The organism is Nostoc sp. C057 (assembly GCF_013393925.1).
Lineage (GTDB): Bacteria > Cyanobacteriota > Cyanobacteriia > Cyanobacteriales > Nostocaceae > Nostoc > Nostoc muscorum_A.
Map to the genome: position 1 here is coordinate 2,670,080 of NZ_CP040281.1, position 57,671 is coordinate 2,727,750.

At 41.0% G+C, this 57,671-nt stretch carries 39 protein-coding genes and 1 other RNA gene (1 of these 40 cut by a window edge); 24 read left to right on the top strand and 16 right to left on the bottom strand.

All coding sequences use genetic code 11. From position 1 onward, the window contains the following. Positions 1–847: the 3' portion of a 1-acyl-sn-glycerol-3-phosphate acyltransferase gene (locus tag FD724_RS11685; RefSeq protein WP_179072745.1), read on the top strand. Its footprint begins 560 nt before the window's first position; 847 of the gene's 1,407 nt are visible here — the last part of the coding sequence; its start codon lies beyond the left edge, outside the window; its stop codon occupies positions 845–847. 159 nt (positions 848–1,006) lie between these two features. Here the strand turns inward: FD724_RS11685 and FD724_RS11690 are convergent, their stop codons facing one another. Then, complete coding sequence (locus FD724_RS11690) at positions 1,007–6,811, bottom strand: ATP-binding sensor histidine kinase (RefSeq protein WP_179072746.1); 5,805 nt, start codon at positions 6,809–6,811, stop codon at positions 1,007–1,009. Positions 6,812–7,330: 519 nt separating this feature from the next. On the opposite strand from FD724_RS11690, the gene FD724_RS11695 reads away from it, so the two are divergent. The 5 genes from FD724_RS11695 to ureG all read left to right on the top strand — a co-directional run bounded on the left by FD724_RS11695 (position 7,331) and on the right by ureG (position 13,972). Continuing rightward, positions 7,331–9,934, top strand: coding sequence for a PAS domain S-box protein (locus tag FD724_RS11695; protein ID WP_179075483.1), 2,604 nt, complete (start codon positions 7,331–7,333; stop codon positions 9,932–9,934). 64 nt (positions 9,935–9,998) lie between these two features. After that, positions 9,999–11,777, top strand: coding sequence for an ATP-binding protein (locus tag FD724_RS11700; RefSeq protein ID WP_179075484.1), 1,779 nt, complete (start codon positions 9,999–10,001; stop codon positions 11,775–11,777). A gap of 418 nt (positions 11,778–12,195) precedes the next feature. After that, on the top strand, positions 12,196–12,642 hold the full coding sequence (ureE, locus tag FD724_RS11705; protein WP_179072747.1) for an urease accessory protein UreE: 447 nt from the start codon (positions 12,196–12,198) through the stop codon (positions 12,640–12,642). Next, positions 12,617–13,309 carry an urease accessory protein UreF gene (locus FD724_RS11710; protein WP_179072748.1) on the top strand — a complete coding sequence of 231 codons (693 nt, stop codon included), beginning with the start codon at positions 12,617–12,619 and terminating at the stop codon, positions 13,307–13,309. Before ureE ends, FD724_RS11710 begins: the two co-directional genes overlap by 26 nt. 66 nt (positions 13,310–13,375) lie before the next feature. Further along, on the top strand, positions 13,376–13,972 hold the full coding sequence (ureG, locus tag FD724_RS11715; protein ID WP_179075485.1) for an urease accessory protein UreG: 597 nt from the start codon (positions 13,376–13,378) through the stop codon (positions 13,970–13,972). A gap of 190 nt (positions 13,973–14,162) precedes the next feature. Here the strand turns inward: ureG and FD724_RS11720 are convergent, their stop codons facing one another. Further along, positions 14,163–16,049: an ABC transporter ATP-binding protein gene (locus FD724_RS11720; RefSeq protein WP_179072749.1), complete on the bottom strand. Its 1,887-nt coding sequence runs from the start codon at positions 16,047–16,049 to the stop codon at positions 14,163–14,165. A 370-nt stretch (positions 16,050–16,419) separates the two neighbouring features. Here FD724_RS11720 and FD724_RS11725 point away from each other — a divergent pair, with 370 nt between their 5' ends. Beyond that, positions 16,420–16,650, top strand: a complete 231-nt coding sequence (locus tag FD724_RS11725) for a hypothetical protein (protein ID WP_179072750.1) — start codon at positions 16,420–16,422, stop codon at positions 16,648–16,650. Further along, positions 16,631–16,912: a type II toxin-antitoxin system YafQ family toxin gene (locus FD724_RS11730; RefSeq protein ID WP_114085402.1), complete on the top strand. Its 282-nt coding sequence runs from the start codon at positions 16,631–16,633 to the stop codon at positions 16,910–16,912. Before FD724_RS11725 ends, FD724_RS11730 begins: the two co-directional genes overlap by 20 nt. A gap of 236 nt (positions 16,913–17,148) precedes the next feature. On the opposite strand, the gene ltrA is transcribed toward FD724_RS11730, so the two are convergent. From ltrA to FD724_RS11745, 3 genes are all read right to left on the bottom strand, one after another. Further along, positions 17,149–18,879, bottom strand: a complete 1,731-nt coding sequence (gene ltrA / locus FD724_RS11735) for a group II intron reverse transcriptase/maturase (RefSeq protein ID WP_179072751.1) — start codon at positions 18,877–18,879, stop codon at positions 17,149–17,151. A gap of 541 nt (positions 18,880–19,420) precedes the next feature. Next, a complete protein-coding gene (locus tag FD724_RS11740; protein WP_179072752.1) occupies positions 19,421–20,095 on the bottom strand; it encodes a single-stranded DNA-binding protein in 675 nt (224 codons plus the stop codon). A gap of 395 nt (positions 20,096–20,490) precedes the next feature. Beyond that, positions 20,491–21,747: an FAD-dependent oxidoreductase gene (locus FD724_RS11745; protein ID WP_179072753.1), complete on the bottom strand. Its 1,257-nt coding sequence runs from the start codon at positions 21,745–21,747 to the stop codon at positions 20,491–20,493. A gap of 167 nt (positions 21,748–21,914) precedes the next feature. Between FD724_RS11745 and FD724_RS11750 the strand changes: the two genes are divergently transcribed. Next, positions 21,915–23,228 (top strand): ABC transporter ATP-binding protein, encoded by a 1,314-nt coding sequence (locus FD724_RS11750; RefSeq protein ID WP_179072754.1) that lies wholly within the window; start codon positions 21,915–21,917, stop codon positions 23,226–23,228. 19 nt (positions 23,229–23,247) lie between these two features. Here FD724_RS11750 and FD724_RS11755 read toward each other — a convergent pair whose 3' ends face one another. Further along, a complete protein-coding gene (locus FD724_RS11755; RefSeq protein WP_179072755.1) occupies positions 23,248–23,865 on the bottom strand; it encodes an NUDIX hydrolase in 618 nt (205 codons plus the stop codon). 139 nt (positions 23,866–24,004) lie between these two features. After that, the gene (pgk, locus tag FD724_RS11760; RefSeq protein WP_114085366.1) at positions 24,005–25,207 is read right to left on the bottom strand and encodes a phosphoglycerate kinase; all 1,203 of its coding nucleotides are present in this window, start codon (positions 25,205–25,207) and stop codon (positions 24,005–24,007) included. Between the two features lie 89 nt (positions 25,208–25,296). Here pgk and FD724_RS11765 point away from each other — a divergent pair, with 89 nt between their 5' ends. Further along, positions 25,297–25,713 carry a universal stress protein gene (locus FD724_RS11765; RefSeq protein ID WP_041566493.1) on the top strand — a complete coding sequence of 139 codons (417 nt, stop codon included), beginning with the start codon at positions 25,297–25,299 and terminating at the stop codon, positions 25,711–25,713. Between the two features lie 207 nt (positions 25,714–25,920). Here FD724_RS11765 and FD724_RS11770 read toward each other — a convergent pair whose 3' ends face one another. Next, the gene (locus FD724_RS11770) at positions 25,921–26,631 is read right to left on the bottom strand and encodes a GDYXXLXY domain-containing protein (protein WP_179072756.1); all 711 of its coding nucleotides are present in this window, start codon (positions 26,629–26,631) and stop codon (positions 25,921–25,923) included. A 169-nt stretch (positions 26,632–26,800) separates the two neighbouring features. Beyond that, positions 26,801–28,219 (bottom strand): DUF2157 domain-containing protein, encoded by a 1,419-nt coding sequence (locus FD724_RS11775; RefSeq protein ID WP_114085364.1) that lies wholly within the window; start codon positions 28,217–28,219, stop codon positions 26,801–26,803. Between the two features lie 228 nt (positions 28,220–28,447). Here FD724_RS11775 and FD724_RS11780 point away from each other — a divergent pair, with 228 nt between their 5' ends. Both FD724_RS11780 and FD724_RS11785 read left to right on the top strand, forming a co-directional pair. After that, complete coding sequence (locus FD724_RS11780; protein WP_179072757.1) at positions 28,448–29,419, top strand: RsmB/NOP family class I SAM-dependent RNA methyltransferase; 972 nt, start codon at positions 28,448–28,450, stop codon at positions 29,417–29,419. A gap of 568 nt (positions 29,420–29,987) precedes the next feature. Next, entirely contained in the window at positions 29,988–30,437 is a 450-nt protein-coding gene (locus FD724_RS11785; protein WP_114085362.1) for an NUDIX hydrolase, read from the top strand. Between the two features lie 299 nt (positions 30,438–30,736). Here the strand turns inward: FD724_RS11785 and FD724_RS11790 are convergent, their stop codons facing one another. From FD724_RS11790 to pip, 3 genes are all read right to left on the bottom strand, one after another. Continuing rightward, positions 30,737–31,528 carry a GH25 family lysozyme gene (locus FD724_RS11790; RefSeq protein ID WP_179072758.1) on the bottom strand — a complete coding sequence of 264 codons (792 nt, stop codon included), beginning with the start codon at positions 31,526–31,528 and terminating at the stop codon, positions 30,737–30,739. A 97-nt stretch (positions 31,529–31,625) separates the two neighbouring features. After that, entirely contained in the window at positions 31,626–32,258 is a 633-nt protein-coding gene (locus FD724_RS11795) for a DUF4232 domain-containing protein (RefSeq protein ID WP_218651518.1), read from the bottom strand. A gap of 150 nt (positions 32,259–32,408) precedes the next feature. Further along, complete coding sequence (gene pip, locus FD724_RS11800; protein WP_179072760.1) at positions 32,409–33,347, bottom strand: prolyl aminopeptidase; 939 nt, start codon at positions 33,345–33,347, stop codon at positions 32,409–32,411. Positions 33,348–33,706: 359 nt separating this feature from the next. On the opposite strand from pip, the gene FD724_RS11805 reads away from it, so the two are divergent. The 5 genes from FD724_RS11805 (at position 33,707) to queF (ending at position 35,563) form a co-directional block, all read left to right on the top strand. Further along, positions 33,707–33,973: a YciI family protein gene (locus FD724_RS11805; protein ID WP_012412163.1), complete on the top strand. Its 267-nt coding sequence runs from the start codon at positions 33,707–33,709 to the stop codon at positions 33,971–33,973. Positions 33,974–34,010: 37 nt separating this feature from the next. Continuing rightward, positions 34,011–34,107: signal recognition particle sRNA small type (gene ffs, locus FD724_RS11810), an RNA gene on the top strand. Between the two features lie 25 nt (positions 34,108–34,132). Then, entirely contained in the window at positions 34,133–34,516 is a 384-nt protein-coding gene (locus tag FD724_RS11815; RefSeq protein WP_114085360.1) for a phasin family protein, read from the top strand. Between the two features lie 160 nt (positions 34,517–34,676). Further along, the gene (locus FD724_RS11820; RefSeq protein WP_114085359.1) at positions 34,677–35,075 is read left to right on the top strand and encodes a hypothetical protein; all 399 of its coding nucleotides are present in this window, start codon (positions 34,677–34,679) and stop codon (positions 35,073–35,075) included. Positions 35,076–35,164: 89 nt separating this feature from the next. Then, on the top strand, positions 35,165–35,563 hold the full coding sequence (gene queF / locus FD724_RS11825) for a preQ(1) synthase (protein WP_114085358.1): 399 nt from the start codon (positions 35,165–35,167) through the stop codon (positions 35,561–35,563). Between the two features lie 159 nt (positions 35,564–35,722). Here the strand turns inward: queF and pstS are convergent, their stop codons facing one another. The 3 genes from pstS to FD724_RS11840 all read right to left on the bottom strand — a co-directional run bounded on the left by pstS (position 35,723) and on the right by FD724_RS11840 (position 39,103). Then, on the bottom strand, positions 35,723–36,817 hold the full coding sequence (pstS, locus tag FD724_RS11830) for a phosphate ABC transporter substrate-binding protein PstS (protein ID WP_179072761.1): 1,095 nt from the start codon (positions 36,815–36,817) through the stop codon (positions 35,723–35,725). Positions 36,818–36,935: 118 nt separating this feature from the next. Next, positions 36,936–38,333 carry a cytochrome c biogenesis protein gene (locus FD724_RS11835; protein ID WP_179072762.1) on the bottom strand — a complete coding sequence of 466 codons (1,398 nt, stop codon included), beginning with the start codon at positions 38,331–38,333 and terminating at the stop codon, positions 36,936–36,938. A gap of 29 nt (positions 38,334–38,362) precedes the next feature. Then, positions 38,363–39,103: a cytochrome c biogenesis protein CcdA gene (locus FD724_RS11840; RefSeq protein WP_179072763.1), complete on the bottom strand. Its 741-nt coding sequence runs from the start codon at positions 39,101–39,103 to the stop codon at positions 38,363–38,365. A gap of 181 nt (positions 39,104–39,284) precedes the next feature. Here FD724_RS11840 and FD724_RS11845 point away from each other — a divergent pair, with 181 nt between their 5' ends. The 4 genes from FD724_RS11845 to FD724_RS11860 all read left to right on the top strand — a co-directional run bounded on the left by FD724_RS11845 (position 39,285) and on the right by FD724_RS11860 (position 52,825). Next, a complete protein-coding gene (locus FD724_RS11845) occupies positions 39,285–46,370 on the top strand; it encodes an AAA family ATPase (RefSeq protein WP_179072764.1) in 7,086 nt (2,361 codons plus the stop codon). Between the two features lie 448 nt (positions 46,371–46,818). Continuing rightward, the gene (locus FD724_RS11850) at positions 46,819–49,404 is read left to right on the top strand and encodes a GAF domain-containing protein (RefSeq protein WP_179072765.1); all 2,586 of its coding nucleotides are present in this window, start codon (positions 46,819–46,821) and stop codon (positions 49,402–49,404) included. Positions 49,405–49,847: 443 nt separating this feature from the next. Beyond that, the gene (locus FD724_RS11855; protein ID WP_179072766.1) at positions 49,848–50,339 is read left to right on the top strand and encodes a hypothetical protein; all 492 of its coding nucleotides are present in this window, start codon (positions 49,848–49,850) and stop codon (positions 50,337–50,339) included. A gap of 1,382 nt (positions 50,340–51,721) precedes the next feature. Then, complete coding sequence (locus FD724_RS11860) at positions 51,722–52,825, top strand: response regulator (RefSeq protein WP_179072767.1); 1,104 nt, start codon at positions 51,722–51,724, stop codon at positions 52,823–52,825. Positions 52,826–53,069: 244 nt separating this feature from the next. Here FD724_RS11860 and FD724_RS11865 read toward each other — a convergent pair whose 3' ends face one another. Continuing rightward, entirely contained in the window at positions 53,070–54,041 is a 972-nt protein-coding gene (locus FD724_RS11865) for an SGNH/GDSL hydrolase family protein (protein WP_179072768.1), read from the bottom strand. 369 nt (positions 54,042–54,410) lie between these two features. On the opposite strand from FD724_RS11865, the gene FD724_RS11870 reads away from it, so the two are divergent. The 3 genes from FD724_RS11870 to FD724_RS11880 all read left to right on the top strand — a co-directional run bounded on the left by FD724_RS11870 (position 54,411) and on the right by FD724_RS11880 (position 57,380). Further along, the gene (locus FD724_RS11870) at positions 54,411–55,763 is read left to right on the top strand and encodes an OB-fold nucleic acid binding domain-containing protein (RefSeq protein ID WP_114085349.1); all 1,353 of its coding nucleotides are present in this window, start codon (positions 54,411–54,413) and stop codon (positions 55,761–55,763) included. 202 nt (positions 55,764–55,965) lie between these two features. Then, positions 55,966–56,562 (top strand): hypothetical protein, encoded by a 597-nt coding sequence (locus FD724_RS11875; RefSeq protein WP_114085348.1) that lies wholly within the window; start codon positions 55,966–55,968, stop codon positions 56,560–56,562. Between the two features lie 287 nt (positions 56,563–56,849). Then, entirely contained in the window at positions 56,850–57,380 is a 531-nt protein-coding gene (locus FD724_RS11880) for a hypothetical protein (RefSeq protein ID WP_179072769.1), read from the top strand. The last annotated feature ends 291 nt before the right edge of the window (positions 57,381–57,671 follow it).

Genomic DNA, 57,671 nt, shown 5'->3' on the forward strand with positions numbered 1-57,671 from the left:
TGCTCAAATGGGTTTCTGGTGTGTAGAAGATTTACAAAAAGCCAATCGCACTGAAACTGTGATTATTGTGCCGATCGCTATCCAGTATCGCTACGTCGAGCCACCTTGGTCTAAACTGGATTGGCTGTTGAGTAAGTTAGAAGCTGATAGCGGCTTGGCAGTTAAGGAAATTGATCGGGGCACTCAAGAAGAGATTTACTATCAACGCCTCTGTAGGTTGGCTGAATATCTCATTACTGAGATGGAAGAATTTTATCGTCGCTTCTATCATCAAGACATCCCAAAAACCATCTCAACTGATGAATCTGCTAGCCCAAATCAGGTATTAATTGCCCGACTTCATCGCTTGCTGGACAAGGCTTTACAAGTTACTGAGCAATATTTTGGAGTTCAGGCACAGGGTAATTTTATTGACCGTTGTCGCCGCTTGGAAGAGGCTGGTTGGAATTACATTTACCGGGAAGATTTGCCAGATATCAATGCTTTACCACCCTTTAAACGCGGTTTGGCAGACTGGATTGCTGAGGAAGCAGACTTGCGGATGCGACACATGCGGATAGTGGAAAGTTTTGTTGCAGTCACAGCTACTTATATTCAAGAAAAACCGACAGCCGAAAGGTTTGCAGAAACAGCGTTACTTGTATTCGATATGCTTTCTCGCATTCAAGATACAACACTTCCAGGGCGACCTCGCTTAGGTTTGCGAAAGGCACATATCACTGTGGGAGAGCCAATTTCAGTTACTGAACGCTTTCGCAATTCTCAAGGCGATCGCCATACAGCTAGACAAGGTGTAAGCGATTTGACAAAAGATTTGCAAATTGCTTTAGAGAAGATGATTAGCTAGGCGTAATTGAAGCAGGCAGGAGTGTGGGAGGTGTGGGAGGATGGGGAGGATGGGGAGGCAATGCAGCATTTGTTGATATGCAGTTATTCAATTTCTCCTTTTTCTCCCCACACTCCCCACACTCCCCACACCTCCCTCTGCCTCCTGCCTATAGTGATGTCAATTCCCGATTGGTAGTGTTATCTCAAACTCAGAACCTTGTCCAAAAGTAGAGTTTACTTTCAAAGTACCTTCATGTTTTTCAACTATAATTTGTCGAGCGATCGCTAATCCTAATCCTGTACCTTTACCTACAAGTTTAGTTGTAAATAAATGCTCAAAAATGCGCTTTTTGACATCATCACTCATGCCAATACCGTTATCAGAGATTTGAATTTTGACGTGAGTATCATTATATATTGATGTTGTAATAGTGATACAGTTAGGATTAACTGCAATTTCTTCAAAGCTATATCCTTGGTTTGATTCTTCTAACGCATCAATGGCATTTGCCAGCAAATTCATAAATACCTGATTAAGTTGTCCAGGAAAGCATTCTACTTCGGGAATATTTCCGTAGTTAGTGATGACTTCAATTGCCGGATGTTTTTCGTTAGCCTTGAGGCGATGTTTCAAAATTAAAATAGTGCTATCAATACCTTCGTGAATGTTAAAGGGAACTTTGTAATCCTTATCTGCCCGCGAGAAAGTTCGCAAACTAGTACTGATATTTTTAATGCGATCGCACCCGACATCCATCGACTCAATCATTTTAGGTATATCTTCCAAGAGATAATCAATCTCTATCTTCTGGGCATGTTGTTCAATTTCTGTTGGAGATACCCCAGAACGGTACAATTGCAAATGCTCAATGATATCTTCTAATCCTAGCCTTGCTTCGTTGACATTTCCTGCGATAAACCCAATTGGGTTATTGATTTCGTGGGCGACACCTGCAACTAAATTCCCCAGAGCAGACATTTTTTCACTTTGGACAATTTGTAATTGGGCTTTTTGTAAATCTTCGATGGCTTGTTCTAGTTGTTGGGATTTTTGCTGGACGACAGCTTCGGCAGCTTTGCGATCGCTAATGTCTAAAATTAAACCATCCCAAACAATTGCACCATCATCTTGTTGCTCTGGACGAGATGCCGCTTGCACCCATTTCATCGTTCCTGATGGCGTAATGATTCGCCATTCGTGAACAAACGGTGTCAAGCTTTGAGCAGATTCCATCATTGCCTGATTGATGCCTGCAATGTCATCAGGATGTTCAAGAAAACGAGGATTTTGCTGGCCGCTGATTATTTCTTCTGCTGTCACTTCATAAAGGTTATAACAGCCAGAACTTATATAGGGCATAGAAACCAAATGTTCTGGTGTGACATGGAGTTGGTAAATTGCTCCAGGAACATTATCGGTAACTTTCTGGAAACGGGCTTCGCTTTGCTGAAGATTTGCGTAGAGTCGAGCATTTTCGAGAGAAATTGCCGCTTGAGTACAAAGGAAATTCAACACTAAAATGCGATCGCGGGTAAATACCCCACTTGTCAAATTATTTTCTAAGTATAAAATTCCGACTAAACGCCCCTGGCTGAGTACTGGTAAACACAGCACACTCTTGGGTTGATGTTGGCTTAAATAATCATCAATTATTGGTAAATGAGTTTTGAGATCGTCAACCACAACCACACTAGCTGTATTTTTTACATACTGAATTAGCGCAATGGGAACATTAGGATTATTTTCGAGCGGTTCTGACTGTAAGCTGGTGCTATCAAAGCTAGTAATTGCGCGGATTTGCCATTTATCATCTTCAGGTAAAAGCAGCGCACATTTATCAGCACCAGCATTTTCGAGGATAATTTGGGTAAGTTGCTGTAAAAATTCATCGAGTTGAATTGTTGCAGAAAGAGTTTGTGACGCTCTGAGGATAGAGCTAAAGTCAAGGATGTTGTTGATGCTAATACCAGAAGAAGTTGCGGTATGAGTCAATGCGTGGACTGGGTTAGCAATTGTTGCTAAGGTTTCTAATGGATTTAGGGTTTGTACTACTTGTTGCAAAATTGGACGCAGCAATTCAAAGTAGCGTTTTTCTAAGTCATCCGTCTTGGCTTTGGCTCCCCACCGGGCATAGCAAGAATAAGCTGTCTGCATATAGGCTTGGGCGACTTTTTCTTTGTCCCAGTTGAGGTAAAATTTGGCGGCGAGTTCGTTAGCGAGGGCTTCATCTTGGAGGAAGCTGTTTTCCTTGGCTTTTGCGATCGCGCGATCGTAAAATTCAATTGCCATAGTGCGCTCGCTCAGAATTGCATACCGTTCGGCCTCTACCAAATCCCAACGGTGTTGATGGTTACAAGGAGCTAGTGCTGCCCATCTTTGCATCTTCTCTTGATTAGCCTCGACTTGGGCGAGAATCTGTTGCTGTTCTGACTCAGTTGCAGCTTTGTAAAGTGACAGATGAATCAAAGAATCATAGAAAAAATACAAAGCGACACCGAATTGGGCGATACCAGCATCTAAGTATTGCTTTGCCTGGGCAGACTGCTGGGCAGCTTCTTGATACTGCCCAAACAAATACCAGAGAATCGTTTGATTAACTTGCCAATGAAAAAATCCCGTTCGGTCTTGAGTTGCTTCATTAAGGGATAATCGTTGTTCAGCATTATAAATCGTTCCCGTCAAGCGATCGGGAGATTGGTTCTGTCCGAGTAAATTGAGTACAGCTTGATAGCACATTTCCAGATATTGCAGCGGCGATTCTTGCTTGATTGAATGGATACTTTGGCGATAGGCTGCCATCTCATTCGCTAACCCAGTTAATTCTCGCCCCGCAAAATAAGCATATTGACAATACGCTTGACCATTCAATCCTGTACTCTCCATGTCTCCAGTTTCCAGTCCATTCTGGTAGCCCTCTTGCAGATACACAAGTTGTTCGCGCAAAGGGTCTTTCCAATGACGGATAAAGTTGTAGACAATAAAGTAGGTTCTGCATTTAAAGGTTTTGGACTGTAATTCCAGCAGGTTTAACGCCAATTGTCCAAACTCATAACCAGCTTCCAGATTACCAAATACACCACAGAGGATGATGCCGTAGTCGCCATAAGCATAGACAGAAACAGGACAATTACCATATTTAATCGAAAATTCTACTTGCTTGAATATCAGTAGAGGCATTAAAACAGGTGTTGCCAGATAAGCAGCCGGAACCATTTTGCTCATGATTCTCATAGCTGCCAAGTAGTGAGCATCGCTCATAGTGGATAAATTGAGCAAATCGAGAGAGGAACGTCCTTCCCATAACCGCATAGTTGCTTGCGCTGCCTGTCCAATATCTGCCGGAGTTGGTTGTTGAGGAAACTCAATACCCAATAGCTGCAACACTTGCGAACCAATGTTCAGCGTTTTCAATGGAAGACCTTGCGATTTTGCTGCCATCATTCTGGTTACGTAGATGGGAATGCTGTCGAGCAAGGTATTAGCATGTTGCAACACAATTTTTACCCATTGCTCCATCTGCTCAAAATCGGTATTGAGATAAGTAGCTTCAGCTACCTCAACATATAGCGCTAGGGTCAAGTCATAGTGACTTTCCCAAGAATGACGCGACAACAAGCTAATTCCCACGGTGAAATACTCGACTGCTACTGTGTATGCAGTTGCAGATTTTGCCCTCCGTCCAGCAATCAGATTTAATTCTGCCAGTTCTTGCTGCTCTGAGGGTTGAGTGATTAAGGAACTACCTGCATTTAAATGAGTGACAATTTCAAATAGTCGTTCTTCCCGTTCCAAATCTGAGGAATTGCGTAACAATAACATCCCAATTTTGTAATGGGTGGATTGCTTTTGGTCGTCTGGAATTAGGGAATAGGCAGCTTGTTGCACGCGATCGTGTAAGAATTTGTATACAGTATTTTGAGAACTTTGTTGAGTAAATATTTGTTCTTCCTGCCCAATAGAAAACTTATAAACTTCACTTTGAGGCAAAATCAAACCTTCTTGTAACCCATTCCACAAACAAGCTGCCGTTTCGATTTCTAACTGTTCCGAAACGATCGCCAATGTTGCTAAATCAAATTGATTGCCGATACAAGCCGCTAACTTGAGAACCTGTTGAGTTGATTCTGGCAGCCTCCGCAATTGAAACGCCATGAATTCCAAAACATCATCTGTCATGGCTTGTTGATTAATTTTGGCAATATCACATTGCCAACAGCCTTCTTCAAAATTGAAGGTAATCAACCCATCTTGGTGTAATACTTTGAGAAACTGTGTAGCAAAAAATGGATTTCCCTGAGTCTTTTGACAAACCAATTGCGAAAGAGGAAATGCTAATTCTTCTTTGCAGCCTAATGTATCAGCTACTAATTGATTCAACTTAACTTGATTCAGGTTTTGCAGATTTATCAAGTTAATTATTGTACCAGCTTTCTCAATTTCGTCTAAAGTTGATATTAATGGATGGGGCGGTGATACCTCATTATCTCTATAAGCACCAATTAGTAATAAATATCCATCTGACTCATTCATTAATAATTTGATCAATTTTAATGAATCCAAATCTGCCCATTGTAAATCATCTATAAAAATAACTAATGGATGTTCTGTTTTTGTAAAAGTTTGAATGAAAACTTTCAATAATAAATTAAATCGATTTTGTGCTGCCTCTGCTGTTAATTCTGGTATCGGTGGTTGTTGACCAATAATTTTTTCTAATTCAGGAATAACTTCAATGAGAATCTGTCCATTGTCTCTTAATACTGCGAGAATATTTTTTCTCCATTGTTGCAGTTGTTGATCGGTTTCTGTTAATAACTGCACCATCAAATCACGCAAGGATTGCACAAAGGCAGATAGGGGGATGTTCCGGTTAAACTGGTCAAATTTACCTTTAATAAAATAACCTCGTTGCCGAATAATCGGTTTATGAACTTCATTCACAACCGCAGTTTTCCCAATGCCAGCAAACCCGGCAATTAACATCATTTCATGGCTTCCTAGAGAAACCCTCTCAAAAGCTTCTAGAAGTTGTTGGACGGCTGTTTCTCTACCGTATAATTTTTCTGGAATAATGAAGCGATCGCAAATATCCCGTTGCCCAATTTTAAAGCGCTCAATCTTACCCGTTTTGTTCAATTGGCAAAGACAGTTTTCTAAATCATGTTTTAACCCTAAAGCACTTTGATAACGATCTTCAGCATTTTTCGCCATCAATTTCATGACAATATCGCCCAAGACTTGCGGTATCTCTTTCTCTTCTTCCCTTCTGCCTCCTAATATTGGTGGTTGCTTGGCAATATGACAATGTACCAACTCCATTGGATCATCTGACTCAAAAGGCAATTTTCCTGTCAGGAGTTCAAAAAATGTCACACCCAAAGAATAAAAGTCACTGCGGTAGTCTATGCCTCGGTTCATGCGTCCGGTTTGTTCAGGAGATAAATAAGCAAGGGTTCCTTCTAAAACCTTGGGATTAATCGGAGTTTGGTTTTCTCTAGGAAGTAAAGAAGCAATACTAAAATCGATGATTTTTACTTGTTTTGTATGCGGGTTAATCAGAATATTTGCAGGTTTGATATCCTTGTGAATTACCCGTTCTTGATGGAGTTCATAGAGAATATTACTAAGTTGCAGAGCAATTGTCAAAAACTCCACCAGTTCTAGTGATTGGTTTTTAGTATATTCTCTGAGAGAAATTCCCCCAAAATCTTCCATTACCAGAGCATAACCATTACGATATGCTTCTAGACTATAGGGACGAACGATAGTAGAAATGTTTAAATTTTTGGCAATTGTGTATTGGTTACGAAACTGTAATAGTTCGTTAAAAGTAGGAGATTCTACTTGCAAAATTTTAATGACAACAGGTTGTTGATCCACCATTCTAATGGCTCTATAGACTTTAGTTTTGGAGCCTTGATAGAGGATTTCTATTAATTTATAGCCGCTAATTCTATAAACTTCAGGAATTGCTGTTGTCATGGTTATGCTCTCAATAATCAAGATTGATTGTCAAAAATTTGACTTTTATTAGCAGATATATAGTTATTATTCCCAAAATTAGGGTTTGCTTTTCAAGAATATAGGGATAAGCTGATACGCTTTTAGTTGTATATAGAACAATACCTTGGGTTAAGGCTTTGATCTTCCCTTAGCCTACTTAAAAAGGAGGGAATTAGAGCAATAAAACCACTCTACACAAAGATATGATGATGCAACTTGATTGATGATTAGCTTAGTTTTCAGAAGAGGATTGAAATTCCTCCTGAACACAGCAACTAAAATTAAGAGATTCAACTTGGGCCTTAAACTTTTACCTCAACTTCACTCAGCCTGGACTAAACATCCCGCCATCCATGTACAGCAATCGTGAACTGATGGTTTTTGGACAACTGGTTCACCCGATTGGGTGAATGCGATCGCAGCATCCAGAACTACTCTGAAAGTAGAGGAACTTTTTCTGCTGTTAGTGATAACGCCAACAGCCAAAAAAGTCTCATAATGGCTATGATTGCCTTGAATATTATGTCAATTGCTTATATATCAAAGGTTCAAAGAGTGGATGAAATTGTCAAATCACCAGATTTCCAGCCAGAGAAGATCGCTCTATTGGAAACAATTGCTGCCAATTTACCTGGGATGATTTTCCAAATTCTGCAACGGCAGGATGGCTCTGTGTTTATCCCTTATATTAGTTCTGGTTATGAATATTTGTATGAATTAAAACCAGAAACTGTACAGGCAGACTTTCAGGTGCTATATAAACTGATTCATCCACAGGATATAAAAGCTTTTACAGAATCTATTACTGTTTGTAGTACCACTTTTAAACCTTGGCATTGGGAAGGTCGCATCATTACGCCTAGTGGCAAACTGAAGTGGATTCAAGGTACTTCGCAACCCGAACGACAAGAAACAGGCGATTTTCTTTGGAATGGCTTAGTCATGGATATTACAGACCGAAAACAAGCCGAAGAAAAATTGCAAGCGAGCGAGGCTCGGTATAAAGCAATTTTAGATGCTATTCCCGATTTGATGTTTCGCATTAGCCGCGATGCCGAGTATCTCGATTTGAAAAGTGAAGGAGCAAATATCACTCTTTCGAGAGAAGAAATAGTTGGGAAACGCGTGCAAGAGTTATTGCCTAGTGATGTTGCAGCAATTAGCCTGGAAGCGATCGCTAAAACTTTAGATTCTGGAACTTTGCAAACTTGCGAATATCAACTAGCAACGCCTTTGGGAGTCAGAGATTATGAGGCGCGGTTGGTAGTAAGTGGTGAAGATGAGGTACTAGCAATTGTCCGAGACATCACAGAACGTAAAAAAGCAGAAGTCAGCTTACAAAATCTTGCTCAAAAATTTGCTAAAGCTTTTAGTTGCAGTCCTGATTCCATTACCATTAGTACGCTGCAAGAAGGGCGGTTTATCGAAGTTAACGACAGTTTTGTCGAACTCTCAGGTTATGAGCGAGATGAGGCGATTGGTAAAACTTCTTTTGAATTAAATCTGTGGGTAGACGATCGCGATCGCCTAAATTTGTTACATGAGTTGCAAAGCACAGGAGTTGTTCGCAACTTAGAATTTGAATTTCGGCAAAAGTCTGGCAAGATAATTACAACGCTGCTTTCAGCCGAAATCATCGATTTAGATAATATCCCTTCAATCCTAGCAGTCCATCACGACATTACAGAACGCAAGCAAGTAGAAGCGCAATTCCGCCTAGCAGCACAACGCGATCGCTTGTTGGCAGAAACTCTAGTGCGAATTCGGTCTTCCCTTAACTTAGAAGAAATTCTGCAAACCACCGTAACAGAAGTTAGGCAATTTCTGCAAGCAGATAGAGTTTTCATTGGTTTAAATAATGCCAAGTTAGGAGTCAGAACCCTTGCCGAATCAGTAGATCCTCAGTATCCATCAGTCTTAGGTTGGTCTACTAATGATGAAGCTTATTTACAAGAATTGAGAAACTTACTAAAAGATAATCTTGTACGTGTTGTTGAAGACATTACACAAATAGCAGTATCTCCTAAAGTTAAAGCACACTATCAAAAATTCCAAACAAAGGCTAGCTTGGCAGTACCACTGATGCTAGGCAATGAATTATTTGGTGCGTTAATTGCCAATCAATGCTCAGGTTCGCGTCATTGGCAGCCAATAGAAATTGATTTGCTACAACAGATGTCAGAACAAGTAGCGATCGCCATTCAGCAAAGCCAGATATACCAAAAACTCGCAGAACTTAACACTAATTTAGAACAACAGGTAGAAGAACGAACAGCACAGTTGCAGCAGAAAATGCAAGAATTTGAAAAACTGGATCGTGTCAAAGATGTTGTTTTGCATACAGTTGCCCATGATTTACGAACTTCGGTGATGGGTAACTTAATGGTGTTAAAGAATTTGTTAAATCAGGGAGTGGGGAGGGGCGAGCAGGGAGCAGGGGAGCAGGGGAGCAGGGGAGAAGAATTAATAACCAATGCCCAATTCCCAATGCCCAATTCCCAATTCCCAATCCCAGTATCTCGCTCAATAATCGAGCGGATGATTCAAGGCAACGATCGCCAACTAGCGATGATTAACTCATTGCTAGAAATTAATTCCTGCGAAAAACAGGGTATTGACATCAAACATGAACCTGTGCAACTTAGCACCGTGCTGGGAGGAACAGTCACCCACTTGGAACCTGTGTTGACACAAAATCAAGCGACTCTGAAGAACTTGGTTCCCGCAGACTTACCGTTAGTAATGGCAGATGGGACTCTGTTGCAGAAAGTTTTGGTAACTTTAATCACGCATAGCTTGCAAAATAATCCACCAGGATTAAATTTTATTCTTAGTGCCAGCATTGAAGGGGGAATGATTCGCACTCAGATTCAAGATGATGGTGTAGTAATGAGTAAACTAGAGTGCGATCGCCTTTTCGATCTCCATGTCCGCGATCCTCAAGATTGTTGTTCTACCAGCATTGGCTTAAAAATGTATCTTTGTCGGAAAGTTATTAAGGCACATGGCGGCAAAATCGGTGTTATTAGTAACCGCAAGCGCGGGTTAACTTTCTGGTTTACATTACCTCTCTTCACTTCATCCGCAACAAATCGCCCATAAATCACCAAAAAATGAGAGGGTGTTATTTATAGCAATGTTGAGTAAAGGAAACACCCTCGACGGTATGGGCAAAGTTGCTTGGATGCTAATAGCTACTCCATTTACAACAGTGCAAAGCTGGTGGAGAAAAACCTTTTCTGCACCAACAACAGATGAAACCACTACTCTTTACAGAGCTTGGCGTAACCGTTTTTTGTGGCAGAGATTGCGTTTATGGTTATGGCTGGCGCTGATTTGTTTGTTGTCTTTTACTTTGCGAGACATTTACGGCTTTTTGTTCTCTTTAAAAGAGTTGGAAAGTCTGCCAGAAATACTTAGAACTCAACGCCTTGTAATCAATATTGCAATGCTCCTGAGTATACTGATCTGCTTTGCCTTACATAAAACTAAATTAGGTCGTAATCGTCCAGATTTATTATTTTTGGGGTCTTCTTGGGCAATTAGTCTCGCATCACAGTTATTTGCCACCCTGAGAGGTTTCGCACTACCCGATGCTATTGGTTGGTCACTGCTCTTCTTGAGCCAAGCTATATTAATGCCAGTCTGCTGGATTGTTCACTTGCTGTCTCAAGTGGGTGTACTAGTTTACTATTTTGGTGTAAATACGGTGCTTGGGCTAAAGACACCAGTCCCAGAACACCCAGAAATATATAGTGTGACATTTCTTTTATACATTTTTTGGTTTTGTGCTATATGTGACATTGGTGTTTATCTATACGATCGCCTGCAACGTTCTGAGTTTTACGCTCGTCAAGAACTGGAATTTGCATATCAAAAACTCAAGGTTGCAGAAACTAAATATCGCACCATTTTTGAAAACGCCGTTGAAGGGATTTTTCAAAGCAGTCCCGATGGACGTTATATTACGGCAAATCCTGCTTTAGCAAATATTTATGGCTACTCCTTAGCGGAGGAGGTGACAGCACATTCCACTGATATTCAGCAATTGTACGTTGATCCAAACCGCCGCGCCGAATTTGTGCGGCTGATGGAAAAGTATGGTAGCGTTTCCGAGTTTGAATCCCAAATTTATCGCCGAGACGGGAGTATTGTCTGGATTTCGGAAAAAGCTTACGCAGTGCGTGACGAACAGGGAAAACTGCTTTACTACGAAGGTTTGATTGAAGACATTACCCAGCGCAAACAAACTGAAGAAGAACTACGAGTATTTTTCCATGCAGTTTCCCACGACTTACGCAATCCAGTACTGGGTACTTTAATGGTGCTGAGAAACTTGCTTGCAAGTCCAGAGGAAAATATTTCGATTTCCCGCTCAATTTTAGAGCGGATGATTCAAAGTAGCGATCGCCAACTCAACTTAATTAATTCGTTGATGGAAGCTCATATCAGCGAAGTGCAAGGTGTTGTTTTGCAACGTCAGCCTGTACAATTACTGACAGTTGTCGAAGCTGCGATCGCAGATTTGGAACCATTGCTAGAGCAAAATCAAGCCAAGCTGACCAATCTAGTATCCGCAGATTTGCCATTATTGAATGCAGATCCCACCCAACTATGGCGAGTTTTTTCTAACTTAATTGTCAATTCTATCAAACACAATCCTCCTGGATTGCTATTGACAATTAACGCTACCCGTGAAAATGAGATGATTTATTGTACTGTCAGTGATAACGGTACAGGCATTAGTCAACAACAAAGCGATCGGCTTTTTGACCTTTACTTTCGGGGCGCAAATATCCGCAATTCTGTAAGTTTGGGATTGGGCTTATATTTATGTAAGCAAATCATCAATGCTCACGGCGGCGAAATTGGTGTGAACAGTGTATTGGATGCAGGGGCAACCTTCTGGTTTACATTACCTATTAGTAGCGCATTTACAGGCTAAAGTTGCTAATTAAACCTTTTTATTACCAAAAATATTTTTTAACAAAACAGTAAGAAAAAAGGAAGAAAAGAAGTAATTTTGTGACGAAACAGAAGAGGAATAATTCTAACTTTTATAAAAAAATCGTAATGGGCTACGCCCCCCTAAACCAATTAATTCGTAATTAAAGACTGTTATATAAGGCAATACAGTTCAGTTAAGCATCTCTTTCTTCTCTCTGCGTTCTCTGCGCCTTCTCTACGAGACGCTGCGCGTTGGCGGAAGCCTCTCGTAGAGAAGGCGGTTCGTGAAAAAAATGACTTTGGTAACAGAGTTTTAGCCTTAACTGAACCGTATTGTTATATAAGGAAATTAAAATGATTTGTAATTAGTTAAATTAGAACCATAATAAAAAGTGGAAGCTCAAGCTAAACTCTGTATGCTGACATTTACCCAAGTTAAACCACCTAATTACGATGCCGTAGTTACTTTTACTCTGGCGCTGACAGCAGAAGAACGCACCCGCAGCCGTCATCGCTTTGAAATTGAAGATGGTAAGGTTGTGTTTTTACATTTACCCAGAGGAACTGTCTTACACGATGGCGATATTCTGCAAGAAGAAACCCATAACAGTTTAATTAGAGTTATTGCCAAACCAGAACTAGTAGTAACTGCCTTTGCCCAAACATCACTTTTATTATTACGGGCAGCATATCATTTAGGAAATCGCCATGTACCTGTAGAAATTACTCCAACTTATTTACGCTTGTCCTCAGATTCAGTTTTACGTGCAATGTTGGAACAATTGGGGTTAGAAGTTAAAGAGGAAATTTTACCATTTCAGCCAGAATTAGGAGCTTATGGACAACACCATCATGCTCACTGATAGCCATCTTTTGAGTATTTTACAGTTGGCTAGCCCCGCTTTGCCTGTGGGAGCATATAGTTATTCTGAAGGCTTAGAAATGTTGGTGGAAAATGGTACGATCGCTAACCACGCACATCTCAAAGATTGGTTAAAAGCAGAGTTGCTCTACGGGGCAATTCGTCTAGAGGCGGCGGTGATGGTACGATCGCAGCAATCTGCAAAAATGGCTGATATTGAGTCCCTATGCCATTGGAATCTGTGGTTATCGGCTGCTAGGGAAACAGAAGAATTACGCGCCTCTAGTTGGCAGATGGGGCGATCGCTGATCCAATTACTTGGTAAACTAGAACCGCAGATTATACCTATTGCCAATGCTGTAGGTAATCCTTGCAATTATGCGATCGCTTTTGGTATTGCCGTTGCCCATTGGCAAATTAGCATCCAAGCCGCATTACTCGGATATCTGCATAGTTGGGCAAGTAATTTAATTACTGCTGGCGTGAAACTCATCCCCCTTGGCCAAACAGCAGGACAGAGGTTATTGCTAGATTTGCAACCATTATTTAGTACTGCGGCGTTAGAAATTCTCGCGTTGGAAGATGATGAACTCGCTTGTTGTAGTTGGGGTTTGTCGCTGGCGAGTATGCAGCATGAGACGCAGTATACAAGGTTGTTTAGGAGTTAGTCAAAATAATTCGTAATTCGTAATTCGTAATTATTACAAATGACAAATGACAAAGGACAAATGACAATAAACGCATTTAGAGTAGGGGTTGCTGGCCCGGTGGGTTCGGGGAAGACGGCTTTGGTGGATGCTTTGTGTAAGGGATTGCGTGAGCAGTATCAGATTGCGGTGGTGACGAATGATATCTATACTCAAGAGGATGCTCAGTTTTTAGTGCGTTCTCAGGCGTTGGCTAGCGATCGCATTTTGGGTGTAGAGACTGGTGGTTGTCCTCACACTGCCATCCGCGAAGATGCTTCGATGAATTTGGCGGCAATTGAACAGTTAGAAGAACGTTTTATCGATTTGGATTTGGTATTTTTGGAAAGTGGTGGCGATAACTTAGCTGCTACTTTTAGTCCAGAATTGGTGGATTTAACAATTTACGTCATTGATGTTGCAGCTGGTGATAAAATTCCCCGCAAAGGCGGGCCGGGCATTACCAAGTCTGATTTGTTGGTGATTAACAAAACTGATTTAGCGCCTTATGTTGGTGCAGATTTAAGTGTGATGGAACGAGATGCTAAAAAAATGCGCGGCGATAAACCTTTTATTTTTACTAATTTAAAAACTCAGTCTGGACTTGCAGATGTAATTAACTTTGTTTGCAAAAATATTTGTTGAAAAAGAATTCAGGAGTCAGAATTCAGAATCAAGACAACTAAACCTGCATATTTAGTGCGGATGCAAAAATACCGTTTATTCGGACGCTAGTTAACTTGCTATCCGCCACTCGTACAGAATTCATGCTGTTAGCGGATAGCTAAGGTTTAGCCCATTCTGACTCCTGACCCCTGACTCCTGAATTCTATTTCTATAAAGCCCTTAGATGACGACTTCGCACTCGTTCAGCACTACCAGTAGGAATTGCAGCAATTAATTTTTGCGTATATTCCTCTTTGGGTTCTTGGTAAATGCTTTCGGCTGTGCCTTCTTCAACAATTTGACCGCGATTCATAACTAAAATGCGATCGCTCATAAATTTCACCACACTTAAATCGTGAGAAATAAAGATATAAGTAAGCTGAAAATCTGACTGTAATTCTTTGAGAAGATTTAATACCTGCGCCTGTACTGAAACATCCAACGCTGAAACTGATTCATCACAGATGATAAACTTAGGATTCAATGCCAAAGAACGGGCTATGCAAATCCGTTGACGTTGACCGCCAGAAAACTGATGAGGATAGCGGTTCATCGCATCTGCACTCAACCCTACCCGTTCTAATAGTTCAACTACCCGTTGCCGTCTTTGTTGCTTTGTCTTCCCAACGGCGTGAATTAACAAAGGTTCCATCACCGCGTCGCCAACCTTCATCCGTGGATCGAGGGAACTAAAAGGATTTTGGAAGACTATTTGCATTTCCCGCCGCAATTTTTGCAACGGTTCTCCTTTGAGGCTAGTAATATCTTGTTTCTCAAAGATAATCTGACCACTCATCGGTTCAATTAAGCGCAGCAAGGTTCTGCCAAGGGTGGTTTTACCACAACCAGATTCTCCCACCAAACCTAGTGTTTCTCCTGGCTTGACATCAAAGGAAACTCCATTAACCGCCATATTGTAGCGTTTTGTCCCACCAAACACCCCGCGCACTGGAAAACCAACTTTCAGGTTGCGGATTTGCAACAGGGGTTCTTTTTCATTGAAGTTTGCTAATCTTGCAGCAATCTCTTCGGTGGTGACTTCTATAGGTAGCGCAGGTTCTTTTGGCTGAATTATTACTTGTCCTGTTGCTGTCTCTTCTGCACTCATGTAGTCAGAAACAGTGAGTAATTTTTGGGGACGACGGTTGAGTGTGGGGCGACAAGCGATCAAACCTTTAGTATATGGATGCTGAGGACTGCTGAAAATTTGATCGGAAATACCAGATTCGACAACTTTACCTTTATACATCACCGCTACTTCATCAGCAATTTCTGAAATTAGCCCCAAATCGTGGGTGATGAAAATCATTGCCATATCACGGCTTTGCTGCAATTCTCGCAACAAGTCCAAAATAGTCGCTTGCACCGTCACATCCAAAGCTGTAGTTGGTTCATCGGCAATTAAGATTAATGGGTTGCAAGAAATTGCCATTGCAATCATTACCCGTTGCAACTGACCCCCAGAAAGTTCATGAGGGTAGCGTTCCAGCATGGCTTCTTTGTGTTCTTTAACCAACTGGGCCAACTTTGATGGTTCTGGTTTCGATGAATTGCTGTTGGTTTGATGCCAAGTTTCGATATATTGCTGCTGTATATCTTCATCGCTAGGTAGAAGTTTAACCTCTTGTAGACCTGCGATCGCAATTTGTCGTGCTTGGGCTGCTGACACCTTTTGATGCCGCATAATCGCTTCTGTTAGCTGAAACCCAATGTCATAAACCGGATTAAGCGAACTCATCGGTTCTTGAAAAATCATGGCGATATCGCCACCCCGGTGTAACTGCATTTGCTCAGGAGGCAGTTTTACCAAATCGATGGGGTTCCCATTCTCCTGCGGACGAAACCAGATTTCACCCCCAGTAACTGTACCGGGACTTTGCAACAAACCCATCACAGCTAGGGCTGTCACTGATTTACCACTCCCCGATTCTCCTACTATTCCTAGAGTTTCACCTCGATGCAGTCCAAAGGATATACCATCCAAAGCTCTGACTGTGTTGCCATCACCGGGAAATTCAACTTGGAGATTGCGAACCTCTAGGACAGTTTCTCTCATAGGAGTTGGGTAGAAATATTAACTTAAAATTATTTGATTTTAACAATAGTTTTGATGTATATGTGAGTAAATTTAATTTTTACACTTTTTGGCAGTTTCTCACATACTTCCACAATATACATCTGCGATATACAACTGCTTGTGACTTCTGCAAATTGCGATCGGCTCATGATGTTTAGTGATGATTGCCCTGGCGATGCCTACGCCTACGCTAATCCCTGCTTTTACTTTCCAGAAACATTTGCCCCTAAGGTGGTTGGATTATATCATAATTCTTGCCGAAATTGGCTAAATTTAAGAAGCTGAGGCAATGGAAATAGAGATTAAAATAGAGTTAGTAAAGGTAGGATTTACTTGATTAGGAGGTTCTATGATGACTTTACAAGAAATTATTAATTCTATTGAAAGTTTGCCCACAGAAGATAAAGAGTATTTATTTGAGTTTCTTCGCCAGCAACGAATTGAGAATCGGCGGGTTGAAATTTTGGCTAATGCTCAGGAAGTAATGCAGTCTTTTAAGGATGGGACAGCAAAGAGAGGAAGCGTTGATGATTTGATCGCTGATTTACTCGGAGATGATGATGGAAGTTGTCTGGAGTAGTGGATTTAAGCGCTCTTTTAGGAAGATTACAAAGAAAAACCCGCAATTAAAGAATCAAATTGTTAATGTATTAAGGCTTTTAGCAGATGATCCATTTACACCGTCTTTGAAGTCTCATAAACTAACAGGAAATTTGGCGGGTTTGTGGTCTTGTTCTGTTGCTTATGATTGTAGAATTATCTTTAATTTCTCTGAGGATGAGAAGTTGTTAGAAATGGTTATTTTATTGATTGATATTGGTAGCCATGATGAAGTCTATTAAAAGGCAAATATAGAGGCTTAAACTTAGAATTTAGAGATTAAAATTATCCATTCCTAACTGTTCGATAGCTAAAGCCATGTGTCACGACAAGACGAAAAGCGTCAACACAGACAAAAAAATAGCACACCCTAAAGGATGGCTATTTGTAGAAATTGTCTAATTGTGATGTTGGTTAACAAATTGAATACACGCCCAACTACCAACTTTAGATGAACTCAGTAATCCCGTCACCGTGATTACTGGTCTTCAGAACCGAACATGAATCTTTCGCTTTCATTCGGCTCCTCAATTTCTTGATGCTTGACAGGCATACCTGTTCGGTGGATACGGTCGTGGCAGTGTCCATGTACTAGCGTTAAGTTCTCAGGTTTGTTATTTTTGTGATTTCCATCCAAGTGATGGAGTTCCATAATTTCATTCCCGATGAAGCTTAAACCGCAGTGGCTACATTTACCGTTTTGTACCTTCATTAACTTTGAAAGTTTCTCCGGTAATAGTGGATGTTTGCCTGCTCTACTACTCCAATAAGCTCTATCACCATCAAAAGGTGATTTTATGCCTTTGACCTTGGTATGGCGCTTAATTTTATACATTCCGTGAGGTTGTAGAAACCAACCATCTTCGGACTTAAACATCCATATAAATTTGCCATGAGCGCGGAAATATTTCCGCTTAATCCATTGGGCACCTTTGTTATGATGTCTAAACTCTGCCCATCTCCACAATTTCTTGTAGAGCAAGTCTCCCAATTTGTCGAAAATTTTAGAGCTGACTACTGTGCTGTAATAATTGCACCAGCCCCGTATGATAGGGCTTAGTTTCCTTATAACAGCATCTTGAGTAGCACCCCTCATTCCTCTTAGTTCCGACTTTAACTTCCTCAAGTGTGTTTTAATGGCTTTATTGGAAGGTTTGATTAAGGTTTTGTAACCCCTTTTTGAGTCATGTTCACCTACCTTGTATTGCCTGACATTGAATCCTAAGAAGTCAAATCCGGCAGGTTGGTTTTCATGCTCATTGAGGGTATGAACTAGGGATGTTTTACTATCCTTTAGTTCTAACCCAATCTTGTTGAGCCATTCCTGGATTAATACTTGGCATTTTTCCACTATTTCGAGTTTTGGGTAAACTACCACAAAATCATCGGCGTAGCGGATGATGCTTAAAGATGCTACGGGATTACTCCCTTTCTTGGTTATTTCCCCGGATTTTAGCAGGGCATTCTTTATATCATTTTCCATTCCATGTAATGCAATGTTAGCTAGTAATGGGGAGATGACCCCACCCTGTGGCGTTCCCGCATCTGTTTTCTGGAAAACTCCGTTATCGATAACCCCACCTTTTAGCCATGCTTTGATTAATCTTCGCATAGCTGGGAAGGTTCCCAATTTATCCAGCAACACTCCGTGATTGATTTTGTCGAAACATTGGGAGATGTCGGCATCAAGAACGTATTTAGGGATTTTGATACTTGCGAAGATAGCTTCGATAGCATCATGAGCGCTTCTACCAGGTCTAAATCCGTAACTGTTTGGCTCGAATTTAGCTTCCCATTCAGGTTCTAATGCTAATTTGACCAGGGCTTGTAAGGCTCGGTCATCAATTGTTGGTATCCCTAGCGGACGCTTTTCCGTTTTGCCAGGTTTGGGAATCCATACCCGACGTGTTGGTTTTGCTTTACTTGAAATACTCAATTGTCTAGATACTTCTAACCTTTGTTGGGGAGTGAGGGCTGTTTTCCCGTCAATTCCAGGGGTACGTTTACCCCTGTTGTCTTGGGTTACTTTTCTCACCGCTAAAAGCTTGGCAGCTTTGGATTTTAGCATTAGCTTCTGAAGCTTTTTAACTGCTAGACTATCCCCACGTTCTGAGGCTTTGTAGATTCTCTTTTGTAGCTTGTAGACAGCTTTTTGGATTTTCTTCCATTGGATGTCTCCCCATTCATACCTATGCAAAGCACGGCTCATGACTTGTTATCTCTACTTTTTAAGACCCTACAGTTCAAGAAATCGTGTTTCTGTCTGCATATCCTTCTGATTACAAGAAGGCATTGGCTTCTGAAACAATCCCTCCCCGGTAAAGTATCCGGCTGGCTACCTGCTCTAAAAATCGACCTTTTAGAGAACATATACCGGGGTTACACCGTTCCTGTTTGCTGTTATTGCGATAGACTTAGGTTCCTGCTTTCTGCCGGGTTAATTTTTTTTTTTTTTTGGGTATCTCTTGCAATCCATTCACCATGCAAGACCTTTCACCATCACCTTTTGGTTGCAGCCTATCAACCGCTTTTGGCTACTTCGACATAACGACAGTTCAGACACAGGTTTCTCTCGTAACCATATCTATCTATACTTGCTGGGGTTCCTAATGCGGTTTTAAGTTACCAGCTTTTAGCCCATGCACCGATTTAGGAGGGATGCCAATTTTCCTAAACTGGGCTATGTATCAACCTGATACCAAGGTGGTGAGAATTACACTCACACAACAAACAAGTTAGCCAAACTCAAGCTAAATAAACTTGAAGTTATGGCTGATTCCTACCTGCGGGCATTGGCTTTCGATTTCGTAGAAATCAAGCAAGCCAGATGAGGCAGTTCTGGAATCAACGGAGCGCACGAAAGGAATATCATCTGGATCTGGTTCTTCCGCTTTCACTGCTGGATAAGTAGTCCGCTCATAATTTGTAGATTGGGGTACGGGTTCGTAACTTGTCGCTTGGGGAGCAACGCCAACAGGATTTGCAGCCGGAGTAGGCGCTGGACGTGGTGACTCGTAAGTGTTAACTTCTTTCTGGGGAGGACGAGATGCTGATGGTTGTCGTGGAGTAGTTTCAGTGAATGATGGAGTTGCGGTTGCTGAAGGCAATGGATCAGTATTAAAACTACCTCCAACAGGTTGAATTTGTTGCACTGTCAATTCAGCGCGTTTTTCTTTAAAACCTTCCATCGGAACAGTATTCATGCCTAAACGCCCTACCAGGATGACGCGATCGCCTTGGTGGTAGTTTTGCTGAATTTCTGTCGCTAAATTCCCCCAGCCGACAACTTTCAGGGTGGCTGGCGGGTCTTCTGGTTTCAGGGAATTGGGAAACTGCACCAGCATTTCCGTAACTCCCAAATTATCGGCTGTATAGCGGAGTTGTGGCTCGTTAATAATTTCCGCCATCAAAACGCAGCTGTTCATTAAAATTACTCCTGACTGCAAAATGTACTGATTGAAAAAGTTGGGGTTTTTCTATGTAGTGCCAATTAATATCTAGATATGTTTAATTGTTTGCATTTTTTAATAATATTTGAACAAATTTTCTAACAGAATTCAGGAGTCAGAATTCAGAAGTCAGGAGAACACTTGATGAATGAATATACCAATCATACTAAACTCTTTATCAATTCTGACTCCTGACTCCTGGGTGCTGAATTCTTTTTAGTCCTTTCTAGCATAAAAGCCAAGCGATCGCTTTGAACAGCATTAAGTATGCCGTCCGCCACTCTCGCTTGACTAAATTGAGCATTCAATTCTGCATTGAGTAGTATAATTGTACCACTAATTTAAGAAAGAGAAAAAATTATTGGCAAAAATTAAGTCTTGACGTGAGAGGGGAAAACACCGAAGGCGATCAACCTGGCTGGTAGGTCGCGCAAGATAGGTAAGCGCAAAAACGCAGGTGGTACAAAGGTGTTATTTGAGGTGAGAACTGGCGCAAATACCCGCTTTTGGATAAAAGTTTGAAACGCCTGAATGATACGTGTGGGCAATTCGCGTTGACGCTGTACTTTTGCTAGGTCACTAAGTTGTACTTGTCCGTTTTTGAGCGGTTTGCTGAGTACATTCGCGGCGACGACAGCATCTTGAATCGCGTAGTTAATCCCAACTCCACCCACGGGGGACATTATATGGGCTGCATCACCAAGGAGTAACAGTCCTGGACGATACCAGCGTTTGACGCGGCTGGACTCCACTGAGAGAAAAGCTACTTGCGACCAATCATGTAAATTTTCGATGCGTTGCTGGAATTCTGGCACTACTTCCACAACAGATTTTTTTAATTCCTCCAAACCCTCAGCCCGCAATTTTTGATAGCCTCCCTTGGGGATGACATAAGCAACTTGCCACTCATCACCACGGTCAAGCATAGCGATGATTTTACCTTGACCAAAGCGCCCCATTCCCCCCTCTGGGTCTTCTGGCTGACGCGGTAGACGAAACCAAAGAATATCCATTGGCGGCGAGGTTTCGATTGACTCAAACTCACCCAGGTGGCGTAAACGTGAGTGGCGACCGTCTGCACCCACTGTCAGTATTGCCCGGACTTCATGCCAACCACCCCCTCCCCGATAGCGAACACCTTGAATTACGCCATTTTCGGCAATTAATTCTTGCACATTCGCACCCATTACCAGATGGAAACTAGGATATTTTTGTGCTTCTTGGGTGATGAACTCCAGAAATTTCACCTGGGGAAGCATCGTAATGTAGGGGTAGCGGGTTTTTAAGTGACTAAAATCTGCCAAAGTGACAGTATCTTGAGGTGTTTTAAACCTAATTTGGCGCATTTTGGCATGGGGGAGTTCTAGTAAGCGATCGCTAAGTCCCAATTCTTCCATAATTTCCATCACTGATGGATGAATCGTATCACCGCGAAAATCGCGATCGAAGTCTTTGTGTGCTTCCAGCAGCATCACCGAAATGCCTTGACGTGCTAACAACAGCGCCAAAACTGCTCCGGCTGGCCCCCCACCCACAATGCAACAATCTGTGGTTTGTACGTCTACAATGTCATGGACAGGGTTAATATTTGGATCTGAGGAAAGATTTTGAGGTAGATCGGTAGTCATAACAACACCTCCTGACAGCCCTAAAACCTAGCGTAGTTTGCTTTTGATGGTGCAAACTATTTTGTTAACTTTTCGTATTTACAGAGAACGTGTATTATGGGCGCTAAACTGTCATTAGTCAGTCGTAATTATCCTCCAATTCCCAATTCCCAATCAAATAATTAGTTGTGTCCCAAGTTATTTTAGAAAACGTTTATAAAAGTTTTTCCTCACGTAAAGGTGAAGGTGTTACCTCACAAAACCAATCTTCCCCCACGCCTGGGGAGAAAACTGATGCAGCGCAAGAACGTGCGGGAAGTGTTAACGTCTTGCGACGGATTAACCTGACGATCGCAGATGGCGAGTTTATGGTGCTGGTAGGCCCTTCTGGTTGTGGGAAAAGTACCTTGCTACGGTTAATCGCTGGGTTAGAAACGATGACTGGCGGTAATATCTGGGTAGGCGATCGCTTAATCAATGATCTACCACCAAAAGAACGCGATATCGCAATGGTGTTTCAAAATTACGCCCTCTATCCCCACATGACGGTGTATGACAACATCGCTTTTGGACTGCGCCGTAGGGGAAGCAGGGGAGCCGAGGAGCAGGGGAGCAAAGGAGAAAATACTCCCTATCTTCGGACGTGGGCAGAAAATCTCTTCGTGGGGGCGACAAGAAAGTTACCTAAAGGATTGCGCTACACTTCTGAGAAAGAACGGGCGGTGGATCAGCAGGTACGTAGTGTTGCCCAACTGTTACAAATTGAAACATTGCTGAATCGCTTACCCAAACAGCTATCTGGGGGACAAAGACAACGGGTTGCATTGGGAAGAGCGATCGCGCGTGACCCCCAAGTGTTTTTAATGGATGAGCCGCTTTCTAACTTAGATGCCAAACTACGGGCGGAAACCCGCGCTCAAATTGTCAAATTGCAGCGCCAACTTGGGACAACGACAATTTACGTTACCCACGATCAAACAGAAGCGATGACAATGGGCGATCGCATTGCAATTATGTCTGAGGGTAAAATTCAGCAAGTTGCTTCTCCCCTAGAACTTTACAACCGTCCTGCCAACCTTTTTGTCGCAGAGTTCATTGGTTCACCACCGATGAATTTTATTCCTGTGGAATTTCATGCCCCGCAGTTAATTACGCATTCCCAGTTGCGTTTCACCCTTCCAGAAGTGTGGGGAAAAGCTTTACAAAAGTACGATGGGAAAACTCTAATTTTAGGCATTCGTCCAGAACACTTGAACTTGAGTATGCCAGCCACCAAAAATCTACCAGTGCAAGTAGATTTGGTAGAGAATCTCGGCAACGATTCCTTTCTCGCTGTTAAGATTGCCGAACCGGGATTTCAACCTGCTACTACAGCCAAATCCCTACAAGTGCGAATCCCACCAGATCGTCTTGTACAACCTGGTGAGCAACTATGGTTATCTCTAACTCCAGAGAAAATTCACTTTTTTGACCCGGAAACCCAGTTAGCAATATTTCCTTAAAAGTAACCGTGTCTAATTGTTAATCAAAATCTGTCGGTAAGTCTGGTTGGCGATAATGTTGAAAAAGCCGCGTAATTTGTGCTGGTGTCACCCGTCCCAGAGAAAGTTCTGGTAACGCATTTTCAGAGAAAAAACCTACATCTTCAGTTTCAATACTTGATGATGGAGAACCACCGATAAGTTCACATTTAAAAAACAGTTTATAGACATAAAAAGGTAACGGTGGATGTCCCTGTTTGTTTCTGTCATAAACTGCTAGTAATTTAATAGCGCGTGCTTGATATCCAGATTCTTCATATACTTCTTTCACAACTACTTCACTGGGTGACTCGCCAACATCAGCCCATCCACCAGGTAAACTCCAGCAACCGTCAGCTTTTTCTTTGACTAACAATATAGTATTTTCGTAAAAAATCGCTGCCCGCACGTCAACTTTGGGAGTTGCATATCCGAGTTCATGGCTAAATAAATCGAGGACATAGCTGTGTTCTACGTTCGAGTAAGTCGCCATGATTTCTGTGGCGATCGCTCGTAATTGTTTATAGCGTTCAATATCAAAAGGCCCTTCAGAATAGGTTAGACCATTTTGAGCGATCGCTTGTAACTTTTGCGCCCATTCCAGCCATTTAGTTTCCATATTTAGGGATTGGGGATCGGGTACTGAGGATTGGGCATTGGGAAGAGGACTTGGGGACAAGGAGAATTGGGGACAAGGGGAAAGACTTGTTTCAAGTTCTCACCTCTTGTCCCCTTGTCCCCTTGTCCCCATTTTTTACTTACGCATCATCTAAAGCTGCAATTCCAGGCAATACTTTGCCTTCAAGCAACTCCAAGCTAGCGCCGCCGCCGGTGGAAATGTGGCTCATTTGGTCTGCTAAACCAACCTTTTCCACAGCCGCTACTGAATCACCACCACCAATGATGGTTGTTGTACCAGTTTTACCGATTTCAGCGAGGGTATGAGCGATCGCTTCCGTACCTGCCGCAAACTTATCAAACTCAAATACACCCATTGGCCCGTTCCAAATTACCGTTTTGGTATCTGCAAGGGCTTCTTGGAAAAATTTCACCGAGTCTGGCCCAATATCCAAACCCATCCAACCATCGGGGATATTCTCAATGCTAACGGTTTGAGAATTGGCATCAGGGGCAAAGTTATCTGCCAATACCACATCTGTAGGCAGCAATAAAGCAACACCCCGTTCTTTAGCCTTAGCTTCCAAAGACTTCGCTAGTTCTAACTTGTCTTCTTCTACCAACGACTTACCGACATTCAAACCACGGGCTTTATAGAAGGTGAAAATCATCCCACCGCCGATGATCAGCTTGTCGCACTTCTCCAACAGGGTTTCAATTACGCCAATTTTGCTGGAAACTTTGGAACCGCCAATAATTGCCGCCAAAGGACGTTGGGGATTTTCAATAGCGTTTTGCAGATATTGCAATTCCTTCTCAACCAAATATCCAGCCACAGAAGGGCTAAGGAATTTCGTCACACCTTCAGTAGAAGCATGGGCGCGGTGTGCAGTACCAAAAGCATCATTTACATAAAAGTCAGCATTAGCTGCCAATTTTTTCGCAAATTCTGGGTCGTTTTTCTCTTCTTCTTTGTAAAAACGGACATTTTCTAGTAATAGCACTTGGCCATTTTGCAAAGCGGCAACTTTTGCTGCAACTTCATCGCCAATAGAGTCATCAGTTTTAATGACTTCTTGCCCCAGTAACTCAGAGAGACGCTTGGCAACGGGAGTTAGGCGTAATTTGTCATCCACACCCTTGGGACGGCCAAAATGACTTGCGAGAATGACTTTAGCACCCTTCTGCGTTAAATCTTGGATGGTTGGGAGAGCGGCGCGAATGCGAGTATCGTCGGTAATGTTGCCTTGATCGTCCACAGGCACGTTAAAGTCAACCCGCACTAAGGCACGTTTCCCAGATATATCAGCTGAAGATAAACTTGCTAAACTTTTTTTGGACACACCAAACTCTCCTGATTGCCTTTTTGTTATTGTTTTGAAAGTAGAACCATCAAGATTTTACCGGAGTCAGGGGTACCCAAGTGACAGAGATATTTAAGACAGTACTATTTCCTATCGATCAAAGCCGGGAAACGCGGGAAGCTGCTGATGTTGTTACCAACGTAGTCAAAAAGTACAGCAGTCGCTTGGTGCTGCTGTCTGTGGTAGAAGAACCGCCTCCAGATGCTCCAGATGCGCCTAGTGCAGATCCGATGGTTTCACCAGAAGTAGTTGCAAAACTGCTAGAAAATGCCCAATCTTTATTTTCTGGGCAAGGAATTCAATCCGAAATTCTGGAAAGGCAAGGTAAACCAGCCTTTACTATCTGCGATGTCGCTGATGAAATTGGGGCTGATTTAATTATTATGGGCTGCCGAGGGCTAGGCTTAACTGAAGAGGGAGCGGATGATAGTGTGACCACTCGCGTGATTAACCTTTCCCCTTGTCCAGTGCTGATTGTGCCTTAGTAGTGAGTGGTCAGTGTTGAGGAGGCAATAGACTTCTCCAGAAATTAATTATGCGTTATCCAGAACCTTTGTAGAGACGTAGCAGTGCTACGTCTCTACATTTTTTTCGGAAAAGTCTAATGACAAACAGAAAATTCTGAGCGTCGGAAGTCGGCGCTCAGAACTTTGGAAATAAACTTTCCATGTTTACATACTTTACCTAAGAGCTTAAAAGCGATAGTTGCGATCGCGTACCCACATACTAACTGGAACTGCCTTACCCTGTGGATCTACTTTCGCTTTCACCACAATGGGGGGTACTTGTCCTCTGCGGGCGCGTTGGGTTCGCAAATCGTTGCTAATCTGCTGGCGTTGGTTTTCTGGGATGTAATAGGTTTCCAAACCGTAGTTAACGGAACCATCCTGATAAACACCTCTTAAGGCTACCTGATTGGCTCTTAGAGATGTTGGGCGATCGCTACTGACTCGTAACGGTCTCCAAGCTCTAGGAACACCATTACCATAGGATAGTTGCTCTTGCAAAGTCACATAGATATTGGTTCCTTCAGGCAATCTTCTACCGCTTCCACGACCTTTGCTGACTAATGTTTGCCAACCAGGTAATCTCCTCAAATTTGCGGGACGGGATATGTTGTAATCTAGCGCTAAGGTATTACCGTCTAGTACATTGTTTGGGTCTACAGGTACGGTTTGCAAAATCACCGTTTTACCTGTCACATCTGTATAAACGGCTTGGGCTGGTACTGCCATAATTAACCCTGTTTGCAGCGCCAGGGGAGCTAGTAACCGCCAAAAAGGTAAGGGCTTATTCGATTTTTGTTCAGTAGCAATCAAGTAATCCCGAAAAGTCACCTTACTGGAGAACTCGGCTTCGGGAGACAAGGTTTTATTTTTAGATTCAGAAGAACTATTAGTCATGAGCGTAGTCCTAAAAAGCAGAGGAATTGAGGAGGTCAAAAGTAACGAGATTAGGACTAACGCAGAGAAACTTTAAAAATTTTGACGCACAGAGATAGAGATGTTGATGATGGGGAAATTCCTGAATTCTGTTAGCGTTGCGGGGCGTTTAGCCCATGCTGAATTTGTACTACTTTTTACTTGCAGAGCTACCACCAGGTAAACGGCGTTCAAACCAGAGTCCAGCGCTAATTAAAGCGGAACCGCACAAGATAAAGACTAGAGACTTGAAAAGTAAGTCGGTGTCGTACTCTTGCACGCGACTGATAATTTGCAGTGTCACTAACAGCATACCGCCCCAAAAGGAACTTCTGTTGCTTAATTTCAATCCTTCTTGAATTAGTCCCCATGCTAATGTTGCTAGAAGTACATTGAAAATAAAAACACCAAGTTCATCAATCCGACTGATAGTTTGATGCCAAAAAGGTACTATGGCAATAAAGGCAAGAAAAGTACCAATAACAGCAGTTGTGAAAATCACTTCGCGGCGCGGAGGATTATTTCTTTGACGCAGTAGAAATAACCATTGCAATACCGCCAAGCCACTGAGAATCCCCAAATCGATGATCGGCAGAGACTGGAACAAGTTAGTCAAGTTCGTTGGCTGATTATAACCATAATTTGCAGATTCCCAAACCCAACGAAAAGACAGAACGTAAAACACACCACCAAAGCTAACCAACGCTAAATTACGTGCCAGAGATTGAAACAACCTGTAATTTATGGTTGGAAACAGCAGATCGTCATAACTCCAGAATAATGCAGGTGGGAGTGCAAAAGCAAAAGATGCCACCCAAGGCGCTATATCAGCATAATTCAGCAGTGGCAGAGGATTAAGGTTAGCTTGTAATGAACTAGCGAAAACAAAGGCTGCTAGACCAAAAATCCAGCGCGATCGGCAGAAGTAGGCTAAGGGGACAAATACCAGCCATGCCAACAAAGGCAAATGCTGCACCACTAACCGCGACCAAGTTAACTCTCCTGTTGCGTACCATAAGTCTTCTAATCCCGTCCAATACCCGATTTCCACGAGGACAATTGACAGAATTCCTAAAGAATTTATGGACAAACTGAAGGCCATCACCACAACACCCAACCCCCAGGCGAGAAAAAGTTGGGAAGTTGAACCGGCGATATTGAACATCTGAGCCATCAGCAGTATATTTGCGCCGAAAATGAAGGCGCTTAAAATGAGCAACCCTTCTCCCAGTAAGCGTTTACTTTTTTGCGGCTTCTTTCCTTCAGGTGTTATCCAATTGTAAAAACCGGTAATAGCGATCGCAAAAAACAAACTCATCATGAGAATAAATTTGACTTCCCGCGAACCTCCCTGCCAGTTTCCTGATACAAAGGTAATTATGCCTAAGCATAAAAGGATGCTGCCTACAGCGATCGCGATCGCTTTATTGCGATCGCGTACAGCAGCTTCCAGGTTTTTAAATTGATAACGTTCTGCTATTTGCTCATACAGCGAAGAACTAATTAATCCTTCATCCCTCCATAGTTGTGCTTCTTTGCGTAACTTTTGCGGAAAACTATCTAAGAACATGACCTTCTCCGGTGCAGTGGGGTAGCTTGGCCATTGCGTTCTGAATGGCGGTCATTATATTTTGAGTATGAAGCCAAAAGGCTTGATTACATTGTTCTTGTGTAACAGTTTGATTTGGATTTTGATACAACCTAATTCGTAATTAAGAAGCGTCATCTTTCATATTGATTTCCACACAATTGCATCTCTACTCTGATTTGTGAAAAATTTTATTATTTATATATCCAGATGGAAAAACCTTCTAATTTATTACTTAAAGTCTCACGGCGTTTGTTCACTAATCTAGATGAGCAAGAAAAATTTATTGAGGCTTTAATGAATCCTCAGCCTTTTTCACCCAGTATTCTTTGGTGTAAAGAAAAGCCAGATATTTCACCTTTAGCAGTAGAAACACCAACCTATTGGCAACCACAATTTACTGACCGTTTATCCTTGGGAGAAAAGCCTGGTCAGCATCCCTTGCATCAACAAGGATATTTCTATTGTTTAGATTTCTCTTCAATATTTGCAGCTACTACTTTGTTAGCAATTCCTCAGTCAGTGCGTTTAGTTTTTGATATGTGTGCCGCACCAGGAGGTAAAAGTATCTTTGCTTGGAAAGCTTTGCAACCTGAATTGCTCATCAGTAATGAAGTAATTGGTAAACGTCTAGGGATGCTAATTTCTAATTTGAAACGTTGCCAGATTAGCCCTAGTGCAATAGTTAATAGAGATTCGAGTATATTTGCCGAAATGTTTCCCTATTTTAGCAACCTAGTAATAGTAGATGCTCCTTGTACTGGGCAATCTTTACTGGCTAAAGGTGAAAAAGCACCCGGATGTTTTCACCCAACTGCTATTAACAAGAGTGCAAATCGGCAAAAGCGAATTATAGCTAACTCTGCTAAACTTGTTTCACCACAAGGTTATTTAGCTTATATGACTTGCACATATTCACCCGAAGAGAATGAGCAAGTTTGCGAATGGTTTTTGGAACGCTTTCCCCAGTTTCAAGCGATGGAAATTAGTAATTTAACTAAATATCAGTCGCATTTAACTACAATACCTTGTTATCGGATGTTTCCTCAAGATAGGTTAGGTGCTGGTGCGTTTACAGTTCTATTTAAAAATACTAATGAAAATCAAGATGAGCAGAAAGAAGTAGATTTAAATGCAATATCTTCGCTATATATCTACCAAAATCTGAAAAAGTCAAGTTAATTATATTGGTGGTATATCTTCTGGCATTAAACCAGAAGATGTGATGTTTGTAAGAGGGCTGCATTTGTCAATCAGCCATCAGGAGTACACTTTTTAAGTGAGTTGACTTTATATTAAGACCATAGATATTGCAATTCTTATATAGATGCAAAACGTGGTGTATACAAAACATTTTTCATCTACCCAACCTCAACCCAACCCTTTAAAAACTTCATAATCTCGTTCCCAGTTCTAACTAGGAATGCAACTAGGAAGCTCCGCCTCTAGTCTAAGCGGCAGAGTTAAATAAGTGGGCATGAATAGTTAAAGGTTTTTAGTCAGGGCTAAAGCCGCTTACTAAGAGCCAATTTACTTGATTTTATATTCCTTAACATAGTTTGATGTATTCTTGCCCACAAACAAGATGACGAAATTAATAAAAAACTTTCAATAATTAACTCTTATGGATAATAAAATTTTTTTAACCTCATCCTAACCTAAATTTAACCAAAACTTATCCGGTATCAGCGTTAGACTTTTTGAAATAACCATTATACAAAAAAGCTAAACCGTACAGGATGTAAATTACATGGGTCGAAAAGTCAGCAAAGTGTTTAAACAGTCTGGGGTGATTCCTTATAGAGTGAACAATGGCAAAGTTGAAATCTTGCTAATCACGACCCGTAACTTCCAACACTGGGTGATTCCAAAAGGAGATATTCCTAATGGCATGAGTCCGCCCGCTTCAGCAGCCAAAGAAGCTTGGGAAGAAGCAGGGGTAATTGGGCAGGTAGACACCAATGAACTGGGCACTTATAAGTACCGCAAAGGAGGCAAAAGTTATCGTGTCAAGATGTATTTGTTACCAGTTGAGATGCTGAGTGAAGATTATCCAGAAGCAAGTAAAAGAAAACGGCAGTGGGTAGAAGTAACTACAGCTATCAGGTGGGTTAAGTTTAGTTCACTCAAACGAATTCTTAAAGGTTTTTTCCAGGTTAAATCTCACTTTTGTGCATTTCAAGATACTAGTCATATATAGAAATACATACTAAATTAGTATAATTAAATACGCCAAAAGCCCTAGTTCGTAGTCAGCAATTCATCGTTAATAGCAAGTTTTACTAGAACTAAAGTCCTTACTACAAACTTTAATTTATTTACACCTAGCTACTTATTGAGAAGCCATCGAAGCAACATAAGCGACTTTCAATAAGTAGCTAAATATTTAAAACAACTGCACTTGCTAATCAAAATAAGTAAATATTAGATGTAAGGTATCACCTATGTTTACATCAATTTGATGGGTATGGGTCTATGTATTGAGTAAGCTTATCCATTCTAAATCCACAGTAAAGCTACCCAAGTTTTTATACCGACAATCCCATCAGCTTGCAATTTCTTAGATGTTTGGAAACTAACAATTGCATTCTTAACTGACTCAGAAAACTTTCCATCAATGGCATCAGTATATAATCCAATATCTTTTAATTGCTGTTGTAATTGTTTGACCCTTAGCCCAGAATCTCCTAGCTGTAAACCATTAAATCTATTCAAATCGGCTCGACCACTAACACCAGCGACACCAGAGATATCACCTTCATATTGATGGATTAGGTATTGTCCTTGCCAAGCACCAGGAATACTTGGGTTCTGCGTTCCGTAGTGGGCAATCCATAACGGATAACTCGCAAAATCAGATGGATTGCCAAGTTCTTGCCAGAAACTAGGGAAGGTATAAATAATTGGTTTAATTGCTTTTTTCGTTTGTTGTAAAAGGGCTTTTTCCACCTCTGCTAACCACAGTTTAGCTGCACTAATTACAGCTTGGCTATTTACTTTGTCAGTTACCTCGACATCCAGAACTGGTGGTAAGTCTCCTGGTTCTAATTTCCCCAAGATTTTTAAGAATTCCTGCGCTTGCTGAACTGGGTCAGATGTATGGGGATGAAAGAAATGATAAGCACCCCGAATAATACCAACCGTTTTCATAGTCTGCCAATGATGAGCAAAAGCAGAGTCTTTAATACTAACTCCTTCTGTGGCTTTGACAAACGCAAAGGTTTTACCAGAGTTTTTTACAGCCGTCCAATCTACTCTGCCATCTTGATCGGCAACATCAATTCCTAGCATAAAATCCTTAACCTTTTTGAACAGTACAATACTGGACTTATCAGAGGCTCTAATCAAATTTATGCTATTTTTAGATTTTTTAGTAAATTACATAAATTTACAAGACTGCTCGTACTGGGGTCACTCTGACTTTGCCTGTACAAGGCTTGATTTCTTCTGTGACGGTAAGGTGCTGGTAAGCATTCGGAGGTGTGATTTCAATCTTATTAGAAATTGGGCAGTTTTTCTGGGGCGAACTAATGTGATTGTATGCTACTTGAAATGAGGCTTGTTTTCCAGGAGCTAGAGTTACTTGTTGTCGAGGTTGCTGACTCGAAAAGTAAGTGTCTTTGGAGCGAATAACTTTAATTCCCTGCAAAGGTCGATCTTTTGCATCCAGTAGTGCCAATCCCGGATAACCGTAGAGGGTGCAAGGGGATGAGGCGTTATTGGTGAAGGCATAGGTGAGGGCAACATTCCCAACGCCAGCATCTTCGGAGACTCGGCGCACTGACAATTGGCTAGTTTCACAGCGCGTCGGATTCTTAGAAATAGTGGGTTCAGGGGTAGAACTGTCTGTAGTTTTTGCAGCCGGTGTAGGTTTTGAGGTCAACACAGTTGCCTTTGTAGGCTGTTCAGTGATTGTTGGTAAGGCTTGTGGCTGTTTTGTAACAGAGGGAGAACTGACACAGCCTGTTGTCACCGCAGTCAGGAGTAACAACATAGTGCTTTCCATAATTAGAATTCGCATATCTCTTTTTTTGTAATGAACTACTTACACTGATGCTTTAAATACAGTGTAAGTTTCCCATTTCACAAGGGATTGCTTTGTTGTGGGTTTGGTCTTACATCCCCTTTTTTGGCGAACTTCCCCGTTCCACAAGTTAAGTATTCAACCGAATTAAATATTATCTGTTGCTTCAATCAAAGCACTACGAATTCCTGTTTCACTCATCGAATGTCCGGCATCAGAAACCACTATAAATTCTGCTTCTGGCCAAGCTCGATGTAATTCCCAAGCTGATATCATTGGGCAGACTACATCATAGCGTCCTTGAACAATTACAGCCGGAATATGGCGGATACGGTCTACATTTAAGAGTAATTGATCTTCTGTTTCAAGAAAGCCCTTATTCATAAAGTAATGGCATTCAATACGTGCGAAAGCTGAAGCAAATTCGCTCTCGCCAAACTTTTGCATGAGTTCTGGGTCTAAAAAAAGTCTACTGGTACTCGCTTCCCAAATTGACCAAGCACGCGCCGCTGCTAATTGAATTTCTAAATCGGGACTGGTCAAGCGTCTGTAATATGCTGCGATCATATCATCACGTTCTGCGATCGCAATTGGTTCGACATAAGCTTCCCAAGCATCAGGGAAAATATAGCTAGCGCCCTCTTGGTAAAACCATCGCAACTCTTTTTGCCTCAGCATAAAAATACCACGGAGAATTAATGCCGTGCAGCGAGAAGGATGGGTTTGGCTGTAGGCTAATGATAAAGTGCTACCCCAACTACCACCGAAAACCGCCCACTTTTCTATACCTAAATGTTGGCGTAGTTTTTCGATATCACTGACTAAATCCCAAGTGGTGTTTTCTCGTAATTCAGCATGGGGCTTACTTTGACCACAACCACGCTGGTCAAACATCACTATCCGCCATTTTTCTGGGTGGAAATATTGTCGATAAAAAGGTGGACATCCACCACCAGGCCCACCATGCAGCAAAACGATGGGTTGACCTTGGGGGTTTCCTGACTCTTCAAAATGAATGGTATGTAGGTTGGAAACCTGTAAACTACCTTGTCGGTAAGGCTCGATCGCTGGGTAAAGTTCTCGCATTTTAGAAATTTTATCAGTAATGTTGTCATAAACCGCAGAGTCATAGAGAAGCCAGTGCGCCCCAATACTGCTCGGTTAACCATTTTTAACTCGGCATTGGGTTTGGGGAAAAGGTTAAAGGGTAAAGGTTAAAGGTTTTTCTTTCCCCTTCCCCTTAACCGACAAGTATTGCAGTGCGCCCTTGCGGTTCCCCAACTCATAGCGTTCCCACAGGGTAGCAACGGGCGCAGCGCTGATAAAAATTAAGATATTTTACGAGTCACCTTGAAAAGGCTACTCCTAAAAATATCTTGATTTGCTCAGGAGCTTTGATTATTCTCAATCCAAAATCCAAAATTATTATGAGAGGTCGTAAGTAAATGCCGTGGTTTGTCAAAATTGAAGAAGGGAAAGTCGATAAACCTACCTTTGACCAATATGTACCTGCTCACAAAGCCTACATCCAGGACTTGATTGCTAAAGGACACAAAGCACGAACAGGCTATTGGGCAGAACAAAGAGGCGGAATGTTACTGTTTGAGGCAGCCTCTAAGGAGGAAGCAGAAGCAATTGTCGCTGATGACCCGTTGGTAAAACACGGTTGCGTCAACTATCAACTTTACGAATGGCGAATTGTTATGGAATAACACACACTTACTGGTTTTTCATGTTATGCTTTTAGAAGACCTGGATCTATGCGATTGCAACACCCAAATCTTGTCAGAACCGGAAGGTAGCAGCAACACGGGAGGCTTGTAATAGGCGTAGTCTCCGGGTCGCCCTATTTTTAGGAGCGGTCAGCAACAATGGCTGGTTTTGGAGATATTGTTCAAAAAGCTTTTTACCTCGGTGTTGGATTAGCTTCTTACGCAGGTGAGAAAGCAGGGGGGAAATTAGCCCAAGTGCGATCGCAAGTCCAAAAACTGGCAGATGAAATGGTGGCAAAGGGCGAAATGAACACAGAAGAAGCCCGCCGCTTTGTGGAAGAAATGATGAAGCAAGCCCAACAAGCCCAACCATCTGCTGAAACCTCCGAGAAAACACCTCCTTCGGAACCTCGCCGCATTGAAATTTTAGAGGAAGATGAAGAACCAACGGTGAAAGAGGGATCAAGTGATGAGAATGTGGATAAATTGCGTCAAGAAGTGCTAGACCTGCAAAACGAGTTAAAACGATTGCAACGCGATTAATAAAAAGTATTTTGTACTCGATATAACTGGCAATAAGTGGCACTTTGACATGGCACTTCATATAGAAACTTGATAAGATACATTGCCTAGTGTGTATTGTAGTGCTTCCACCCAGATAACACAAAGCGTCCTGTTTATAGCCTGCAAAGGTGTCAAGTTTATGGAACAGTGGCAAAAGGATTTAGCAGAAATCGTTGAAACAGTTGCTGATGAAGTAGAGCGTTTCTTCCTGGGAATGAGTGAAATGGTTGACGCTTTTTTTGAGCTAACGGAAGAAATTACTGAGCAAGTCCCTAATATTGTTACTGAAGTCGATCAGTATTTACAGGATTTAGCTGAACCAATGTTTGAGGCTTACTGGGAACTGGAAGACATGGTAGCAGATGTAGATCCAGGTTTTCCTTATTCAGTTGAACCTACAGCTGAAAAAAATCCTGCCTGCATCGGTTGTACTCATTACCACGGTCAAGTTTATAGTGGTAATTTGTTAGTTTGTGCTATGCATCCCCACGGTTGTGAAGATGAGAATTGTCCAGACTGGGAGAAGGAAGAGTATTGAGGGGGGAGCAGAGACGCGAAAAATCTTTGTCTGTACAAAATTAATAAAAAGACGTAAAGATAATTAAAATAACCAATGACAAATGACAAATGACAACTGACAAATTCCCTGAAATGAAGTATGGTGAACGCGATATTGCGGAAGGTAAATTAATTACCTTTCCAAATCCGCGTGTGGGGAGACGATATGACATTAATATTACTTTGCCGGAATTTACTTGTAAATGTCCGTTTTCCGGCTATCCTGACTTTGCGACAATTTACGTTACATATATACCTGATGAACGGGTAGTAGAATTGAAGGCGCTTAAACTTTACATTAACAGTTACCGCGATCGCTATATTTCCCACGAAGAATCTGCCAACCAAATTTTGGATGATTTTGTGGCTGCTTGTGACCCGTTAGAAGCCACTGTGAAAGCAGATTTTACGCCTCGTGGCAATGTACATACTGTGGTTGAAGTGCGTCATCACAAATACCCATCATAAAAATTTTGGGTATTGCTAAATGGGGATGTAGAGACGTTGCAATGCAACGTCTCTACAAGGATTCTGAAATTACGCAAAATTATTTTTCATACCCCAACTAGCAACGCAAATTTTGGTTTGTAGCGAACACGAACATTTTTACTCAGGTTGATTAAGCAGTTATTTTGCAATTCTGTTTGCAGCAGATTGTACTTGAAGTACAACTTTTTTAGATAAAGGAATATATCCAAGTTCCAAACTGGATTTTTGCCCCTCAATCAAAGCCCAATCAATAAATTTTTTTAGCGCTTTACCTTTGACTCGGTTTGGATATTCCTGATAAGTTAAAACCCAGCTATAAGTAACGATGGGATAAGACTGGGAACCTGTAGGATCGTTGATAAAAGCAATCAAGTTATCGGCGGGTAACTTCACTGACTCCAAGGTTTGAGCTACAGATTCTGGTGTCGGCGTAATATAATTACCAAATTTATTTTCCAAAGCAGCCACAGGAAGTTTATTTTGTTTGGCGTAGACGTATTCTACATAGCCAATAGCTCCTGGGATCTGTTGAACTAAGGCAGTAACACCTTCGTTACCCTTTCCACCAATTCCCACTGGCCATGCGACAGCTTTACCTGCTGCAACTTTGCTGTTCCATTCTGGACTTATAGCACTTAGATGTTGCGTCAACACACTTGTAGTTCCACTACCATCAGTGCGGTGTACAACCTGAATTGGTAAATTGGGCAAATTTACGCCTGGGTTAGCTACAGCTATTCTCGGATGATTCCAATTCGTAATTTTTCCGAGAAAGATATCTACATAAACTTGGCGTGATAGCTTTAAACCATTTGGCAGATTGACTGGAGGTGACTGGGGGGTGGACGCGAGATTGTAAGCTAGCACTATGGAACCAGCAGTCATGGGTAAAGCAACCACTCCCCTTTTTATCTTAGCTGCTTGTTCATTTGTAATTCCCACATCACTAGCTGCAAAGTCTACAGTACCTTCAATCAGCTGTTGCACTCCAGCGCTGCTTCCTATAGCTTGATAGTTAATTTCCACATTGGGATTTTGCTGGTTGTAATCTGAAAGCCAGCGTTCATACAAAGGCGCAGGAAAACTTGCCCCAGCACCAACGAGAGAAACGTGCTTGATTTTTTTATTATCGGTAGTACAAGAAGCGATACTCAACAATATAGCGATTACGGGTAGTAGGCAAACCCGTCGTTTAGATTGAAGTTGAGCAGATATACAAAACTTTAGTTCCAATGCTTAATAATTTTCCAATCTGTAGCTGTGTAGGTGTAATTAATTGTAAAACGAGAAAAATACGTTTCAAATACAAAGGTACGCAAAGTTTTCAGTTATGCTATGCGTACCTTTGCATTTAAACTTCAATAGCCGTCTCTTTTTCCTCAATTTTTGGCTCTGAACTAAGCCGATCTAAAATTTCTAAAACCTCTTGTTCAAAAGCAACTTGGGCGCGATTAGTTTTGCCACCAACATATAAGAGATCGCCTTTTTGCAATGCCCATATTTGTGAATGAGAAAAGTAACTCATCACCACACCCAACATTAGTAAACCAAATCCTGAGTAAACAATTGGTATGCCTGGATCGGCTTTAATTTGTAAGCCAGTGCTGCCAATAATATCCAAAATTTTCAACTTTACGCCATTGACTTCGGTTGACATCCCAGCGCGGACAGTATCAACTAATTTACCCTTGGGATCATAAATTAATACCATCCCTTGTAAGTCTTTGGCTAGTAAAGAAACACCTTCACTCAAATCCGGTTTAGTAGGAACCCACGTACCCCAAATGCGCCCTTGCCCTTTGGTGTTCAATAGCGCCATTGGTAATTGAAAAATCGGGCTGTTGTTAAATTGGACGCGAACACCTGCAATTCCCCAATCGGTTTGGTAGAAGGTTATGCCCCGATAGCGCAGAGGCTCGTTAACAAAAATCTTTTTGTGGTCAACTTCCTCTCCCTGCTTATTTAAGACAGACATATCGGAATAAAATTGATCGATGCCGCCAGATGGAGTGTAGTCAATCCAAAAACGATTGACGCGCACAGACCAATCTTTTGAGACTTGGGCAGCTAAAGGGCCAGCATCGACAATATTTGTGACTTGAAATGTATCGCCACTGGCAATCATTTCCTGTGCCATAAACCCAGTCATCGCCCCCCAAATTCCCCCTATTAGAATAGCGACGATGCCAATATGAACGATAATTGGGCCGATGCGTCCGACTATTCCTTTGCGGGCATAAAGGATATTTTCTTTTTCTTGATCTGGAAAAATTTTATAGCGGCGTTTCTGTAATAGTTGGCTGAGAGAATTTAGAGAACCATTATCTAGTTCTGCACTTAAAGCTAATTTTTGAAATTGCCGTGGTTCTTCGTAATATTTCCAGCGCTGGGCAGCTTTTAAGGCTGGTAACTGACGGGTAAAAGAACAAGCTGTTAAGCTAGTGCCGAATAAAATCAGTAATGCGAGAAACCACCAGGTACGATATACATGGTCTAATCCAACTACCTGAATTACCTTCCAAGTTAAGAAACCAAATAAAGCGGGATGTTCTGGGTAGTTGCTCTGGTAAAATGCGGGTGACTGACCTTGCTCAATTACAGTACCAGTGGAGCTAAAGATTGCAATCAATAGCAGTAGTGCGATCGCTAGTCGTAAGTTAGTCAGTACGGGCAAAAGCTCTTGCCGTAAGAACTTGCCAGGTATTGCCCACCATTTTAATTCTTTGGACGCTGAATCTTCTAAAGTCATTACGTGTAAAATCTAACAAAGTATTGATCTTAAAAACTGCCAAGGGGAATCCGAGAAATTAAGGAAAATACACCGAATCCTACCAACAGCGCCCCGCTAACTGGGTTAATCCAACCAGACCAGCGACGCAATTCTAGTAATTTTTTAATTGAAGCTGTAAAAGTACCCGCCAAAATCAATGGTGCTACATAACCGGCTGTGTAAGAGAGTAGCAAAACAGCACCTAAAATTAAGTCTTGTGTATTCGCAATCCAACCCAGTAAACTGGCTAAAACAGGCGTGCTACAAGGAGATGCAACTAAGCCAAAAGTCAGCCCCAGTAAATAAGAACGCAATCCTGTCGGTAAATCTTGCGAAATCCAATTCGTTTCGCCCAAAGATGGAAATTGCAGAGGTAGTGCTTCTAGTAAGTTCAGCCCCATGAGAATGGCGATAATGCTGACGATAATCGGCAAACCAATTCCCACTTGTCCATAGACTTTTCCTACCAAAGCTGCTACTATACCCATCCCTGCTAATGTAGTTGCTAACCCTAAAGCAAACCAAGTTGATTGGGCAGCTGCTTGCAAGCGGTTTTTGGCTTCATAACCGCCGATGTAACCAATGGTAATTGGCAGCATAGAAAGCATACAGGGTGTAAGACTGGTGAGCAAGCCAGCACCAAAGATGATACCAACACTGACTACGCTAAGGTGTGCCAGTTGGTTAGAAACGAGGCTGTTGGCAAATTGTTCTAGTTGGTAAATTTGGGTTTGCAGGTTATCAAACATGGGGAGTTTCTGAGCGGGAAATGCTTACTCTGCTTGAATTGTAGCTTATTTTTGTCTGTAGAGTCAGCAGAAGTGATTATCTCAAGCTGATATTATCTAAATTTCATCTGCCCAAAGAAATGTATCTAAAATACAATTAAGCTCGAATTATCTCGGAAGAAGCACGGCTGGAGCATTTAGCATGATGATTGCATTACCCGGATTTAAAATTGTCACTTTGTTAAAAGCAGGGGTAAAAGCAGTCATATACCGTGGAATCAAGGTTAAAGACCAGTGTCCGGTAATTATCAAAGGATTGCGTCCAGAACAGTGTACACCCAATAATATTGAACAACTCAAACATGAGTATGCGATCGCTCAAAGGTTAAATATCGCCGCCGCAGTCAAGGTATATGCCTTAGAGATGCACCAGGGAATCCCTTATTTGATTATGGAGGATTTTGAGGCGCGATCGCTCGATCAATTGCTAGACCAATTTCAAGACCCTGTTTCATTCTTAAAAATTGCTATTGAAATTACCAGCAAACTGGCACAAATTCACACTTATAACATTGTCCACAAGGATATTAAGCCGCAAAATATCTTAGTTAATCTCGACACCAGTCAGGTTAAAATCGCCGATTTTGGAATTGCTGCTTTTATTCCATATCAGCAGCAAATAGTTAGCAGTTCCAGTCGCATTGAAGGCAGTTTACCTTATCTTGCACCTGAACAAACCGGACGGATGAATCGAGGAATTGACCATCGTAGCGATTTGTATTCACTGGGAGTCACCTTTTATGAGATGCTGACAGGTCAGCTACCATTTCAAGGCAAAGATCCATTAGAGTGGGTGCATTGTCATATTGCCCAATCTCCGCCATCTCCGAAAAAGCTCAACTATGATATTCCCCAAATGCTCTGTGACATCATTATCAAATTGTTGTCTAAGGTTGCAGAACAGAGATATCAAAGTGCTTTAGGTTTGCAATTTGATCTGGAACAATGCTTAAAGCAATTGGAGACAACAGGAGAAATTCAATCCTTTGTTTTAGGTGAGCAAGATATCTCAGAGCGCTTTCAAATTCCCCAAAAATTATATGGGCGAGAACAAGAACTTGCCAAGCTTCTCCAAGCATTTGAGCGAGTTGTTAGCGAAGGAAAACCAGAAATTGTCCTCGTCTCTGGCTATGCTGGAATTGGTAAATCTTCTTTAGTTAAGGAGATTCACAAGCCGATTGTGCGAGAACGTGGAGTTTTTATCTCTGGTAAATTTGATCAGTACAAACGAGATATTCCTTACTCCACGATTGTTCAAGCTTTTCAAACACTTGTTAGACAAATTTTAACTGAGCCAGAAGAGCAACTTGCCAATTGGAAAAAGCGAATACAAGCAGCATTAGGGAACAATGGTAGATTAATCACCGATGTAATTCCAGAAGTTGAATTAATCGTTGGCGAACAGCCACCCATACCAGAGTTGGGGCCTGCTGAATCTCAAAATCGATTTAATTTAGTGTTTCAGAATTTTATCAGCGTATTTTCGCAAAGGGAGCATCCACTCACTGTTTTTTTAGATGATATGCAGTGGGCAGACAGTGCTACTTTAAATTTAATTCAAACCGTCATTACTGCGTCTAGTATCCATTATCTCTGCTTTATTTTAGCCTATCGAGATAATGAAGTAGATGTTGTGCATCCCTTTAGTTTAATGATGGAGAAGATTTGCCAGCAGGGAGTAAGAAAAACTGAAATTATTCTTACTCCCTTAAATCTTGTTTATGTAAATCAATTGATTGCTGATACATTGCATAGTTCAGCAGAACGAGTAGAATCTCTTACTCAATTGATTATCCAAAAAACTGATGGTAATCCTTTCTTTGTCAATGAATTTCTGAAAACACTGCATCAAGAAAATCTGCTGATTTTTGACCCCCAATATCGGATTTGGCAATGGGATCTAGCTCAGATTGAAGCCCAAGGTATTACAGATAATATTGTCAGCTTGATGATTGGGCGGATGCAAAAGCTACCAGCCGCAACTCAAGAAGTGCTTAAATTAGCCTCCTGTATTGGTAATCGCTTTGATCTAGAAGTTTTAGCGATCGTTGGTGAACAATCTATTCAAGAAACAGCAAATGCCCTTGTTGAAGCAATTTTAAGAGGATTAATTATCCCCATAGAGTCAGATGAAACTGTCGATCAAAACTATCGTTTCTATCATGACCGAGTTCAACAAGCTGCATACGCCTTAATTGCTGATGAATCAAAGTCGGTAGTTCATCTGAAGATTGGGCGACTTTTGCTGAAAAACTTTAATCAGGAACAAGTAAACGAGCAAATTTTTGATTTAGTCAATCAACTGAATCTCGCGGTTAATCTGATTATTGAACAGACAGAAAAAGATGAATTGGCAAGATTGAATTTAATCGCTGCTAAGAAAGCAAAAGCATCTACAGCTTACACTCCTGCTAAAAGACTTTTTAGCGTTGCCATGAATCTTTTAGCTGATAATGCCTGGATAGAACAATATGAACAAACATTTACTTTATTTAGAGAACTAGCTGAGTGTGAATTTTTAACCGGAAATTTAGAACAAGCGGAACAATTATTTGAGTTATTATTGCTCAAAGCAGAATCTCATGTAGACAAATCTAATATTTACATACTGCAAATCAGACTCTATCAAGTTGCGGGTAGATATGAAAAGGCGCTGACATTGGGATTAGAAGCTTTAAAACTTTTTGAGGTGACATTACCTGATTCAAATGAGGAAGTGCAAGCTGCGATCGCAATTGAAAGAAACCAGATATCAACTAATATAGATAACAGACAAGTCTCTGATTTAATTAATGCTTTAGTAATCGAAGACCTCAATATTAAAACAGTAATTAGTTTGTTGACGACTTTGGGCCCACCTACTTATCTTGGTAGACCTCATCTCTTTCCTTTAGTCGTACTTAAAGCAGTTAACTATTCCCTCAAGTTTGGGAATACGGAAGATTCCTGTTTTGCTTACAGTATGTACGCCATGTTATTGGTTTCTATCTTCCATGATATTCCTACAGGCTACGCATTTTCTAAGATGACAATTCAATTGAATGAAAAGTTTCACGATTTGAAACTTAGAGGAGTTGTTCTACACATTCATGGAAGTCATATCAACGTTTGGCGTAATCACATTGCTACCGATATTCCATTTTTAGAGCAGGGATTTATCGGTTGTGTGGAAGCTGGTGATGTGACGATGGCAAACTACAATGGTTATCAAGGATCGTGGCAAATTATCCAGTTAGGTTTTCCACTTGCAGAAACATACAAATCGCTAGAAAAATATACTGCATTCGCCCGCCAGTCTAAACATGAGGCTGTCTATCAGATAATCAGACTACAGCAGATGTTGCTGATGAATCTACGCGGACTCACTCACCAAACTTTGACTCTAAGTAACGATGAATTTGATGAATCCTACGCTTTATCTATTATTACAGATGCAGGTTTTGTCAGTGGAATTATTTTTTATTACATTATTAAATTAATTATCTTTTTTACTTATAGACAGTATACAGATGCACTATATTGTGCATTAAAATTATCTAAATTTCCCGTTGCGACACTGGCATTACCCATTGAAACAGATTATATTTTATATTATTCACTGACTTTAACGGCTCTTTATACCACCGTATCTTTTCTAGAGCAAGAACAGTTTTTGCTAACTCTAGAATCTCATCAGCAACAATTGCAATATTGGGCTTACCACTGCCCTGAAAACTTCTTACACAAGTCTCAGTTAGTCGCTGCTGAAATAGCTCGAATTCAAGGTCGAGACTTGGAAGCAATGCGCTTGTATGAGCAATCAATTGCTTCAGCCCGTGAGCAGGGATTTATGCAATATGAAGCTTTGGCTAATGAGCTAGGCGCTAAGTTTTACTTTGAGCGAGAGTTTGAATTAATTGCCAAAACTTACTTACAAGAAGCTAAAAATTCATATCTGCGCTGGGAGGCATCTGCTAAAGTTAAGCACCTCGAAGAATTCTACCCTCAGTTATTGCCACAACAACAGCTTACTTCTAACGGAACATTTATCACCACAGGTGAGCATTTAGACTTTTTATCAGTAGTTAAAGCCTCTCAAAGCATATCTAGTGAAATTGTTTTTTCGCGGTTGTTGAAGACATTAATGCAGATTGTCATCGAGCAAGCAGGGGCCGAAATCGGTTATTTGTTGCTTGGAAATGAGCAAAATATGGTAACAGAAGTAGAAGCTAAGGTTAATTCCCAGGCTGAAAAACTCAATGTTTCTCGACCCGTATTTGATGGCGAAATTTCACAAGTTATTCCGCAATCAATGCTGAATTATGTTCAGCGAACTCAAGAAACAGTGATTTTGCAAAATGCTACTGAGCAAAATATGTTTTCTGGAGATGAGTATGTAATCCAAAAACAACCCAAATCAGTACTTTGTTTACCGATCGCGCGTCAGTCAAAATTACTTGGTATTTTATATTTAGAAAACAATCTTATCCCCAGCGCCTTTACACAGGAAAAACTTTCCGTACTGGATATTTTGACAGTTCAAATTGCTATTTCTTTAGAAAATGCTCGTCTTTATCAAGGTCTAGAAAAAAGCCAAGAACAGCTTAACCTGGCATTGAAATCCGGCAAAATTGGTGTTTGGTGTTGGGACATCGCCAATGATTTGTTTGACTGGGATGAACAGATTTATCAACTATTTGGGTTAACACCTGAAACTTTTCTTCCAACTTCTAAAGCAATTTTAGCTCGTCTGCATCCAGATGATAGCCCATTGCTGGCTCAATCGTTGAGTCGAGCAATTAATGAAGGCGTAGAGCATGATTTCGAATATCGAATTATTTGGGATGACGGCAGTATCCGCTACCTAGCCTGCCGGGGAAAAGCCTTTTTCAACGAAGCAGGTAAAGCCACACACATGAGTGGTGTGGTGCTTGATATCACAGATCGCAAACAAGCTGAAGCCGAACGTATCCAACTAATTCAAGAGCAAACCGCCCGTTTAGAAGCAGAAGCCGATCAGCAACGAGCGGCATTTTTAGCTCAAGTCAGTGCAACCCTCGCTTCTTCCCTCGATTACGAAAGCACGCTAGCAAGTGTGGCAAACTTAGTTGTGCCTTACTTCGCCGATTGGTGCAGCGTTGATCTGCTACAAGACAACCAATCAATTAATCGGGTAGCAGTTGCTCACCGAGATCCAGAGAAAGTTAAACTCGGTTGGCAACTTCATCAGCATTATCCGAGAAAGTTGGATGAACCGGGAGGTGTGCCTAAAGTACTGCGTACAGGAATTCCTGAAATGGTAACTGAAATCTCAGATGCACTATTAGCAAAAGGCATCCAAGATGCAGAACATCTAAGGATTATACGTGAAATCGGTTTAAAGTCCTGTATAATGTTACCCTTGACGGCACGTGAAAGAATTTTTGGTGCAATTTCCTTTTTTACAGCAGAATCAGAACGTCGTTACAGCACGGCTGACTTGTCACTAGCTGAAGATATTACCCATCGAGCGGCGATCGCCATTGATAATGCCCGCCTTTACCAAGAAGCACAGCAAGCACAAAAAACCGCAGAGCAAGCCCTAGAGCGCATTGCCCGTCTCCAATCCATCACGGCTGCCCTTTCAGAATCGTTGACACCAGCCCAAGTATCTGAAGTCATTGTAGAGCAAAGCATGGCTGCCTTAAAAGCCAGTTCAGCCCTCGTTGCCTTACTGAATGAAAACAAAACTGAACTAGAAATTGTGCGTGCGGTTGGCTATAACCAAGAGTTGGTAGACGCTTGGCGGCTTTTTCCTATTGATTCACCTTCACCTTTAGCCGAAGCTGTGCGGACTGGACAACCTGCTTGGGCGGAATCGAAACAAAACAGAATAGCTCGTTACCCTCATCTAGCTGAAGCTTACGCCCAATATGATATTGATGCCTGGATTTCTATTCCATTGATGGTAGAGGGTTCAGCAGTTGGAGGAATCACTTTAGGATTTATTCAACTTCAAGAACTTAGTGAAGAAGATCAAGCGTTTATCTTGGCTGTTGCTCAACAATGCGCCCAAGCGATCGCTCGCGCCCACCTTTATGAAGCCGAACGAACGGCGCGAAACGCCGCAGAATCAGCAAACCGCATCAAAGATGAATTTTTAGCTGTGCTATCCCATGAACTGAGAACCCCGCTTAACCCCATTCTTGGATGGACAAAACTGATGCGGAGTCGCAAACTTGACCAAGCAACAAGCGATCGCGCCCTCGAAACCATTGAGCGCAACGCCAAGTTACAAACCCAATTAATTGAAGATTTGCTTGATGTCTCCCGCATCCTTCAGGGTAAACTTAACCTCAACTTCGGCCCCATTAATTTGGTATCAGTCATTGAAGCTGCGATCGAAACAGTGCGTTTATCAGCACAGGCTAAATCCATTGAGATTCAGACAATTCTTGAATCTGGTGTCGGGCAAGTTTTAGGTGATGGCAATCGATTGCAACAAGTCATTTGGAATATTCTTTCCAATGCCATTAAGTTTACTCCTAGTGGAGGACAGGTAAAAATTAAATTAGGGCAGGTTGGCTCACAGGTACAAATCTGCGTAACTGACACAGGGAAAGGGATTGCACCTGAGTTCTTACCTTATGTCTTTGATTATTTCCGTCAAGCAGATGGGGCCACAACTCGAAAATTTGGCGGTTTAGGTTTAGGATTAGCGATCGTCCGGCATCTTGTAGAACTTCATGGGGGAACTGTGCAAGTAGAAAGCTTGGGTGAAGAAAAAGGAGCAACTTTCACCGTCCGACTTCCATGTTTACAGGATGAAAGTAAAGGAATCAAAGATAAAATAAATACCTCCTCACTGCTGCCAGATCAGTCCTTACCTTTATCTGGCTTAAAGATTCTAGTAGTGGATGATGATGCAGATATGCGAGAGTTTTTGCCTTTCATGCTGGAGCAATATGGTGCAACGGTGACAGCTGTAGCCTCAGCCATTGCAGCTTTAACTGCACTGAGTCAGTCTCAGCCAAATTTGATTATTAGCGATATTGGGATGCCAGAGATGGATGGTTATATGCTGATGCGACAGATCAGGAGTCTAAAACCAGAGAAAGGTGGGACAATTCCCGCGATCGCTTTAACTGCCTATGCTGGAGAGATGGATTATCAGCAAGCGATCGCTGCTGGATTTCAACAGCATATTTCCAAACCTGTAGATCCAGAAGAATTGGTAAAGGCGATCGGATCATTAATTAAAAGTTTGTAGCGAAGCGGCTCTAGTAGTCTGTCCCATTAAATTTGAGGGGTAAATACGCTTGTAGTGAGGACTTTAGTCCTCAAATATTCAAGCACTAAAGTGCTTACTACAAACTTAGCAAAATTATTGCGATAGACCACTAGCCCTACTTTGTTTGCGTAGCATCTCGGAGAGAAGTCTGGATCTGCTCACTATGGGATGCAGATAATATTGTTTTATCGTTTAAATCAGGGGTCTGACCCTCTATTCATCATCTGTATGCGTCAGTAGGAAGGGGTTCTGGTCAAAATATGGTTGTTAGTAATCAACTTCCACCCTTATTCACAGGATGACGCTAGCTAAACAAGCGATTAAACTATGGATAATATCAAGGCTATTGTTGCTTTTAGCACAACTTACATAAATTTCATCGCATTCTTAAATTTAAAATCTCATCCTGCTATATAAAATATCAGTTATGTCAGTGTATCAAGGAAGTTATGGGGAAACCACCGATTTGATTATTGGTGTTCACAACCAAGAAAACCTCGAATTACCAACAAATTCTGCTCCTGTCGGCGCTCTTGCCACAAGAAAAGGAAATTTTTCTACGTTTCTTGCTCCCCTGACTCAGGATACTTTTAAGCAGGTCGTTCAGGATGTCGAGCAAAAATTACAGATTGTCCATCAAACCCTATCAATGCTGGATTCTCAGGGGTTTGAAACTCTTCTGCAAGAAATGTTGCATTCGATTACCCTGAAAACTGGGGAATTACTGGGAGCAGACCGGACAACGATATTTTTATTGGATGAAGAAAAACAAGAACTCTGGTCGATTTTAGCTGAGGGGGAAGGCGATCGCTCTTTAGAAATTCGTATCCCCGCCAATAAAGGCATTGCTGGGGAAGTCGCTACTTTCAAACAAGTTATCAATATTCCCTTTGATTTTTATAACGATCCGCGATCGCATTTTGCCCAAGAACAAGAAAAAAGAACTGGCTACCGCACCTACACCATGTTGGCTTTGCCACTCTTAAATGAACATGGGCAGTTAGTTGCAGTAGTACAATTACTGAATAAATTAAAATCTGGCAATAATCACGCCGCTCCCCTTGCAGAGCGCGTTGATACCAAAGGTTTTCTCTCTGCTGACGAACAATTATTTCAAGAATTTGCCCCTTCAATTCGCCTAATTTTAGAATCCTCGCGCTCTTTTTATGTCGCCACCCAAAAACAAAGAGCAGTGGCGGCGCTAATGAAGGCCATCAAGTCTCTCTCTCAAAGCAGTCTCGACTTAGAAGACACCCTGAAGCGGGTGATGGATGAAGCCAAGGAACTGATGAATGCCGATCGCAGTACACTATGGTTAATAGATCACGAGCGCGATCAATTATGGACGAAAATCACTCAGGATGATGGTTCAACTAAAGAATTACGAGTCCCTGTAGGTAAAGGCTTTGCGGGTATAGTAGCGGCTTCTGGCAAAAAACTGAATATTGCCTTTGATTTGTACGACGATCCTGATTCTGATACAGCCAAACTACTCGACCAGCAAAATGGCTATCGTACCTGTAGCTTACTTTGTATGCCAGTATTCAACGCCGATCAACAACTGATTGGCGTTACCCAACTCGTAAATAAAAAGAAAACTGGTGATTTTCCCGCTTATAATCCAGCTGATTGGCCCAAAGCTCCCGACTGCTTCCAAGCTAGCTTTGACCGCAACGATGAAGAATTTATGGAAGCTTTTAATATTCAAGCCGGAGTAGCGCTGCAAAATGCCCAGTTGTTTGCCACAGTCAAGCAACAAGAACAAATGCAACGAGATATTCTGCGTAGTCTTTCCAATGGAGTGGTTTCCACTGATAAAACTGGATTAATTATCGCCGCTAATGAAAGTGCCCAACGTTTGCTAGGACTGGGAGTAGATGAACGTTTAGAAGGTAAATTAGTTAATGATGTCATTGGTATCAAAGAAGGTGACTTTAGCAAGTGGTACCAAGATGCTTTACATGCAGTTGACTTAAAAGGCCGCCAGCAGTATTACCCCGATCGCACACTCCTAACTACTGGTACAGAGCAGCACAGTATTAATTTATCCATTAACACAATTGCCGATGCCAGCGACCACGAGCAAGTCCGGGGGGCGCTAGTGGTGATGGAAGATATCAGTGATGAGAAGCGGCTCAAGAGTACGATGTACCGCTACATGACCCAGGAATTAGCCGAAGAATTGCTGAAATTAGATGATGCTAAACTAGGAGGCGATCGCAAAGAAGTTTCGATTTTATTTTCTGATATTCGCGGCTACACCACTTTAACGGAAAACTTGGAAGCAGAAGAAGTGGTAAGTATGCTCAATGAATATTTTGAATCAATGGTGGAGGCAGTCTTTAAACATAAAGGCACTCTTGACAAATACATCGGCGATGCGATTATGGCTGTGTTTGGTTCTCCTCTGGCATTAGAAGAACACGCTTGGATGGCAGTGCAAACATCCTTAGAAATGCGCGTTCGCCTGCACGAATTTAATCAACGTCGCTATGTAGATGATAAGCCCAGAATTAAAATCGGCATTGGTATCAACTCAGATACCGTAATTAGTGGGAATATTGGCTCTAGTAAACGGATGGAATTTACCGCCATTGGTGATGGCGTTAATCTTGGCTCTCGATTAGAAAGCGTCAGCAAACAATATGGTTGCGACATTATTATTAGCCATAACACTTTTAAACCCTGCCAAGATAATATTTGGGCTAGGGAACTAGATTACATTCGTGTCAAAGGCAGAAATGAGCCAGTAGCCATCTATGAATTACTCGGTTTGCGTTCCAACCCGATTGAAAGCGAAAAATTGCAAGTGATTGAGCATTATCACAAAGGACGCGAGTATTATCTCAAACGCGATTTTAACCGTGCTAGGGCTGAATTTGCCCTAGTTTTAGCAGCAGATAACCAGGACAAAGCTGCTATGTTGCATCTTTTACGTTGTCAACATTGGTTACAATCACCTCCAACAGAGTCAGATTGGGATGAAGGTGTCTGGACATTTCAAGAAAAATAAGTAACTTTGCTAAATCGAACCACTAATTATCATCTTTCTCGTTTCCGGCTTATCAGAAAAATGGGTTTAAAACCCCGTGTTTCCAGCACGGCTTTAAAGTAATGAGTAATAAGTGGATGAAAAATGGGTATTTACTCATTACTTGTTACTTATTACTCATTACTCCTTCTTAAGAGTGCGTACCCTTCGGGAACGCCAAGGGCGAACACGGCGGTGAGGATGTCAACGCTGGAAACTTAAGACAAATTGGGTATTTATTAAGAAGTAAAATCTATTTAAATTATTTTTTAAAATATCTTAATATTTCTCAATTAAGTTTAAAAAATCTTGGGGTTGGATTAAGAATCAATTAAGATAAGTCACTTTGTAAAGGTTAGTTGATATTTCTTGTCAAACTGCTGATGAAGTTAGAAACTAAGAAATACAACACACGCAATTATTTTATGACTGCTATTTCTAGCCTTGAATTCAAACGACCAATTTGGCAAACCGCTATAATATTGACTTTGGGCTTTTGGCTCAGTGCTAGTTTAGTTTTAGACTGGGTAATTATGCCTAGCCTTTATCTTTCTGGCATGATGAGTCAAGCTGGTTTTACAACAGCAGGCTATACGATTTTTTGGAACTTCAATCGGATGGAATTATTGTCTGCTGCTGTAGTATTGACAGGGGCATTAGCCTTGGGTAAAACCCAATATCACTGGCGCATTGGCAGTATTATTTTATCTGGACTGCTGCTAACTATAGCTGTGCTTGACACTTATTTCTTAACTCCGCAAATGTGCGCCATAGGAGTTCAGCTAAACCTATTTGAAGCAGCAGCAGCTATTCCATCGACAATGAATTTATTACACGGTAGTTATTGGGTACTGGAAGTAGTTAAGTTAGTGGCTGGTGGTACACTTTTAAGCTGGTGCTGGCGGGAGCAATTTTAAGTAGATGGAGAATTATAACGGTGAGAATATTTACTTATAAATCTCACACCAAAGACGCAAAGAAATTCTTTGCGTCTTTTTGCTACATATACTTTATGGGTTAATGAATGCAATGTTTACAACGGGCTACGCCTACGCGGGCAATTTTATATTTATATTGGTGACTTTTAAAGCTTGAGATTCTTCGGTTAAATTGCTATTATAAAATGATTCATTTATCTATTAAGTGTAATTAAATAAGCAAGCGAAATTATCTTTTACTGTACATTTTCAGCCCTCCCGGATATTAGAGCAAAAAAATACTAAAAGATAATATTAATTAGTTTTCATGGTTACTTTACTGATTTATCATAAAGTTTAGATATTTCTTCTAACTTTTTTTGAAAATTATAGTAATCTAAATTTTAGTGAGTACGTTACTTGTTATCTACCATCTAGCTAGGAAATAGCTATTTTGCAGGTATGTACTACTAATCAAGAATTTCGCTGTAAGTTCTTGAATTTGTCACTTCAAATTGTGCCGGGTGAATATTTTGCCCCAAACAACATTAGAACCAGTTTCCAGTACTTATGAAGAGATTCCCTTCTACTGGTTTGGTCGCCGGTGCATCTCACCACACACCATTATGGCGACAATTGCCAGTTAACTCATCCTTGGTCGGAGGTTTCCCATTCTTGTTGTGCAATTGATAGTTTTGCCCAGTCCCAACACTAAGAGTTGCTCTACAAGCTCAAGACCTAAGTAAGATATTGGGCTTTTTGAATGCTTAGTTTTTAATAATACTTTTTCTCTTGATGAAGTTTCCCTCAAGAATAAACTTCTAGTAAAAGTACCTGACAACTTTAGTTATGGCAACCAAAACATTGCTATTAAATCCATAAAAGCCTTGATAGAGGAGCTTTTTCGTCTACAGCACTGGAGATTTTGATTGTTCCAGACTTAAGTATGAGAGGCAAAAAAAACTTTTCTAAGAGAACTAAAGTATCTGCAATTTTAGGCTACTAGATACGGATAACAATGATACTTTTGTGACTGATGGGCGAGAGCCAATAGTCTATCTGTTGCACTTGAGTTACTGTTAGATTGGCTAGATTAGCAAAAGATACAGAAAACCAATCTAGTTTTTGAAATACTATATCCTGGCAACCAGTCGGGCCATTTTGCTATTGGGCAATAATATGGATTGGTTTAGTTGTAATTCGTGCTTTCTAGCTTAACAGAGATTGGTTAATTAAGAGTTGGGGGGTGTGGAATCTCTGTACTAACTCAAATGTGACCGCTATATTTATCTGATAGTGCTTCCAACCAAGTCGCAGTGAATTCCGAAAAGGTAATTCACTAATTTCGCCTGCAATGTTAATTTTATTCCAGAGCTATCCCAATGAAGACACTTCCAATTAATAGATACAGATTTTTTCAAAAGCTCCAGCCTTTATCTTTGTTGAAAAAAATCACTGGTAAGTCTGTTACTGGTTGTTTGCAGGTATTTAGCACATCAGGCTCTTGGTCAATATATGTAGATGAAGGTAAACTAATTTATGCCTGCTACTCAGAGAAAATGTTTGAGCCACTTTACAGAAATTTGCAACGCTTGAGTCAGCAAATTTCTACTCTCCCTCGTGAAATTCACGAACAGTTACGGGCGATATTTGAAACTGGGATTGAAAATCAGGCAATACCGAACCCAGATTATTTGGCTATTTGTTGGTTAGTTAATCAGAAATATATCAGTCCCTTTCAAGCGGCGATGCTGATAGAACAGTTGGCGCTAGAAGTTCTGGAGTCATTTCTGAACTTAGAAGAGGGGAGTTATGAATTTATTCCTGAAAGCTTTCTAGATGATATGCCAAAGTTTTGTCATCTGAATCTCCGCTTACTGGTTGAACGATGTCAAACGCCCCAAAGCGTTGGCGTAGCCTCTCCTAGAGAAGCAGCCAATCGTCAGACTTCGCCAAGTTCTCAATCACACCCGTCAGAATTGTTCAAAATCAATGAGCTAAAATCTAAGAACAAAAGTAGACCAAACTCTTTTAGAACAAACGGCTATAGACCACCAGTTTACTCTATTAATACTAATGAACATAGGGGTCAGCGAACTACCGAACCTCCTGTTGACAAAAAAATTTACACAATCTTTTGTATTGATGACAGCCCTACAGTATTAAATACTATTCAAAGTTATTTAGATGAGCAAACTTTTTGTGTTGTGGGAGTTACCGATTCTTTAAAAGCTTTAATGCAGATTGTTCACACAAAACCTGACATTATTTTATTGGATATTTCGATGCCTAATTTAGACGGATATGAACTCTGTTCTTTGCTGCGTAAACACTCACATTTTAAAAATACACCTGTAATTATGGTGTCAGAAAAAGTAGGATTTATAGATAGAGCTAAAGCTAAGATGGTCAAAGCATCAGGCTATTTAACTAAGCCTTTTACACAAGGAGATTTACTAAAAGTAATCTTTAAACATATTATTTAATTTTCTAATATAATAAATAACTGCACTTAATCAATATATTTTTTTGAGATTTAAGGTTGAGCATTATTTGGATGGCTAGTATTCTAGTTATATAAGATTGTCTGATTTAATTTAAATTAATAATTATTTCAACTATAAGAATTACCATTCTATTAAGATAATGAATACTAAATAAGCTATATAAATTAATTTTCATGAGTGGAAAATCACTCAATACGAATATTTTCTGGTAGAATTAACGACTTTAGTGGGTCTGAGTAATTGGTATCTCCCTTAGTATTTCTAAAAGCGATCGCTCCAAAACTTCGCTGACAACTTTATTACCTTGCAAATTGAGGTGAATGTGATCGTGATACAAACCTTGCGGGTTGTTGGTTGAATTGAATATCGGTAAAAAGTCTACATAGTTAATTTGCTGGGCTTTAGTAAAATCGCTCAAGCGTTGGCGGGCTTTAATTTCGTAATCGCGGGGGCCTGGTTCAGCAATTTCTCGCAGTAAGGGAGTCATAACTAATAAAAATTGGCTGTTGCTTTGGCGAGCCAAGGTTTGTATTTTGCCGATCGCTTCCAAATTAATCCCCACGCGATCGCCTGCTTCATTTTGCACCGCTTTCATTTCAGGAATTGGCTTCTGCTTGACGATATAACGTTGCCACACTTCCGCTAACGCTAGGGGAGGTTTACTATCGGGATAGTTGCGATCGCGTCCTACCGGTAAAGAAGTGGGAGGAGTAGCAAACAAATCATCGGTATTAATTAATAAAACTACTGCTTGCGCGTTGAAATGGCTAAACTTCTCTAAATAGGCTAACTCGTTCCTTGGCCCCCAAGAGTTAGCTGAAGCATTCAGCACCTCCACTTCCTGATAATTACGATGAGTGGATGATGCTAAACAACGCATCATGATCGCCGATATGGTATTAGTCTGATCTGTCCACCAACCACCATTCGCAATAGAATCTCCTAACAGTAAAACTCGCAGCGTAGAAGGCGCGGGTGTTTTATTTATCGCACTACCTCGCATAGAATACTCATTAATTTCAATGCGATTACCAAAACGACGGGTACGCTGGTTAGGAGCCAATAAATAGCCAATCTGCTCATCACCAATGTAAATTAGGGGATTACCAAAGCCAAAGAGCGATCGCAGTCCGATCTCGACTATCATAAATAATCCCAGAACTACCGCCAAAATTACGATCAGCACCACTTTCACCTACCCGCACCCTTTAATACCGTGTTGTTTCTCAACGATACTAACTGACACATTCGGCATTGGAAAGAGGCACAGGGGTGAGGTGTAGAAGGCAAAACTTTCTTTGCTCCCCTGATTTCATCCACTCTCCTAGCATCTGAATTAAGGGGATTAATATGTATTGAAATCTGTTTATAAGCTTTAAAAACAGCAATTATATGGCTATTAACTGTTTACCTAATAGTTTGTCAAACTTTGTCTACTTTTGTGTAAGAGTATAGCAGTGTTTTCTAGTGATATAATTTTATATTACCAGTATTACTATGACTACAATTTTTATCATTTTATCAATTAATTAATTTCGCAAATTTTTTTCGGGGGTAAGGTAGGATGATCAAAATAGCCACACGTAAATATTTAGGCAAACAAAATGTCTATGACATTGGAGTTGAGCGTGACCATAATTTTGCACTCAAAAATGGTTTTATAGCTTCTAATTGTTTCAATAAATCCCATTCGACCGCCTATGCTTATGTAACTTATCAGACAGCATATTTAAAAGCTAATTATCCATTGGAATATATGGCGGCCCTGTTAACGGCTAACAGTGGCGATACCGATAAGGTACAGAGATATATTACTAACTGTACAAACATGGGTATTCCCATAGATCCGCCAGACATTAATCGTTCTGGTGTTGATTTTACGCCGACATTGGGAAAGATTCTGTTTGGCTTTTCGGCGGTGCGTAACGTGGGACAGAATGCGATCGCCTGTATTTTAGAAGCGAGAAATGAGACAGGAGAGTTTAAATCTCTCGCTGATTTTTGCGATCGCGTAGATTTACGTGCTGTTAATCGTCGGACTCTGGAATCGCTGATTTACTGTGGAGCCTTTGACAAAATTGAATCCAACCGCCAACAGTTAATTAACGACTCAGAACTAGTGTATGATTGGGCACAATCTCGCGCCAAAGACAGAGCCAGTGGACAAGGGAATCTCTTTGACTTATTAGGCGATGGATTTTCTTCTACTCAGAATAAAAGAGCAAATAATGCCTTTGAAACTGCTCCTAAATCTAAACCTGTGACCGATTTACCCCCACAGAAAAAGTTGCAGATGGAGAAAGAATTATTAGGTTTTTATGTATCAGATCATCCACTGAAATCCTTACGACAAATAGCACCACTTTTAACTCCAATTAACCTTTCGCAATTGGGAGAGCAAAGGGAAGACACAAGGCTTTGTGCAGTTGTGATGTTAAATAACGTCAAAAAAGTGGTGACAAAAAAAGGCGATCAGATGGCAATTTTGCAAATAGAAGACCTAACCACACAATCAGAAGCTGTAGTTTTTCCTAAAACTTATGAACGCATTAGTTCCTTACTTCAAGTTGACACAAGATTGATTATTTGGGGGAAGGTAGACCGACGCGACGAGCAAACTCAATTTATTGTTGAAGATGCAGAACCAGTGGAAACAGTACAAATGGTAATGGTAGAGTTAAATCCCCAGCAAGCAGGTGATATGGAAAAACTACATCTCTTGAAAACAATTTTGCAAGAACATTCAGTAGACAAAGAAAAGGCAAAAATGCCAGTTATTGGAATTATCCAAACTGAAAAGTCTCGGAAACTTGTTCGCTTGGGTTGGCAATTTTCCGTACAAGATTCAAGAATAACCGTCCAAGCTTTGCAAAATGCTAGTTTTCCTGCTCATATCAAATCGCTCACTGGTAGCTAATACCAGAAGTGAAAAATCCACCAATACTGAAAAGCATCTGAAAAATTAGTTTTATTGAACTGTCAACAGTAAATTGCCTTAAGTATTCAGGGTTAAAAGCGTTTTTTTAGTTACTTATGCGGATGATAATTTCCTTGAGGGAGTGGTATCTTTTTATGCTAATACCCTTAAGGCTGCGACCGGGGGAAGGAGTTAAAACTTGATGAGTGTAAATGAACTACATAAATTTGTTTCGTACTGTAAAAGGATTCAACCCCAAACTCACGAGGACATTCAAAAGTTTTTTGAAGGAGTGATCTTATTTCCTTATGATAAGGAACTTCTACTGCAAGCTTATTTATTTCTGAATATTAAAGAGTTGTTTCCCTCGTGCGCTGAATTGCTGTTATTTGAAAAATCTCCAATTTCAGATTATACAGATTTAGGAAAGTGTGATTTTGTCTACCTAACTTTTAAAGGTAGCCTGTATTTAATTGAAACTAAGTTTATTGATACGGAAGCAACAGGAGCTACAGAAAGAAAAAGAAGAAATAAACACAGAAATAAGGTATTTGAGCAAGTTATTACTTTAAAAGGCCGATTTAGTGAATATTGGAATATGAGGCTAGAACAATTAGAGTGTGGGGTTTTCACAACAGATCCAGAAGTTGCTTGGCGAGGAAATGGTGTGAACGTCACATCTAAATCAATATCTATAGATCAGCTCGAAAAATGGCGAAGAAGTTATCACACTAGTGAAAGATTTTTATCTCATCAAGATGCGCCAAAATTTGAGGGGAAGGTTAATTTGAAAAGTTAAGACTTGACTGAAGAGACAAGATATGAAGCAAAAATCCTATTGGATTTTAGCCATAGAAGTGTTAAATCGCATAAGCTAAGTAGTCAGACAGAATTAATTACCCAATGTCATTGCAAAGAGAAGCGAAGGCTCACAATGACTATAAATATTTTTGTCCGACTACTTATCGGTTAAATCTGCCAGATAGCTAAGAGTAATTTCACCTTTGTCAAATCATCAGCAACCATAGCCCGGAAAACGTGTCAGATTACTTGAATAAGTACCAAAAGTCTGACAGGAAGATACTAATGAGAATTTGGGCTACTACTGCTGTGCTAGCTTCCTCTTGGCTAATATCTGGGGTTATATGTTCTGAGCCAATCAACGCTACTTCTGTTTTGGTAGAAAATGCCATATCATCCCCTGCGCCAACAAATACAAAACAGATTACTGTTAGCAAAGCTGAGTTTGGGCTGAAGAGAGTTGACTCCAAAGGTAACGTTACCATTTTCCAGACAACAAGAGTACCACTTCAGCAGGGAAACGCCTACGGATGGCGGATTAAACTCAAAGACTACCAAGGTGAAGTAAAATGGCGCGAAGTATTGCGTTTACCAAAACCTCCAGAAACTTGGGGAACAGATCGCGGTGAAGACTTCTCAATGTCACCAGATGGGATGACATCTGTGACACGGCGTACACAGTCGGCTCCAGAGGGTGTAATTGAGAATTTTTGGACGATTACCCCTGGCGATCCGGTTGGTAAGCATAGGATAGAAGTCTATATTGATGACCGTTTGATTAGTACTTTCGATTTTGAAATTATCCCAGTGAAGTAAATGTAAGCTTTTCCACATTTAACTTGCATAAGTGGGGCGCTCATGTTGCCAATCCCACAGAGTTTGATTTAATTCGATTATGTGAATTAAGTGTTTTTCAGCTAAAAAGAAGAGGCTTGCTCTGAGAGGATGTTTTAAAAATCCTCTTATCGGTATCAAAAGTTCTAGATCCCTCTAAATCCCCCTTAAAAAGCAATACAGTTCAGTTAAGCATTTCTTTCTTCTCTTTGCGTCCTACCCTGCGGGAAGCCACTTCGTGTCTATGCGTCCTTCTCTAACGAGACGCTGCGC

Bases quoted from the DNA above. Each gene is read 5' to 3' on its own strand.
- FD724_RS11870 (WP_114085349.1), top strand. From the start codon at position 54,411: ATGATCAAAATAGCCACACGTAAATATTTAGGCAAACAAAATGTCTAT.
- FD724_RS11835 (WP_179072762.1), bottom strand. From the start codon at position 38,333: ATGACTTTAGAAGATTCAGCGTCCAAAGAATTAAAATGGTGGGCAATA.
- FD724_RS11720 (WP_179072749.1), bottom strand. From the start codon at position 16,049: ATGAGAGAAACTGTCCTAGAGGTTCGCAATCTCCAAGTTGAATTTCCC.
- FD724_RS11880 (WP_179072769.1), top strand. From the start codon at position 56,850: ATGAGAATTTGGGCTACTACTGCTGTGCTAGCTTCCTCTTGGCTAATA.
- ureE (WP_179072747.1), top strand. From the start codon at position 12,196: ATGCTGACATTTACCCAAGTTAAACCACCTAATTACGATGCCGTAGTT.
- FD724_RS11695 (WP_179075483.1), top strand. From the start codon at position 7,331: ATGGCTATGATTGCCTTGAATATTATGTCAATTGCTTATATATCAAAG.
- FD724_RS11855 (WP_179072766.1), top strand. From the start codon at position 49,848: ATGACTGCTATTTCTAGCCTTGAATTCAAACGACCAATTTGGCAAACC.
- FD724_RS11700 (WP_179075484.1), top strand. From the start codon at position 9,999: ATGGGCAAAGTTGCTTGGATGCTAATAGCTACTCCATTTACAACAGTG.
- ltrA (WP_179072751.1), bottom strand. From the start codon at position 18,879: ATGAGCCGTGCTTTGCATAGGTATGAATGGGGAGACATCCAATGGAAG.
- FD724_RS11775 (WP_114085364.1), bottom strand. From the start codon at position 28,219: ATGTTCTTAGATAGTTTTCCGCAAAAGTTACGCAAAGAAGCACAACTA.
- FD724_RS11690 (WP_179072746.1), bottom strand. From the start codon at position 6,811: ATGACAACAGCAATTCCTGAAGTTTATAGAATTAGCGGCTATAAATTA.
- FD724_RS11780 (WP_179072757.1), top strand. From the start codon at position 28,448: ATGGAAAAACCTTCTAATTTATTACTTAAAGTCTCACGGCGTTTGTTC.
- FD724_RS11740 (WP_179072752.1), bottom strand. From the start codon at position 20,095: ATGAACAGCTGCGTTTTGATGGCGGAAATTATTAACGAGCCACAACTC.
- FD724_RS11795 (WP_218651518.1), bottom strand. From the start codon at position 32,258: ATGCGAATTCTAATTATGGAAAGCACTATGTTGTTACTCCTGACTGCG.
- FD724_RS11805 (WP_012412163.1), top strand. From the start codon at position 33,707: ATGCCGTGGTTTGTCAAAATTGAAGAAGGGAAAGTCGATAAACCTACC.
- FD724_RS11710 (WP_179072748.1), top strand. From the start codon at position 12,617: ATGGACAACACCATCATGCTCACTGATAGCCATCTTTTGAGTATTTTA.
- FD724_RS11860 (WP_179072767.1), top strand. From the start codon at position 51,722: ATGAAGACACTTCCAATTAATAGATACAGATTTTTTCAAAAGCTCCAG.
- FD724_RS11730 (WP_114085402.1), top strand. From the start codon at position 16,631: ATGGAAGTTGTCTGGAGTAGTGGATTTAAGCGCTCTTTTAGGAAGATT.
- FD724_RS11815 (WP_114085360.1), top strand. From the start codon at position 34,133: ATGGCTGGTTTTGGAGATATTGTTCAAAAAGCTTTTTACCTCGGTGTT.
- FD724_RS11790 (WP_179072758.1), bottom strand. From the start codon at position 31,528: ATGCTAGGAATTGATGTTGCCGATCAAGATGGCAGAGTAGATTGGACG.
- FD724_RS11820 (WP_114085359.1), top strand. From the start codon at position 34,677: ATGGAACAGTGGCAAAAGGATTTAGCAGAAATCGTTGAAACAGTTGCT.
- FD724_RS11840 (WP_179072763.1), bottom strand. From the start codon at position 39,103: ATGTTTGATAACCTGCAAACCCAAATTTACCAACTAGAACAATTTGCC.
- FD724_RS11850 (WP_179072765.1), top strand. From the start codon at position 46,819: ATGTCAGTGTATCAAGGAAGTTATGGGGAAACCACCGATTTGATTATT.
- FD724_RS11785 (WP_114085362.1), top strand. From the start codon at position 29,988: ATGGGTCGAAAAGTCAGCAAAGTGTTTAAACAGTCTGGGGTGATTCCT.
- FD724_RS11770 (WP_179072756.1), bottom strand. From the start codon at position 26,631: ATGACTAATAGTTCTTCTGAATCTAAAAATAAAACCTTGTCTCCCGAA.
- FD724_RS11725 (WP_179072750.1), top strand. From the start codon at position 16,420: ATGATGACTTTACAAGAAATTATTAATTCTATTGAAAGTTTGCCCACA.
- pip (WP_179072760.1), bottom strand. From the start codon at position 33,347: ATGCGAGAACTTTACCCAGCGATCGAGCCTTACCGACAAGGTAGTTTA.
- queF (WP_114085358.1), top strand. From the start codon at position 35,165: ATGACAACTGACAAATTCCCTGAAATGAAGTATGGTGAACGCGATATT.
- FD724_RS11875 (WP_114085348.1), top strand. From the start codon at position 55,966: ATGAGTGTAAATGAACTACATAAATTTGTTTCGTACTGTAAAAGGATT.
- FD724_RS11745 (WP_179072753.1), bottom strand. From the start codon at position 21,747: ATGACTACCGATCTACCTCAAAATCTTTCCTCAGATCCAAATATTAAC.
- FD724_RS11845 (WP_179072764.1), top strand. From the start codon at position 39,285: ATGATGATTGCATTACCCGGATTTAAAATTGTCACTTTGTTAAAAGCA.
- FD724_RS11755 (WP_179072755.1), bottom strand. From the start codon at position 23,865: ATGGAAACTAAATGGCTGGAATGGGCGCAAAAGTTACAAGCGATCGCT.